Origin of the sequence: Nocardiopsis tropica (assembly GCF_042660575.1) — a bacterium.
GTDB lineage: Bacteria > Actinomycetota > Actinomycetes > Streptosporangiales > Streptosporangiaceae > Nocardiopsis > Nocardiopsis tropica.
Map to the genome: position 1 here is coordinate 1 of NZ_JBHSUF010000030.1, position 57,671 is coordinate 57,671.

The 57,671-nt window shown below is 72.4% G+C and carries 42 protein-coding genes and 1 pseudogene (1 of these 43 running past the window's edge); 22 read left to right on the forward strand and 21 right to left on the reverse strand.

Annotated elements, in window-relative coordinates; genetic code table 11:
- Positions 1 to 655 (reverse strand): histidine kinase (locus ACFQBR_RS31560; RefSeq protein WP_378554936.1); only part of this gene is annotated, 655 nt, incomplete at its 3' end.
- A 685-nt stretch (positions 656 to 1,340) separates the two neighbouring features.
- Between ACFQBR_RS31560 and ACFQBR_RS31565 the strand changes: the two genes are divergently transcribed.
- The gene (locus ACFQBR_RS31565; RefSeq protein WP_344180384.1) at positions 1,341 to 1,703 is read left to right on the forward strand and encodes a hypothetical protein; all 363 of its coding nucleotides are present in this window, start codon (positions 1,341 to 1,343) and stop codon (positions 1,701 to 1,703) included.
- A 1,202-nt stretch (positions 1,704 to 2,905) separates the two neighbouring features.
- Positions 2,906 to 3,208 carry a hypothetical protein gene (locus tag ACFQBR_RS31570; protein WP_344180382.1) on the forward strand — a complete coding sequence of 101 codons (303 nt, stop codon included), beginning with the start codon at positions 2,906 to 2,908 and terminating at the stop codon, positions 3,206 to 3,208.
- Between the two features lie 199 nt (positions 3,209 to 3,407).
- On the opposite strand, the gene ACFQBR_RS31575 is transcribed toward ACFQBR_RS31570, so the two are convergent.
- Positions 3,408 to 3,809: a RidA family protein gene (locus tag ACFQBR_RS31575; protein WP_344180380.1), complete on the reverse strand. Its 402-nt coding sequence runs from the start codon at positions 3,807 to 3,809 to the stop codon at positions 3,408 to 3,410.
- An 84-nt stretch (positions 3,810 to 3,893) separates the two neighbouring features.
- On the opposite strand from ACFQBR_RS31575, the gene ACFQBR_RS31580 reads away from it, so the two are divergent.
- Positions 3,894 to 4,868 (forward strand): helix-turn-helix transcriptional regulator, encoded by a 975-nt coding sequence (locus ACFQBR_RS31580; protein WP_344180378.1) that lies wholly within the window; start codon positions 3,894 to 3,896, stop codon positions 4,866 to 4,868.
- A gap of 192 nt (positions 4,869 to 5,060) precedes the next feature.
- Here ACFQBR_RS31580 and ACFQBR_RS31585 read toward each other — a convergent pair whose 3' ends face one another.
- Positions 5,061 to 5,276: a DUF397 domain-containing protein gene (locus ACFQBR_RS31585; protein WP_344180376.1), complete on the reverse strand. Its 216-nt coding sequence runs from the start codon at positions 5,274 to 5,276 to the stop codon at positions 5,061 to 5,063.
- Between the two features lie 316 nt (positions 5,277 to 5,592).
- Between ACFQBR_RS31585 and ACFQBR_RS31590 the strand changes: the two genes are divergently transcribed.
- From ACFQBR_RS31590 to ACFQBR_RS31630, 9 genes and pseudogenes are all read left to right on the forward strand, one after another.
- Complete coding sequence (locus tag ACFQBR_RS31590; RefSeq protein ID WP_378554937.1) at positions 5,593 to 6,804, forward strand: helix-turn-helix domain-containing protein; 1,212 nt, start codon at positions 5,593 to 5,595, stop codon at positions 6,802 to 6,804.
- 207 nt (positions 6,805 to 7,011) lie between these two features.
- Positions 7,012 to 7,188, forward strand: coding sequence for a hypothetical protein (locus tag ACFQBR_RS31595; RefSeq protein WP_344180372.1), 177 nt, complete (start codon positions 7,012 to 7,014; stop codon positions 7,186 to 7,188).
- Positions 7,185 to 7,661 carry an ATP-binding protein gene (locus ACFQBR_RS31600; RefSeq protein WP_344180370.1) on the forward strand — a complete coding sequence of 159 codons (477 nt, stop codon included), beginning with the start codon at positions 7,185 to 7,187 and terminating at the stop codon, positions 7,659 to 7,661. Before ACFQBR_RS31595 ends, ACFQBR_RS31600 begins: the two co-directional genes overlap by 4 nt.
- Positions 7,658 to 7,885 (forward strand): hypothetical protein, encoded by a 228-nt coding sequence (locus ACFQBR_RS31605; RefSeq protein WP_344180368.1) that lies wholly within the window; start codon positions 7,658 to 7,660, stop codon positions 7,883 to 7,885. The genes ACFQBR_RS31600 and ACFQBR_RS31605 overlap by 4 nt, the downstream gene beginning before the upstream one ends.
- A gap of 175 nt (positions 7,886 to 8,060) precedes the next feature.
- Positions 8,061 to 8,261: pseudogene (locus tag ACFQBR_RS31610) on the forward strand (BldC family transcriptional regulator); the annotation flags it as partial.
- A 140-nt stretch (positions 8,262 to 8,401) separates the two neighbouring features.
- On the forward strand, positions 8,402 to 8,728 hold the full coding sequence (locus ACFQBR_RS31615; RefSeq protein WP_344180366.1) for a hypothetical protein: 327 nt from the start codon (positions 8,402 to 8,404) through the stop codon (positions 8,726 to 8,728).
- A 13-nt stretch (positions 8,729 to 8,741) separates the two neighbouring features.
- Complete coding sequence (locus ACFQBR_RS31620; protein WP_344180364.1) at positions 8,742 to 9,059, forward strand: hypothetical protein; 318 nt, start codon at positions 8,742 to 8,744, stop codon at positions 9,057 to 9,059.
- 124 nt (positions 9,060 to 9,183) lie between these two features.
- Complete coding sequence (locus tag ACFQBR_RS31625; RefSeq protein WP_344180362.1) at positions 9,184 to 10,644, forward strand: hypothetical protein; 1,461 nt, start codon at positions 9,184 to 9,186, stop codon at positions 10,642 to 10,644.
- Positions 10,645 to 10,751: 107 nt separating this feature from the next.
- Complete coding sequence (locus ACFQBR_RS31630; protein ID WP_344180360.1) at positions 10,752 to 11,378, forward strand: TetR/AcrR family transcriptional regulator; 627 nt, start codon at positions 10,752 to 10,754, stop codon at positions 11,376 to 11,378.
- Positions 11,379 to 11,423: 45 nt separating this feature from the next.
- Here ACFQBR_RS31630 and ACFQBR_RS31635 read toward each other — a convergent pair whose 3' ends face one another.
- The gene (locus ACFQBR_RS31635; protein ID WP_378554938.1) at positions 11,424 to 12,212 is read right to left on the reverse strand and encodes a S1 family peptidase; all 789 of its coding nucleotides are present in this window, start codon (positions 12,210 to 12,212) and stop codon (positions 11,424 to 11,426) included.
- A 415-nt stretch (positions 12,213 to 12,627) separates the two neighbouring features.
- Positions 12,628 to 13,419 (reverse strand): helix-turn-helix transcriptional regulator, encoded by a 792-nt coding sequence (locus ACFQBR_RS31640; protein ID WP_344180356.1) that lies wholly within the window; start codon positions 13,417 to 13,419, stop codon positions 12,628 to 12,630.
- A gap of 97 nt (positions 13,420 to 13,516) precedes the next feature.
- Between ACFQBR_RS31640 and ACFQBR_RS31645 the strand changes: the two genes are divergently transcribed.
- The 4 genes from ACFQBR_RS31645 to ACFQBR_RS31660 all read left to right on the forward strand — a co-directional run bounded on the left by ACFQBR_RS31645 (position 13,517) and on the right by ACFQBR_RS31660 (position 19,494).
- Complete coding sequence (locus ACFQBR_RS31645) at positions 13,517 to 14,320, forward strand: SDR family oxidoreductase (protein WP_344180354.1); 804 nt, start codon at positions 13,517 to 13,519, stop codon at positions 14,318 to 14,320.
- Positions 14,321 to 14,554: 234 nt separating this feature from the next.
- Positions 14,555 to 14,974, forward strand: coding sequence for a nuclear transport factor 2 family protein (locus tag ACFQBR_RS31650; protein ID WP_267944944.1), 420 nt, complete (start codon positions 14,555 to 14,557; stop codon positions 14,972 to 14,974).
- 278 nt (positions 14,975 to 15,252) lie between these two features.
- Entirely contained in the window at positions 15,253 to 15,591 is a 339-nt protein-coding gene (locus ACFQBR_RS31655; RefSeq protein WP_267944945.1) for a trypco2 family protein, read from the forward strand.
- A gap of 48 nt (positions 15,592 to 15,639) precedes the next feature.
- Positions 15,640 to 19,494, forward strand: coding sequence for a tetratricopeptide repeat protein (locus ACFQBR_RS31660; protein WP_344180351.1), 3,855 nt, complete (start codon positions 15,640 to 15,642; stop codon positions 19,492 to 19,494).
- Positions 19,495 to 19,588: 94 nt separating this feature from the next.
- On the opposite strand, the gene ACFQBR_RS31665 is transcribed toward ACFQBR_RS31660, so the two are convergent.
- The 3 genes from ACFQBR_RS31665 to ACFQBR_RS31675 are packed head-to-tail and all read right to left on the reverse strand — an operon-like array spanning position 19,589 to position 21,640.
- On the reverse strand, positions 19,589 to 20,020 hold the full coding sequence (locus ACFQBR_RS31665) for a hypothetical protein (protein ID WP_344180349.1): 432 nt from the start codon (positions 20,018 to 20,020) through the stop codon (positions 19,589 to 19,591).
- 56 nt (positions 20,021 to 20,076) lie between these two features.
- Positions 20,077 to 20,817 carry a class I SAM-dependent methyltransferase gene (locus ACFQBR_RS31670; RefSeq protein ID WP_344180347.1) on the reverse strand — a complete coding sequence of 247 codons (741 nt, stop codon included), beginning with the start codon at positions 20,815 to 20,817 and terminating at the stop codon, positions 20,077 to 20,079.
- A 25-nt stretch (positions 20,818 to 20,842) separates the two neighbouring features.
- Positions 20,843 to 21,640 carry a thioesterase II family protein gene (locus tag ACFQBR_RS31675; RefSeq protein WP_344180345.1) on the reverse strand — a complete coding sequence of 266 codons (798 nt, stop codon included), beginning with the start codon at positions 21,638 to 21,640 and terminating at the stop codon, positions 20,843 to 20,845.
- 254 nt (positions 21,641 to 21,894) lie between these two features.
- On the opposite strand from ACFQBR_RS31675, the gene ACFQBR_RS31680 reads away from it, so the two are divergent.
- Positions 21,895 to 23,076 (forward strand): cytochrome P450, encoded by a 1,182-nt coding sequence (locus ACFQBR_RS31680; protein WP_344180343.1) that lies wholly within the window; start codon positions 21,895 to 21,897, stop codon positions 23,074 to 23,076.
- On the opposite strand, the gene ACFQBR_RS31685 is transcribed toward ACFQBR_RS31680, so the two are convergent.
- Genes ACFQBR_RS31685 through ACFQBR_RS31700 form a run of 4 tightly spaced genes read right to left on the reverse strand, consistent with a single transcriptional unit; the run spans position 23,066 to position 38,212 of the window.
- Positions 23,066 to 25,033, reverse strand: coding sequence for a Gfo/Idh/MocA family oxidoreductase (locus ACFQBR_RS31685; protein WP_344180341.1), 1,968 nt, complete (start codon positions 25,031 to 25,033; stop codon positions 23,066 to 23,068). The two genes, ACFQBR_RS31680 and ACFQBR_RS31685, sit on opposite strands and share 11 nt — an antisense overlap.
- Entirely contained in the window at positions 25,030 to 26,175 is a 1,146-nt protein-coding gene (locus tag ACFQBR_RS31690; protein ID WP_344180339.1) for an NAD(P)H-binding protein, read from the reverse strand. Before ACFQBR_RS31690 ends, ACFQBR_RS31685 begins: the two co-directional genes overlap by 4 nt.
- Positions 26,172 to 31,634, reverse strand: a complete 5,463-nt coding sequence (locus ACFQBR_RS31695; protein WP_378554939.1) for an amino acid adenylation domain-containing protein — start codon at positions 31,632 to 31,634, stop codon at positions 26,172 to 26,174. The genes ACFQBR_RS31690 and ACFQBR_RS31695 overlap by 4 nt, the downstream gene beginning before the upstream one ends.
- Positions 31,631 to 38,212, reverse strand: a complete 6,582-nt coding sequence (locus ACFQBR_RS31700; RefSeq protein WP_378554940.1) for an amino acid adenylation domain-containing protein — start codon at positions 38,210 to 38,212, stop codon at positions 31,631 to 31,633. The genes ACFQBR_RS31695 and ACFQBR_RS31700 overlap by 4 nt, the downstream gene beginning before the upstream one ends.
- A gap of 171 nt (positions 38,213 to 38,383) precedes the next feature.
- On the opposite strand from ACFQBR_RS31700, the gene ACFQBR_RS31705 reads away from it, so the two are divergent.
- The 4 genes from ACFQBR_RS31705 to ACFQBR_RS31720 all read left to right on the forward strand — a co-directional run bounded on the left by ACFQBR_RS31705 (position 38,384) and on the right by ACFQBR_RS31720 (position 42,871).
- Entirely contained in the window at positions 38,384 to 40,039 is a 1,656-nt protein-coding gene (locus tag ACFQBR_RS31705) for a (2,3-dihydroxybenzoyl)adenylate synthase (RefSeq protein WP_344180333.1), read from the forward strand.
- A 170-nt stretch (positions 40,040 to 40,209) separates the two neighbouring features.
- On the forward strand, positions 40,210 to 40,407 hold the full coding sequence (locus tag ACFQBR_RS31710; RefSeq protein ID WP_267944956.1) for a ferredoxin: 198 nt from the start codon (positions 40,210 to 40,212) through the stop codon (positions 40,405 to 40,407).
- A 225-nt stretch (positions 40,408 to 40,632) separates the two neighbouring features.
- Entirely contained in the window at positions 40,633 to 41,955 is a 1,323-nt protein-coding gene (locus ACFQBR_RS31715; protein ID WP_344180330.1) for a salicylate synthase, read from the forward strand.
- Positions 41,956 to 42,013: 58 nt separating this feature from the next.
- A complete protein-coding gene (locus tag ACFQBR_RS31720; protein ID WP_344180328.1) occupies positions 42,014 to 42,871 on the forward strand; it encodes an SAM-dependent methyltransferase in 858 nt (285 codons plus the stop codon).
- An 83-nt stretch (positions 42,872 to 42,954) separates the two neighbouring features.
- Here the strand turns inward: ACFQBR_RS31720 and ACFQBR_RS31725 are convergent, their stop codons facing one another.
- From ACFQBR_RS31725 to sbnB, 9 genes are all read right to left on the reverse strand, one after another.
- Entirely contained in the window at positions 42,955 to 44,109 is a 1,155-nt protein-coding gene (locus ACFQBR_RS31725) for a chorismate-binding protein (RefSeq protein ID WP_344180326.1), read from the reverse strand.
- A 116-nt stretch (positions 44,110 to 44,225) separates the two neighbouring features.
- Positions 44,226 to 45,629, reverse strand: a complete 1,404-nt coding sequence (locus ACFQBR_RS31730; protein WP_378554941.1) for an ABC transporter ATP-binding protein — start codon at positions 45,627 to 45,629, stop codon at positions 44,226 to 44,228.
- On the reverse strand, positions 45,622 to 46,473 hold the full coding sequence (locus ACFQBR_RS31735) for an ABC transporter permease (protein ID WP_344180322.1): 852 nt from the start codon (positions 46,471 to 46,473) through the stop codon (positions 45,622 to 45,624). The genes ACFQBR_RS31730 and ACFQBR_RS31735 overlap by 8 nt, the downstream gene beginning before the upstream one ends.
- Positions 46,470 to 47,468, reverse strand: coding sequence for an ABC transporter permease (locus tag ACFQBR_RS31740; RefSeq protein WP_344180320.1), 999 nt, complete (start codon positions 47,466 to 47,468; stop codon positions 46,470 to 46,472). The genes ACFQBR_RS31735 and ACFQBR_RS31740 overlap by 4 nt, the downstream gene beginning before the upstream one ends.
- Positions 47,468 to 48,979, reverse strand: coding sequence for an ABC transporter substrate-binding protein (locus ACFQBR_RS31745; protein ID WP_344180318.1), 1,512 nt, complete (start codon positions 48,977 to 48,979; stop codon positions 47,468 to 47,470). The genes ACFQBR_RS31740 and ACFQBR_RS31745 overlap by 1 nt, the downstream gene beginning before the upstream one ends.
- 1,666 nt (positions 48,980 to 50,645) lie before the next feature.
- On the reverse strand, positions 50,646 to 52,787 hold the full coding sequence (locus ACFQBR_RS31750) for a hypothetical protein (RefSeq protein WP_344180316.1): 2,142 nt from the start codon (positions 52,785 to 52,787) through the stop codon (positions 50,646 to 50,648).
- A gap of 279 nt (positions 52,788 to 53,066) precedes the next feature.
- Positions 53,067 to 53,789: an MFS transporter gene (locus tag ACFQBR_RS31755; RefSeq protein ID WP_344180314.1), complete on the reverse strand. Its 723-nt coding sequence runs from the start codon at positions 53,787 to 53,789 to the stop codon at positions 53,067 to 53,069.
- A 94-nt stretch (positions 53,790 to 53,883) separates the two neighbouring features.
- On the reverse strand, positions 53,884 to 55,488 hold the full coding sequence (locus ACFQBR_RS31760) for an amino acid adenylation domain-containing protein (RefSeq protein ID WP_344180312.1): 1,605 nt from the start codon (positions 55,486 to 55,488) through the stop codon (positions 53,884 to 53,886).
- Entirely contained in the window at positions 55,485 to 56,558 is a 1,074-nt protein-coding gene (gene sbnB / locus ACFQBR_RS31765) for a 2,3-diaminopropionate biosynthesis protein SbnB (RefSeq protein WP_344180310.1), read from the reverse strand. The genes ACFQBR_RS31760 and sbnB overlap by 4 nt, the downstream gene beginning before the upstream one ends.
- Before the next feature lie 421 nt (positions 56,559 to 56,979).
- Here sbnB and ACFQBR_RS31770 point away from each other — a divergent pair, with 421 nt between their 5' ends.
- Positions 56,980 to 57,671, forward strand: the start of a protein-coding gene (locus tag ACFQBR_RS31770; RefSeq protein ID WP_344180308.1) for an ABC transporter ATP-binding protein. It continues 1,024 nt past the right edge of the window; the window shows 692 of its 1,716 coding nt (coding positions 1-692); the start codon lies at positions 56,980 to 56,982; its stop codon lies off the right edge, out of view.

The following is a 57,671-nucleotide window of genomic DNA, read 5'->3' on the forward strand; positions in this document are numbered from 1 at the left end:
GCACCAGCCGGCGGGCCAGCGCGGTCTTGAGCTTGACCACGTGCAGCGTGTGGCCCTGGATGTCGTGCAGGTCGCTGGCGAAGCGCATCCGCTCCCGGGCCACGGCCAGCTCCGCCTCGCGCTCCCTCGACTCCTCCAGCTCCGCGATCAGACCGGAGACCAGGTGGTTGAGGAACACGAGGGTGACCCCCACCACGGCGACGCTGGTGGAGTGGAGAGCGTAGTCGAGAAGAACGTCGAGGGCGTCACCGGGTGACATCACCATCCGCGCCACGACCACCGCGACGACGAAGGCGCCCAGCGCCACTGCCGCCACGACCCGGCGCGGGCGCGGCAGCTGGAAGAGGACGACAGTACCCACGACGGAGATGCCGAGGGACGCGGACGCGTCGTCCAGGACCAGCACACCGACGAGCCACACGGCCGAGGCCGCGACCAGGCAGAGGAGCGGGACACGGAAGGAACGGCCCCCGCTCCACCCCCGGGACCCCAGCACGGCAGCCGCCACCCCCACGCCCAGGACGACGGCGTGCACCGGGTTCTCGGCGTTGATCGAGATCAGGAGCGCCCCGATGGCGCAGAGCGACGCGAACACGATGTTGAGATTGAGCATGCGCAGCTGACCCTGCGTCGCCTCGGTGCGCTCGGACCTCATGTGAGCCCTTCCGGGATCGGACGGTGGAGTCCGTCCCAGTATTCTTCCGGCTCCGCGGCGCCGCCAGTGACACTGCGTCATGCCTTCGCCCGGAGCCGGTCACAGGGCACTGCCCCGCCGACCGGCCTTCTCCTCCCGGTCGGAACCGTCCTCACGACGGTGGCGGCGACCCGGTCCGCGCGCGCTGCGACGCCGGCAATGCCACAGCCAGGACTGCTCGGAGAACGAGCGGTGACAGGAACAGGGCGAGGTGGCGCGGCGACTTCGAAATGCCCACCTTTACGGCGTAGATCAAGTCCATGTGTCGGACACCACTGACGGCGGCCCCCGGTAGGGCGCGCGGTCAGGACGGCTTCGCCCTCGCAGCCCGGGACGCCGCAGGCGAAGCATCGGCACGTCCGGGCCCGCATGCGCGTGGCCGTCGGCGCCCGACTCTCCGTCAAGTACTGCACCCCGGCCGTTCTGTGGCTTTCTGCCCTGATTTGCACGCTGCGTTACACGCCAATGGCGTGACCTGAGGAGATTTCTGAACAATTGGCCAGGTCAGGACAGCTTCGCGACGAAAGCTTCCGTCGGCACGCCCATGAGGCCACGATGGGCGGTGACCCTGGGTCACAGGGTTTCACCGGCCACCGGTAGGTGCCGTTCACTGAGCGGCGCCGGAGGCCGGACCGAAGGAGCGATGGTGAGCAACAACTTCCAGCTCGGCGGCATACCCCACGGCTTCGCGTTCAACGAGAACGGCTCCCTCATCCACTACCGGCACGTCATCGTGCTGGCCACCCCTGGCGCCAACCAGGCGGGGGCGGGGGGCGACGTCTGGATCTCCTTCGCCTCGGACTTCGCCGACGTCAGGGTCCGACTGGCCGTCCACGACGGCACGAACTGGAGCGTCACGAACGTCGACGTCCCCTTCGGCGGGGGCCGCGTCGCCCAGAAGCTTCGCCCCGGCGCCCAGAAGATCAGTCTGGGCCAGGTCAAGAAGTCGGCCGCCGACTCCGTCGAGGACGCCCCGGTGGGCTGGCTCCTGGAGGTCTTCGGGCCGTGACCGGAGCGGCCCCCGCGGCGACCGCTGGAATTCGCCGACCGTCGCGGGGGCCGGCTCGTGTTCCGAACGCGCTGGTTCAGCCTGTCTCGGAACGGCCCGAGCTGGGCCGCCGGCATCTCCGTGGCCGCGCCCACCGGCATGTTCGTACTCGTCAACACATGTCGCCGCGGCAGGGCGGCCACCGAATGCCAGGTAGGATCGCCCCCGGGCGAGGCGACCGGGATCCGCTCCTCCTGGCCGTGGTACACGTACGGGACCCGGCCCTGGGCGACATGGGCGGCTCAGGTCCGCGTTCTTGTACGACGGACCCCGTTTCCGGGTCAGAGGCGCGTTCCTCCTGAACCGCAGCCCCTCGGGCACGCGCATGCGAGGTCTCGGGCCGACGGGCGGCATGAAGGATCACTTTTCACGGGGTGGCGTGGAACACGGCTTGCCGGTGACCTGTCTCAGGTGCTTCGAAGCGCACCACCGACAGCTGTCCGCACAGGACAGGTGGAGGGGTGAAGAGCTTTTCGTGCGCCCTCGGGGGTGAGCCCGACGTCCTCGCTGCGGCATCTGATCGACCCGGGGTCGACCTGAAGGCTATTCCTTCGCTGATACAGCCTTTCCACGCCACCTCGGGAATACCCGCGGGTTTTCCCGGAGGGCCGATCCTCGGATACTCTGCCGCTGCACGGGGGCTCCGGGAAGCTCGGGAAAGCAAGTGGCCGCACCGTCGCCGTCCACACGAAACCACCCGACGAACCTTCCAAGAACAGGAAAAGCCCCGACCAGGCCGAACACCAGTCGGGGCGTGTGTGAGGGTTCCCGCTCCCCCTACCACTAGTGCGATGACCGGAAAGGTTCACAGACCCCGTGCTATCTGCCGTGATCTTGTACTTATAGCGAGTCTCGCCGTCCAACCTCGCTATAAGTACAAGATCATCGAGGTCTGGACCCCTCGCGTCACACCGGCAACGTTTTCTTCCAGTCCACTAGAGAAACCGCCAGACCGACAGCAGATCCATTTTCGTGCCATTCTCCTCTGGTGGACTCTCCCCTGCCGTAGTAAGGAAGTCAGCGGTGTGGCGGAACGGGACCGCGGCGAGGCCGACGGCCCGTGCATTGCGTGTGGTGAAGAAAAGGCGTCCCCGCCGGGGACAGCGACCGGGGGGTACCCCAGAATGACTGACGTGAAAGCCCCCCGCGTCGAGGAGAGTTCCGTGTCCCCTGTCCAGATCATCCGCACAGTGGCCTTCGCCCTGATCGCCGGGGGCGCGGCTCTCGGGTTGGTTCCCGGCGGACCGTGCGGCGCGGGCTGGTGGCCCCTGGTCAGTGTGAACGCTTCCTTCGGATGGATCGGTTACGGGGACGCGCCCAGCATGGGGATGGGGACCACCATGTGCGGGACGGCCATGGCCCCGGTGGGGTCGTGGGCGATCGCGTTGGTCGTGGTCGGGGCGGCCCTGCTGCTGGGGGTGTGGCGCGGCACCCGGCACGGGTCGAAGGCCGAGCCGGAGAAGTAGAGGCCGCGCCTGGCCCGGCATTTCCCCTCACCGCCCCCGTACTGCGAGGCGTGGGGCCGACGCGAACAGGCGACGCCTCGCAGACGAGCCGTGTGCACTCGCCCACGAGGCGGTTCCTCACCGGCGCGAGGTGTCACCCATCCCCTTGCCCCGGAACCGCCCCCGCGTCCGGGTGGGCGGCCCGGACGCGGGTGGCGGGTCAGGGCCGGGCGGCGACGGCCTCGACCTCGAACAGCACGTCGGGGGCGGCCAGACCCGCGACGCCGATGAGGGTCTGCGCGGGCGGCTCCGTGCTCCAGCCCTCCCGCACGGCCGCGGTGATCGGTCCGAGCTTGCTGACGTCGTGGTCCACCACGTACGTCCTGAGCTGGACGACGTGGCGGAGGCCGAGCCCGTGGGCGGCGAGCGCGACGCCGATGTTGTGGAACGTCCGCTTCACCTGGTCGGCGAAGTCGGCCGAGACGACCGCGCCGTCCGGGCCCGACCCGTACTGGCCCGCGACGAACACCAGTTCCGTGCCCCCGGGAACGGTGGCGGTGTGGCTGTAGCCGAACGGGACCGGGTCGTGCAGGCCGTCCGGGTTGACGATGGCGTGTGCCATGGGAATCCCCTCTCGATTGGCGATGGGGAAAGCCTCGCAACGAATCACGACATCCTGTGTCATGTATTCCCATAGGGTTTTCGTATGCGCGCCGACCGCCTGGTATCGCTCGTCCTGCTGCTGCGCCGGCACGGTCGGCTGTCCGCGACCGCGCTGGCCCGCGAGCTGGAGGTGTCCACCCGCACCGTGCTGCGCGACATCGACGCGCTCTCCGCGGCCGGCGTCCCGGTGTACGCCGAACGCGGTCGGCACGGCGGCTTCGCGCTGCTACCGGGTTTCCGGACCGAGCTCACCGGTCTGAGCCACGACGAGGCGCTCGCCCTGCTGATCGCCGGATCGCGGCGCGGCGCGCAGGCCTTCGGCCTCGGCTCGGCGCTCGCCTCGGCCGTGCTCAAGGTGGTCGACGCGCTGCCCGAGAAGGATCGGACCACCGCGGCCGACGCGGCCCGGCGCCTGCTCGTCGACCCGGGCACCGACCTCCTCGCGCGGCGCCTGGAGACCGAAGAGGTGCCCGACACCGTGGTGTCCGAGATCCGGCGCGCGGTGTTCGCCGGGCACAGGCTGCGCATCCACTACGCGGCTGCGGACCGGGAACCGACGTGGCGGACGGTGGACCCGATCGGCCTGGTCACCGTACGCGACCAGGGCTACCTGCTGGCCACGAGGTCCGGCGCCGACCGCACCTACCGGCTCTCCCGGATCCTGGCCGCCGAGGAGCTCGACGAACCGGCACGGCGACCGGACCGGGTCGACCTGGACCGGGCCTGGCAGGAGCGCAGCACGCGGTTCCGCACCGGCGGCGACCAGGTCGCCGTGCTGGTGCGGATGGACCCGGCGCGACGGGAGGAGCTGGTGGGCACCGCGCTGGCCGTCCTCTCCGAAGAAGCCGACGCGGACGGCCGACTGCGGCTGGAGGTCGCCTTCCAGGATGCGCGGCACGCCGAATGGGCGCTGTGGCAACTCGCGACGGACGCGGAGGCCCTGGCTCCGCAGTGGTTGCGCACCTCTCTGCGCGACCGCGCCGCCGCGATCGCCGCCTGCTACGGAGAGTCCCCCTGAGGGCCGTCGCCCTCCCCCAGGCTGCCCGGCAGGTGGGGGCGGAAGGACACGGCTCCCGAGGAGCACAGGAGGTGCCAGGGCTTCGGCCCCGGTGGTGTGTAGCGCGCCGGGGTGGCCTGAACCCGCTGAACACGAGAACAGCGCCCCGTCATCAGCCATGATGGGGCGCTGTTCTTCGCGTGCGAGGGGGCGCTACAGGCCGCGCACCGCGTTCACCAGGGCTGCCCACTCGCCACAGGTGAACTCCAGGTACCCCGCGGCGCGGTTCTGGCTGTCGCGGACGTCAGCGCCACCGGTGTGCTCCCGAGCTTCGACGCAGCTTCCGTTAGCCGTGCTGTAGCTGCTCTTGTGCCACTCGTCGTCGGGGGCAGGGGCGGTCGGGGCTCCGCCTCCGGGGACTACCGTCATATCGGCCTCCTCAGGCTTCTGACAGCACATGGGGCGAGGCTACCGGCACGTGATGCGTCGTAGGCGATCCGTCGACCGCACGGTCCCCAGGAATCGATACCAGCCTCCCTCCAACGCTGAACCCGATTTCGCGCTCATCCGACCACTGTCGCTCACCAGGAAACCCATGCGGCGTGCGCCCAAGCTGATGGGCTACGGACCGGGCTCCCGGACCGACGAGGGCGAGCGGTCACAGAACCGTCGCGGCCCTGACAACGATGAGACCCCGTCTTATGCTGACCGGTGGATGCCTGATCGCCACAGGACGGGGCTGTACATGGACGAGATCACCAGGATCGGTGCCAGGCTCAAGGCTCGCCGCAGAGAACTCGGCTGGTCCCAGGAGCACCTCTCGGAAGTGTCGGGCCTGTCCGTGCGGACCGTGCGCGCGGTCGAGAACGCCGCCAAGAACGACTTCCACTGGCGCACCATCGTCAAGCTCTCCCAGGCGATGGACGTCGATCCAAGCGAGATGACCGGGAAGACCAACCGGGTCAGCCACGTCGGTGAAGCCTCGGTCCTCGCCGTCCGCAACGCCGTCTACGACCCTGCGTTCCTGCCCGGGATGCCCTCCGAGGTCACCGGGGAGCCGTCCACCGTCACGGAACTGTGGCGAGATGTGGAACGGTGCTACGGGGCCTACTTCGCAGGCGAATTCGGGGTCTTGGCCGCAGAGCTGCCCGGTCTGCTGTCGCGTTGCCGCACCACCCGGGCCGCCACCAGTGCCAACGATGTCGCCGGTCCCCTGTCACACACCTGGCAGCTCGCGGCGTGCCTGCTCGTACACACCGGCAAGACCGACGCGGCCATGGCCGCGTCGGAGCGCGCCATCGCCTCCGCCCAGGAGGACTCGGACGAATGGCGAGGTGCGACCATGTTCGGCACCTACGCGTGGGTGATGCTGCATACCGCCCGCTACCGCGATGCCGAGGAACTGGCGGTGAAGGTCGCGGACACGATCACCCCGCCGATGTCACCGAAGGCGGATCCGCGCCAGCTCACCGCGTGGGGCGGGTTGATGATGCATGCCGCAGTCCTCGCAGGGGGAGCCGGAGACCGGGATCGGGCGGATGAGTACCTGGCGGCAGCCCGCGCCGGGGCGGCTCTGATGCGGGCCGACCGGCACGACTACTGGGTCAGTTTCGGGCCTTCCCAGGTGGCGGTGCAGACCACCCACATCCACACAGCGACCGAGTCACCGAAGGTCGCTCTGGAGGCGCACCGGCAGATCAAGGCCGACGATCTGTTGCCGATCCAGCGGGCGCGGCACCTGCTCAATGTGGCCGCCAGCTTGCGGATGCGACACCAGCGGGAACAGGCGGAGAGGGTGGCGGTGGAGGCGGTGCGGATCGGCGGCCAGGAGTGGTTCCGGCATCAGCGCTTCGGGGCCTTGTTGGTGGCCGGTCTGGAGGCGGACGCCGCACGGCCCTCGGCTGAGATGCGACAGCTTCGGGGCGTGCTCGGGGAGAGCGTGGGCAGCGCGGTGTAGTCGCGTCCAGTCAAGGCGACCGGCACGATCATGCCGGTCGCCTTCTTGTTTTCTATGGAACCGGAATGCATGTTCCTGGTCACTTCTCATGACTCTCCGTAGCGTTTGCTTCATCGCATCGCAGGAGGAGAAATGACCCGCCGTTCCGACAGCGCACAGTTGTATGGCCCCTGGCCCGAGCCCGTCCCTGACCCGGATGCCCAAAGGATGAACGCTCTCCAGGGGGAGTTCGCGGGCGAGTGGACCATCTGGCGAGCACTGAGCGCGCAACGAACCAACAGGGACTGGTGTGCCCGCCGCGTCGATCCCGAGGGTTCTCCGACCCGGCTGTCGGCGACCACAGCCGAGGAACTGCGTGAGCGGATCGTGGAGGCGGGCCGGTGAGGCCCAACACGGGTCTGGACAGTGCAGACCTCGAACCCGCCGTGCCCTACCCGCACCGGATCGGGTTCTCCGAGCCCCACCGGCACGGCATTCTTCTGGGCCATGAGCGCGGCTGTACCGCCCTGGCCGCGTGGGTGCCCACCGTGGTCCCCCGCCGGGCGAGGAAACCGGTCTTCCTGGTGGCCGAAGCGCTCGTGTCGAACGCCCGCAAGCACACCCGTTCCGGGGTTCCCGGCGGGACCGTGCGGGTGGTCGTCGACGTCAACCCGTTCCTGGTCGGCGTCGCCGTGACCGACAACGGCCCCCGGGGCGACACCGTCATCCCCTATCCGCGTCTGGGTGATCCCCGCCAGGCCCCGCTTCCGGGCCTGCACCTGGTGGACCACCTGGCCGTGTACTGGGAATGGAGCTGGGCGTGGAAGGGCGTCGGGGCGGGGCCGCTGACGGTGCGTGCGGTGGTCGAGAACCCGTGAGGTGGCATCCCGGGCACGACCGCGAGGAGCGTGACCTGGCCGCCGCGCTGGCCCGCCGCCATGCCCCGTACTGGGTGGTGATGTGGTCCTACTCCCTGCGCGTGTGGGTGGCGTTCTACACCGGCCCCGCGCGGGTAGCCCCGCTGAGGTACGCGGACCCCGACCGGCTCTCCCGGCAGATGCGGCACGTGGTGCGCACCGTCGCGGCGGGCCGCTCCCCCTGAGAACCCCCTCCGGGCGGCGCCGTTGCGCCCGGGGGTTCCCCGCCCGGTGAAACACCACCACCGGGCTGCGGGGCCGCCGCCATCAGGGGGCCGGCGGCCCCGCCCCTCAGACCCGGGTCCGGTCGCACTTCCCCGGACCGGACCCGGCCCCCGCCCCTCGACACGAACGACACCGATGGAGAACCCCGTGCCCACCGCGCCCCTGCCCGACCTGGTCGAGACCGCCGACGCCCTGCTCACCCCCGCAGAGGTCGCCCGCCTGTTCCGCGTCGACCCCAAGACCGTCACCCGCTGGGAAAAAGACGGCCGCCTGGCCTCGGTCAAAACCCTCGGCGGACACCGCCGCTACCCCCAGACCCAGATCAACGCCCTGCTCACCACCCCGCGCGACGGCGGAGCCGTCCTGCTGGCCCTGGAAGAGGTCCGCGACCTGGCCACGACCCACGGAGACCCCACCGCCGCCGCCCGCATCAGCGACCTCATCACCACCCTGCGCACCCAGGAAGACAGGCACTGATGCGCGAGGACCCCGCACCCGGCTGGCACATCGAGACGGCGACGGTGAACGACCGCCCCGCGGTGAGTTTCCGCCGTCCCTGGGAGGACACCCCCACCGTCCTGAGCGCCACCGACCCCGACCGGGTCACCGCCGACCTGCGCGCCCTGGAGGAGATCGACCGCACCCACCCCGGCTGGTACGTGGGCTTCCTCATCCGCACCACCCCGGTGTCACACCTGGACGGGCTCTGGGCGCAGTACCCCGGCGTGACCGTGGTCCACGCCGAGACCCCGCCCGACCTGATCCGGCGCATCACCGACGCCCGCACCCGACACGGCCTGTGAAGGACGGACCCCGATGAGCACGAGGGCGAGCGACGGAACACCCACCGTCCCCCGCTACCTGGACCGCGCCGAAGCCGTCGCCCCCCGGGTCATGGCCGGGCACAGACAGCGCGCCGCCGACGCCGCGGCGGGGATCGCCCGCCTCGAACTCCTCGCGGCCGAACAGCGCCACAGAGCCGCCGACCTGGAGTACGCCGCCGCACGGCGGCGGCTGGCCGAGGCGCGCACGCGAGTCGACGACCTCGACACCGAAGCCCTGGCCACGGTGCTGCGCAGCTACCAGGCACTCATCGGAGTGCGCCGTTCGACCGCTTCCGGGAGGACACCGTGAGCGCACGCTGTCGCCCCCGAACGCGCTCCAACTTTAGATACAGTTGTGTAGCTACGGTGATGTAGCTAAGGTGGTGCGCGAGCGGTCGTCGCCCCACGTCGGCCCACGGCATGAGGACACACCCATGACCCGACCCGCCATCCCCGTGCACGCGGACTGGAATGCCGTCCTGTGCACCTCGCGCACCACCTTGACCACCCACCTGTGGACGGCCCCGCCCCTGCGACGCGGATCACCCATCCACGACAGGGCCTTCGCCGCCCTGCGCGAGCTCGACACCGACCACACACGCTTCCTCTCCTTCTGGACCCACCCCCACCTGGCCGTCCCCGCGCTGGAACCGCCCTCCGACCACGCGACCTCCTGGGACTTCACCCACCTGGACCCCCTCCTCGACGACTTCATGGAGGCCACCCGGGGCCGACCGGTGGTCGCCAATCTGGCCGCCATCCCCACTTGGATGTTCGACACCCCCGAACCCGTGGCGGTGGGCACCGATCCCGACGCCGCGCAATGGGACTACGAACAGGGCACACAGCCGCGCGACGCCACCCTGAACCAGATCGCGGACTACTTCGAGCGCATGGCCCGCTGGTACATCAGCGGCGGCTTCACCGACGAGCTCGGCCGACGCCACACCTCCCCGCACCGCCACCGGTTCGCCTACTGGGAGGTCCTCTGCGAACCCGACGTGGGCCACCAGTGGGACCCGGCTGCCTACACCCGCCTCTACGACCAGGTGGTCCAGCGCCTGCGCCCCCTGGACCCCGACATGCGCTTCGTAGGGCTGTCTCTGAGCCCGATCACCGACGACCCCGACTACTTCTGGCACTTCCTCGACCCGGCCAACCACGCCCCCGGCATCCCGATCGACGCCATCTCGTACCACTTCTATGCCGCTCCGGCCCTGACCGACGCCGTGGACAGCCGACCCAACGCCCCCTTCTCCACCTGGCACACCACCTTCTTCGCCCAGGCCGACGGGTTCCTGCGCCAGGTCAGCCTCATCGAATCCATCAAGAAGCGCCTCAGCCCCCACACACGCACCCACATCAACGAGATCGGCAGCTTCGCCCCCGACGTCATGGCCGCCGAGCCCGACATCCCCGACCAGTACTGGGCCCTGGCCGGGGCGCTCGTCGCCTACCTGTGGTCCCGCCTGACCGCGCTGGGCATCGACCTCGTGGGGGTGGCCGAGTTCCTGGGCTACCCCACCGTCATCCCCGGCACCAGCCTCCTGGACTGGGAGACCGGCGAACCCAACGCCCGCTACCGCGTCCTGGCGCTGCTCCTGGAGCACTTCGGCCCCGGCGACCTGCTCGTGCCCACACGCGCCGGCAGCGAACTGTCCCCCGAACCCCCCGTGCACGCCCAGGGGTTCGTCACCTCCGACGGTCGGCGCCGCCTCCTGCTGGTCAACACGGGGCCCGACCCCGTCCAGGTCACCCTCACCGGGGAGGGCCGCTTCCACGAGACCGCCCACGTGGACACCGCCACCTCCCACCGCCCGGCCCTCCGGGCCCCGGCATCCGGCGACCTCCTGGAACTGGGCCCCTTCTCCACCACCGTGGCGACCCTGGCCTGAGAACACCGTCGCCGGCCGGCGCCGCCACCACGGGAAGCCCGGCCCGCCGGTCACTCCCGGCACCGGCCCTACACTGGGCCGGTGCCCTGACAGGGAGGACAACGCCCATGACCGCCCGTGGCCGCCGCGGCCCCGAACAACTGCTGGCCGACATCCGCGCCGCAGCCGTCGAGGAACTCTGCCTGGTGGGCGTCGGCCGCCTGAGCATGGCGGGCATCGCGCAGCGCTCGGGCACCGCCCGCACCTCCCTGTACCGGCGCTGGTCCGCCCCCATCGACATCGTGCTCGACGCCCTCGAGCACGACTTCCCGCAGGAGACGGTCTCCCCCGGCACCGACGACCTTCGCGGCGACCTCGTCCGGGCCCTGGTCAGCCTGGCCGAGTGGACCGCCACCCCCACGGCCCGGGCCGCGGCCGCGATCCTGACCGAACGCGACCGCCACCCCGAACTGGCCGACGCCCTGTACACCCGCGTGTTCGACCCCAAGGGCGGTCGCTTCACCCGCACCGTCCTGACCCACTACGCGGAGCACGGACACATAGACCCCTCCCTGGTCAACGACGTGGTCGTCGACATAGGCGAGGCCCTGGTCCTCAAACACCTCTCCGACACCGGGCGCGTCCCCACACGCGCCCACCTCGAACGCATCGTGGACCACGCCATCCTTCCCGCGGTGGGGCGGCCTCCCCGGGGAGCCTGTCCGGAGGACGACTCCCGACACCCGGTGAGCTGACCTCTCACGGGACCCGCCGGGGCGCTGCCGGGGCCGAGGGGCGGGCTACTTCCCCACCGTGTCGGCGGCCCAGTCGCCGTACTTCGCGGCTTCGGTGAAGACCCACGGGCCCACGCAGGCCACGCTCTCGTCGTAGTCGCCGTCGCGGCTGGTCAGGCCGACCAGCTCCCAGTCGCCCTCCCTGCCGCGAACCATGGGGCTGCCGGAGTCGGTCGAGCAGACCTGCGCCTCATCGGTGGGGTGTTCGGAGCACAGGTCGCCGTCGAGCTCCGCGCAGCGGTCGTCGGACACGATCCCGGTGTCGATCTGCTGCAGGATCTCCGGCTTGGGCTCCTGGCCGAGCTCGTCGACCACGCCCCAGCCGAGGGCGCGAACCGCCGTACCCGGCTCCGGCCTGTCCTCGGCGATGCGAACGGGGGTCTGCTCGACCGGGGAGTCGAGCTTCAGCAGGGAGATGTCCTTCCGCACCAGGAGAAACGAGTGGGGGTAGTCGGGGGCGTCGCTGACGTCCTCCGCCTCGTAGTCCGGGTGCTGGACCACCTCGGTGACCCGACGTTCGCTGCCGCCCTCCTCCCGGTTGTTGCTGCCCACCCGCACGGAGATGCTCTCCGTCGGAAGAAGGTCGAAGTCGGAGCAGTGGGCGGCGGTGAGCACCCACTGCTCATCGATCAGCGAACCCCCGCAGTAGTGCACGCCCTTGTCGTCGAACAGGGCGGTCACGAACGGGTACTCCTCGGTGGCGTCCACCCCGCCGATGACGGCGGACGCGGGAGCGGCCAGCGCCATCGGGCCGAGCAGCGACGCGGCTCCCACCGCCCCCGCGCCCGCTACCACTCGTCCCCGGCTTCGCCCGTTCCGGTCCCTGCGGATACCGCCCATGTTCGACCCGTCCCTCCGGTTGCGCGTGTGACCACGCCGTTGCCTGCCGTCACACACGAACCTAGAAGGCCGATCCCGTCGGGACATCGACCGCGAGAGCCAACCCGCCCCGACGAAAGTCGCCCCCGACGAGCCCTGGAGGACCGACGAAGGAGGGCTTCCTCAGGAGCACCGACCTGTCGGCCGGCTCCCGTGAGGACCTGGGAGCGGTGACGCCGAGTCGGACTCCCGGCCCCGCGAGGCACCCGTCTGGAAGCCCCTGACGGCCGCCTCGCCGAGCTGCCCGCCGCGGCGAACCGGTCTCACGTGTCGCGACGATCCCCGGGCTTCACCCCTGGTCGCGCGAGGCCGCCAGGACCCGGGTGCGCGCTCAGGGGGTGGCGCCGGCCCCCTCCTCCGTCCCCTTCTCCCGGTAGACCAGGAGCTGGTACCCGGGCACGCTGGCGACGTCGAAGGCGTGGAAGTCGATGCTCAGCAGACCCCGGGCGGGGTGGCGCAACACCTTCGTCTCGTGGGTCTTGGGCCGCACGTCGTGGCGCGCCCACAGGCCGGGGAACTCCGGGCTCTCGGCCTCCAGCCGGTCGAGCAGTTCCCGGAGCCGGGCGGGGGCTACGGCGAAGTCGGCGCTGGCACGCAGGTTGGCCACCGTCGCCTCGGCGGAGGCCTCCCAGTCGACGAAGAACCGGCGGCCCTCGGGGTCCAGCAGGACCATCTCCAACAGGTTCGCGGTCTCCTCGAAACCGGAGAACAGCTCCTGCGCCCGGGCGTTCAGCGCCAGGACGTCGAGCACCGGGTCCAGCACGATGGCCCCGGAGTCGCTCCAGGAGTCCATCAGGCTCAGCAGCTCGGTCGGCACCGGCTGGACTGTGGCCTCTTCGTCGAGCCTGCGCGCCGTACCGGCCAGTGCGTACAGGTGCCGTTCCTCGGCCCCGGTCAACCGCAGCGCCTTGGAGAGGCCGGCCAGGACCACCTCCGAGGGACGGGTCTCCTTGCCCTGTTCCAGGCGGCGGTAGTAGTCGACGCTCACCTCAGCGAGAGCGGCGACCTCGTCGCGGCGCAGGCCCGGGACGCGGCGCTCGCCCGCCGCGGGCATTCCGACGGCCTCGGGCGTCACCTTGGCCCGGCGTGTCATGAGGAACCCACCCAACTCACTGCGTGGCATGCCCTGAGCCTACCGACGGGCACGGGGCGCCCCCCGGCCGCTGGGGGGCCGTATCGCTACCCCCCGATCCGGCGGAACCGGTCGCATGCTGGTCGGCATGAACACAGCACAGAACACCCAGCCCTCCGCCCAGCTCGTCTCCGGAACCCCGCTCTCCGGACGTGTCGCCGTCGTGACCGGCGCCTCCAGCGGCATCGGCGAGGCGACCGCCCTGCGCTTCGCGGAACTCGGCGCGAAGGTGGCGCTGGTGGCCCGCCGAGGCGACCGGCTCGACCAGGTCGAGGACCGCATCCGCGCCGGCGGCGGAACCGCCCTGGCCCTGCCGACCGACGTCACCGACCGCGCCGCCGTCCTCGCGACGGCCGACCGCGTCGCCGACGAGCTCGGCCGGGTCGACCTCGTCTTCGCCAACGCCGGCGTGCAGCTCATCTCCGGCATCACCGACCTGGCCACAGAAGACTGGGACGCCCAGATCGACCTCAACATCAAGGGCGTCATGAACACCGTCCAGGCCTTCGTGCCGTCCCTGGAGTCGGCCGCGGCCGACGGCCGCAGCGCCGACCTCGTCATGACCTCGTCGATCGCCGCCGTCCGGATCCTGGAGGGCTTCCAGGTCTACTCCGCGACCAAGGCCTACGTCACCCAGCTCTCCAAACTGCTCCGCACCGAGCTGGGCCGCAAGAAGATCCGCGTGGCGACGATCGAGCCGGGCATGGTCGACACCGAACTGCCCGACCACGTCACCGACCCGGTGGCGAGCAAGCTCATGGCCGACCTCATCGACCAGATCGACGTCCTGTCGTCCGCAGACGTCGCGGAGACGGTCGCCTTCATGAGCGCGGTCCCCAAGCACGTCAACCTGACCGAGATCACCATCCTCCCGACCGAGCAGATCATCTGACGCCGTGGCGGGAAGGGTTCGCCGGACCGGGGAGCATCCCACGGTGACCGGAGGACGGCCTCCCCGGCGCAGACCTTTCCCGACGTGCACCCGGACGCGCTCGCCCCACTGCTAGGCGAGCGCCTCCGGGTCGCCGACGTGGCGCCGCAGACAGGTGTGCAGCCCCTGGACGGCCGCGGACCCCGTTGATACCCTCCAAAGCACCTATTCAACAAGTTGCATAAGAGGAGAATCGTGCACGCCTTCCGCGAGGCCGTCGAGGCGGACGACCACGATGCGATCCACGCCCTGCTCGCCGAGGACGTGGTGTTCACCAGCCCGGTCGCCTTCAAGCCCTACACCGGCCGGGCCGTGACCGCCGCGATCATCAGGGGTGTCAGCAGGGTCTTCACCGACTTCCGCTACGTTCGCGAGATCACCGGAGCCGACCGCCGCGACCACGCCCTGATTTTCGAGGCCAGGGTCGGTGAGCGGCGGATCCACGGCTGCGACTTCCTCCACACGGACGAGGACGGCAGGATCGACGACTTCGTCGTCATGGTCCGCCCGCTGTCCGCGGCCACCGCCCTCGCCGAGGCCATGGGCGCCGAGTTCGACCAGATCGCCCGAGAGGCGCGGGAAGAAGAGGAGCAGAAGGCCGGCGCGCAGGGCTGACACCACCGCGCGCACCGGCCCCGCCTCCGGAACCCTTCGAGGACAACCGCATCCCCCGGCCGCGGAATGGCTTGTGGACGCTTTCGCCCGTGTCAGCTGGGCCGACGCCTCCACCAGCGGTCGCCCGACGGTCGCGGGCGCGGAACGTGCCGAAGCCACCGGCCTTCCAGAAGGAGGACTGGCCGCATACGGTCAAACGCCCCTCCGGCGCCCGCGCCACGGAGCGGGTTCTGCGATCGTGGGATCGTCCTTTCTCCCCCGCTCTTCGAGGAGCCCACGTGGAAATCCGCCTGACCGACGCCGTCCGCACCCTGCGCGAGGACCTGACCGAGGCGGTCGAGGAGGCCGAGGCCCAGAGCCCCGACATCGCCTTCAAGGTCGGCCCCATCCAGATGGACTTCGAGGTCCAGTTCCGCGTCGACGGCAAGGCCAAGGGCAAGCTCTCCGCGTGGATCGCCTCCGGCGAGGTCGAGGCCGGGGCGAGCCGGACCCGCACCCACCGGGTGTCCTTCACCCTGACCCCCCACCCCAGGAAGACCCCCGGCGGCGACGTGTCCATCAGCAGCACCCGCCGCGACTCCGGTGAGCACACCCCTCCCCCGGCCTTCAGCCGCTGAGCCCCCCTCCCCCGTGCGCGGGGTCCGTAGAAGCGACCGGAGTACCTGTTGGACACCGCCCAGCGCATCACCCGCATCACCACCCCCACCAGCACCGGGTCGGGGTACCTCATCGGCCCGCGCCTGGTCCTCACCAGCGCCCACACCGTCCCCGATGTCGGCGGCCGGGTCCAGGTGCACACCGCCACCGACCACCGCCCCCGCACCGGACGCGTCCTCTGGCGAGGCACCCCGCACAGCCACGACGACGCCGCCCTCGTGAAGGTCACCGACCCCGACTGGAGCGAGCACGCGGTCACCACCCGGTGGGGAAGGCTGGTCACCACCACCCCCGGCACCCCCTGCCAGGTGTGGGGCTTCCCGGACCTGGTGCAGCGCACCGGCCGGGCCGCGGAGACCGCCCAGCTGACCGGCACGGTCGCCCCGGGCAGCCACTACGTCAACCACCGGCACGTGGTGGACCTGAGCGCCCACCCGCCGCGCTGGCTCCCCCACGAGATCCGGGAACAGGAGCAGACCGGGCAGCGGCGCTCGCTGTGGGCCGGCCTGTCGGGGGCCGCGATGCGCTGCGGCGACGGCGAGCTGGTGGTGGGCGTGGTGGCCGCCGACCCCGAACACCGCGACCACGCCGCCCTGGAGGTCGTGCCCGCCTACGTGCTCCACCACGACCCCGCCTTCCGGACGGTCCTGGCCCAGCACGGCGTCCCCCTGGCGCTGGAGCCGGTCGAGTTCGCCCACCTGGCCCACAGCCCGCGCGCCCACCACCGCCCCTCCCCCGCCGCGCTGCTGGAGGCCCACCGGCAGGTGGTGGACTTCCACGGCCGCGAGGAGACCATGCGGACCCTGCTGGAGTGGTGCCAGGGGGAGGAGCCGCTCACGGCGGCGGTGGTGCACGGGCCCGGCGGGCAGGGCAAGACCCGCCTGGCCCACGAACTCACCGCACGCCTGGCCGCGCCCGACCCGCAGGGGAGGCGGTGGGCCACCGTGTGGCTCAGGCAGGACACCACCGTCGAGGAACTGGGCCCGGTCAAGGAGGCCACGGCCCCGCTGCTGGTGGTGGTGGACTACGCCGAGACCCGCACCGCGCAGCTCGTGCGCCTGCTCCAGCTGTGCGACCGCCCGCCGGGGCACGCCCCCGTCCGGCTGCTGTTGCTGGTGCGCACCCTGGGCGAGTGGTGGGACCAGGTCAACACCGCCACCGGCCACCTGCTGGCCGACCTCGCCCTGCAGCTCCCGCTACCGCCGCTGGCGCCCCGCGCCACCGAACGCGCCCGGGAGTACCGCACCGCCCTGGGCCACCTCGCCGAGGCCCTGCCGACGGCCCGCACGCCGCGCCCGGCCGACTGGGCCCGGATCGCGGCGCACCTGGCCGATCCGGACCTGTCGGGCCCCGAGTGGGAGACCGTGCTGAGCGTGCACATGCGCGCCCTGGCCGACCTGCTGGACGCCACCCAGGACCCCACAGCCGTCACCGCCGACACCGCGGTGGAGGGGCGGGTGCTGGCCCACGAGTTCCGGTACTGGGACCACAGCGCCGCCGCCTACGGCCTGGGCGACGCCGACCTGTCGCAACCGCTGCGCGACGTGCTGGCCCTGGCCTTCGCCCTCACCCCCGCCGGTGTCGAGGAGGCGGACGAACTCCTGGGAAGCACGGCGGCACTGGAGGGCCAGACCACCGCCCGCAGGCACCAGATCCGCCTGTGGGCCGGCGGCCTGTACCCCCCGGACGGGGAGCGGATGTGGGGACACCTGCAACCGGACCGGCTGCTGGAGTACTTCCTCGGACAGCGCCTGCAGCGCACCCCCGCCCTGTTCGACCCCCACCTGGACACCGTCGCCACCGCGGACGCCGAACGCCTGGTGACCCTGTACGCCCGTGCGGCTGCCCACCCCGCCCTACCCTCCGTCGGAGGGCTACTGACCGGGCTCTGCACCGGCCACATCCGCACGCTGGGCCCGGCGGTCGTCGACGTGGCCACCCAGGTGGAACACCCCGGCCCGCTCCTCCGAGCGCTGGAAGAGGCGACAGACGATCCCGACACCTCGCCCGAGGTCCTCCGCGATCTCCTCAATGCCCTGCCCCTGTCCAGCCAGCGGCTGGCGGTCTGGGCCGAGCGTCTGACCGCGCGCCTGGTCCAAACGCGTCGAGAACAAGCCGAACAGGACCCCGACGCCCACCTGGACGGCCTCGCCATGGCTCTGCAGAACCGGGCCCTCCGCCTGGGTGAGCTGGGACGCCCTGAGCAAGCACTCGAAGCGAACGACGAAGCCCTCCGGCACTACCGAACCCTCGCCCGGCAACACCCCGATACCCACCTGCCCCACCTTGCCCTCGCCCTGAACAACCAATCCATCTACCTGTCCGGCATGGGCCGGGTCGAGCAGGCGCTCGAAGCCATCACCGAAGCCCTCCAGCACTACCGGACCCTCGCCCGACAACACCCCGACGCCCACCTGCCCGACCTCGCCATGGCCCTCAACAACCAGGCCCTCCGCATGTCCGACATGGGACAGGCCGAACAGGCACTCCAGGCGATCGACGAAGCCCTCCAGCGCTACCGAACCCTCGCCCGGCAGCTCCCCGACGCCCACCTGCCCGACCTCGCCATGGCCCTCAACAACCGGGCCACCCGCCTGGCTCAACTGGGACGACCCGAACAAGCACTCCAGGCGATCGACGAAGCCCTCCAGCACTACCGAACCCTCGCCCGGCAACTGCCCGACGCCCACCTGCCCGACCTCGCCAGGTCTCTCGACAACCGAGCCACCCGCCTGGCTCAACTGGGACGACCCGAACAAGCACTCCAGGCGATCGACGAAGCCGTCGACATCCGCCGCACCCTGGCCCGGCAACTACCGGACACCCACCTGCCCGACCTCGCGGGATCCCTGAACAACCAGGCCCTCCACATGTCCGACATGGGACAGGCCGAGCAAGCGCTCGAAGCCATCACCGAAGCCGTCCAGCACTACCGGCTCCTGGTCCAGCAGCGTACCGAAGCACACCTGCCCGCCCTTGCCATGGCTCTGAACAACCAGTCCACCCGCCTGGCAGAACTGGGACGACCCGAACAAGCGCTCGAGGCGATCGACGAAGCCGTCGACATCCGCCGCACCCTGGCCCGACAGCTCCCCGACGCCTACCTGCCCGACCTAGCCGCATCCCTGAACAACCAAGCACTCCGACTGAGCACGCTGGGCCAGACCGAACAGGCACTCGCAAGCATCACCGAAGCCGTCGACATCCGCCGCGCCCTGGCCCGGCAACTACCGGACACCCACCTGCCCGACCTCGCCATGGTCCTCAACAACCAATCCGTCCGCCTGGGTGCTCTGAAGCGAACCAAGGAAGCACTCGAAGCGATCGACGAAGCCGTGGACATCCGCCGTAACCTGGCCCGACAGCTCCCCGACGCCTATCTGCCCGACCTCGCCGCATCCCTGAACAACCAAGCGCTTCGCCTAGCCGACCTGGGCAGGACCGAAGAAGCCCTGAAGGCGATCACCGAAGCCGTGGACATCAGCCGCCCCCTGGCCCGGCAACGCCCCGACGTACACCTGCCCGACCTCGCCAGAGCCCTCAACAACCAAGCCCGCAGTCTGAGCGCGTTGGGACAATCCGAGCAAGCGCTCCGAGCGGTCACCGAAGCCGTCGGCATCCGCCGCACCCTGGCCCGACAACTGCCCGACGCCTACCTGCCGGACCTCGCCGCGTCCCTGAGCACCCAGGCCCGCCTCCTGAGCAAGCTGGGACAGACCGAACAGGCACTCGCGAGCATTACCGAGGACGTCCGGATCAGGACAGCTCTCGCAGAGAAGCGTCCTGCCCTGTACCAACGCGCGTTGGAGCACTCCCTCCGGCTGCTCGAGGACCTCAGGGGTTCCGGAACCGGCCGGAGGTAGGCACGACCGGCCGCCCCGGGACCGAGGACCGTCCCGTGAATGAGCTCCGTCCTGTGACCCGCACCGGCCATGACCGAGGGCGTCCCCTTGGCGGTCAGCCCACTGGGCGCAGGTCCCCGTTCCAGCTCCCGTACTCGACACTGCCGGTCGGGAAGACGATCTCCAGGCCGACACGGCCGGTGTAGGAGTCGAACCTCTCGTGCACCGCGACGACAGTCTCCCCCGCATGACGGACGAACGGCGACCCGTGCGTCCACGGTGCGACCTCCACAGTGCCGTGCTCGCCCATGTCGTCACCGGAGCGGGGCGCGGCGTCGTCCACGACCAGGCACCAGTCGGAGCCGGTCGTCAGGCGGACGGCGTCGCCGAGGTCGTCGACGAGCCAGACCTCGACCGGGTCGGTCGCAGCCTGGTCGGCGCGCACGTGCCACGCGGCCATGACCTGCCGCACGCGGCGCCCGACCAGACGCGCCGGGTCCACCCCCGCTCCGTGCAGCGGGCACTCGCGTCGCGTCGTCGGCTTCACCCGACGACCGTACCCGGTACCCCGCTCGGAGGCCACGGGGATGAGGAGGACGGCTCCTAGGCGTCCCGGACGGTGAGGACGCCGATCTCCGGCGCTCCGGGAAGGCCCGGTTCGCCGACCAGGCGTCCGTCCATGCCCGCCTCCTCTGCGAGGCGGGCGACGCTGAGGTTCTCCCACATGTAGGCGTCGCGGGTGCTGCGCACCACCTCGCCGTCGCGGAGGACCTTCCAGGTCGTCTCCCATCGCAGGAGGTCCCCCTCGACGGGTTCGGCCTGCGTCCACCATTCGTAGGTCTGCTCGCCGATGCGTTCGCGCAGCATGCGGAAGGGGGGGATGGCCTTGGCGGTGCCCGTGCCCATGAGTTCCACGACGATCGGGGCGCCGGGTGGCACGTGTTCGCCCAGCTTGCGCCAGAGCGCGATCCGCTCGTCCTGGGTCAGGTGGCCCAGCACGCCGAAGACGACCACCGCGCCGACGCTGTCGGGCAGCCGCAGGTGTTGGGCGGGCTCGGCGCTGATGGTCACGCGGCGGCGGAGGTCCTCCTTGCCGACGACGCGGCTGGTGAGCATCGCCCGCATGGGCGTGGACGGCTCCGCGGCGAGGATCGGGGAATGCGGCAGGGCCGCGGCGATCACTTCCGTGATGCGGCCCGTGCCCGCCCCGATCTCGACGACGGGGCCGTGGGCGGGGTCGACGCCGGCCAGCGCCGTGCGCAGCGGTCCGGCGCTGGTGAGCACGTGGCGTGCGGCGACCATCTCGTAGAACTCGGCGGAGGCTGTGTAGTAGTCCGCGACCATGGTGATCTTCCTTGTCGTGACGGGCTCAGGGTGTGCTGGGCCAGGTGGGGGCGGTCTCGGCGGGCTCGTGGCCCAGGGCCCGGGCGATGGTCGCCGCGACCGCGCGGCGCTGTTGCGCGAGGAAGAAGTGCCCGCCCGGGAACACCTCGGTCGTGACGTCGCCGGTCGTGGTGTTCTTCCAGGTCGCGGCGGCCTCCTCGGAGCACTCCGGGTCCTGTGCGCCGACGAACACGTGCACGGGCGTGTCGAGCGGTTCCGCCTGCGTCGGCCGGTAGGTCTCGATCAGCCGGTAGTCGTTGCGCACGTAGCCCAGGACCGCGGTCCGCAGCTCCTCGTCGGCCAGGACCTCCGGCGGGGTGCCGCCCAGCCGGGTGAGGTCGGCCGCCAGGTGGTCGTCGTCGCGCAGGTGGACGTCGCCGGGCTCGACGTCGTGGGGTGCGGGCCGCCCCGAGGCGAACAGCCGGACCGGCGGCGGCAGCGACCTGCGGCGCGCCTCCACGGCCACCTCGTAGGCGACGGCGCTGCCCATGCTGTGCCCCAGGAGTGCGTAGGGGCGGTCCAGGAGGGGGTCGAGCGCGTCCACGACCGCGTCGACGACCTCGGGCATCGTGTCGACCATGGGGTCGCCGAAGCGGTCCTCGCGGCCGGGGTACTGCACGGTCAGCGCCTCGATGCCGGGGGGCAATAGGTACTGCCACGGTCGCAGCGAGGACGCCGATCCCCCGGCGTGGGGCAGGCAGATGAGGCGCACGTCCGCCCGGGGGCGGTGCCGGGGCCGGCGCAGCCACGGGCTGAGGGGCGCTTGCCGCGGGTCCATGGTCATTCTTCTCCTCGCATTCTTTCCTGTGAAAAAAGAATGGCTTTTAATGGCGTCGCCATTGGCGACACCGGTGACATTGGTCTCGAATTGCGGACGATCCATCATATTGGAGATCGAACCCGCGGACTGTAAAGTTATGAATGAAGACCGGTTGATCCCTCCATTTCTCCGAGTTTTCTCGTGGTATCCGCAATCCGAACAGAAGGGCTGGTGTCCCCGTGTCCGACGCCGACCGAGTGAACCCTCCGGCTTTCCCCATGCCGCGCGAGTGCCCGTTCTCGGCTCCGCGCGCCTACGCCGACCTGCGTCGGCAGGGGCCCGTGGCCCGGGTGGCCCTGCCGACCGGCCGCACGGCCTGGGTGGTCACCGGCTACGAGGAGGTCCGCGCGGTGCTCGCCGACACCCGCGTGAGCGCGGACATCCGCCGTCCGGGATTTCCGGCGCTGGTGGAAGGAGAACAGGAGGCCGGCACAAAGACGACGCCGTTCATCCGCATGGACCCGCCCGAGCACTCCCGGTTCCGGCGGATGCTGCTCGCCGAGATGACGGTGCGCAAGGCCCGCCGGATGCGCCGCGACATCCAGCGGATCGTCGACGACCGGATCGACGAATTGCTGAACTACGGCCCGCCCGCCGACCTGGTGACCCATTTCGCCCACGTGGTCTCCAGCACCGTCATGTGCGAGCTGGTCGGCCTGCGCCGCGGCGACAAGCTGTTCCGTCGCGTCACGGAGACCCTGGGCTCGCAGGTCTTCGGCGGGGGCGGCAGCACCGCCGAGGGGGCCAGCGAGGGCATCGGCGCCCTGGGCGCGGTGGTGGAGGACGCCGTGCGCGCGAAGGAGGAGGACCCCGGCGAGGACCTGCTGAGCCGGCTGGTCCACGAGCGGTTGCGGTCCGGTGAGCTGACCCGGCAGGAACTGGTGACCACGATCAGCATCCTGATCGTCGCGGGGTGGGAGACCACCACCAACCAGATCGCCCTGAGCGTGCTCGCCCTGCTCCAGCGGCCGGACCTGCTCGAACGGCTGAGGCGCGACCCCGCGGTACTCCCGCAGGCGGTCGAGGAGCTCCTGCGGGCCCTGTCCGTGGGCGACTCCATCGCCCTGCGCACCGCCACCGAGGACATCGAGGTCGGCGGGACCGTGATCCCCGCCGGCGACGGGATCATCCCGCTGCTGGCGGCCGCCGACCACGACCCCGCCGTGTTCCCCGACCCGGAGCGGATCGACTTCGACCGCACCGGCAGGACCCACGTGGCGTTCAGCTACGGGATCCACCAGTGCGTCGGCCAGAACGTCGCCCGCCTCGAACTCGGCGTCGCCATCGGCACCCTGGTCGACCGGATGCCGGGCCTGCGGGCGGCGGAGCCGTTCGAGTCGGTCCGCTTCCGTCACGACGGCATCGCCTTCGGGCCCGAACGGGTACTCGTCACGTGGTGACCGCCCCGTCCCCCGGCGCCGTGAGCGTGCCCAGGTAGGGCACGCCCGCGGCGTGGGGCGCGGGTGGCGGCGCGAGGCGCAGGCCGCTCTCCCGGGCGAGCTGTTCGAGCTCCAGCGTGTACCAGCGGTACTGCTCGCGGACCGTGCGGACGGGCTCGCCCCCGCGGAGGACGCGCCACTCGGTGTCGAGCCGCATCCGGTCCGGCCCGTCCGGTCGGCCGGACATCCACCACTCGTACCGCTGTTCGCCGAGTTCGGCGTGGCGCAGCAGGGTGGGGCCCATCCTCATGGGCTCGCGCATCCCCGTCAGCTCGACGACGATCGGGGCGCCGGGCGCCAGGCGCTCCGCCAGTCCCCGCAGGAGGTCCCTCCGCAGGTCCGGCTCGAGGTGGCCCAGCACCCCGCAGATGACGACCCCGCACAGCCGGTCGGGCAGCACCCCCGGATCCAGCAGGCGCTCCGCGGCGTGGGGGAGGACGGTCACCCGCTTCGCGAGCCCGGGGTCGTCGCCGACCCTGCCCGTGAGCAGGGCGCGCATCCCCGCCGCGGGTTCGGCGGCGATCACCCGGCAGTCGGGGTAGGCCGCCGCGACCTGCCGGGTGACCAGTCCGCTGCCCGCCCCGACGTCCACCAGCGGGCCGTTCCGGGGGTCGATCCCGCTCAGGCACGCCACGACCGCGGGACCCGTGCGCGCGGTGTGCTCGCGGGCGCCGAGGTCGAAGAACTCCGCCGCCTCGTTGTAGTCCGACAGATCCGCCGCGTGCGGGCGGGCCGGCTCACCGGGAGGGGCCGGGGCCGGCCGCGCGGTCGCCCCCGGTTCGGACGCGGCGGGCTCCGCCGGGGCGTCGGCGCCCGGAGCCGCGAGCGCATCCGGCGCCAGGGGCTCGGGGGCGGGGGGACGGATCAGCTCCGGCGGCCCCAGGCGTTCCATCAGCTCCCGCCAGAGGGCGAAGACCGCCAGGTCCTGCTGGGCCGACCGGAGCGGGTCCCCGCCCTCGGCCACGGCCGCGGCGAACCCGCCGAGGGCCTCGCCGATCGCCGCGGGCCACAGCTCGGAGAAGATGTCGCAGATCCGGGGCGGCGGTCCCGCCTGGCCCAGGACCGCCGACGCGGGCAGCCGCAGCGACTCGGCCCCGGTTCCGGGCGTGAACACCAACCGGTGCCCGGAGTCGCGGGGGGAGTGGATCCGCGGGTGCCACAGCACGGGCCCGTGGGTGTCGGCCAGGGTCAGGACCCCCCCTTCGGTCCCCACCGCCACGCGGTGCCAGAAGAGGGAGTGGTTGTCCCGGTCCCCGGGGTGGATCTGGTTGTGCACCCGCAGTGTCAGCGGGGCTCCGGCGATGGCCCCGTGCAGCAGGCTCAGCGGCGCCTCCCCCTTCGCCGCCGCCACGACGTCCTCGGTCGGTGGAACGGGATCGCCCAGCCTCCAGGGGCGGGTGCCGCCCAGGGCGCGCGCCAGGATGTCGATCAGGGGGGCCAGGACGTGGACCGGGGCCGCCGCGTCGACGAACAGGACACGCTGCAGTCGGCGCAGTCGGCGCGCCGCCTCGATGAACTCGCGCACCGGGGCCACGTGGGGGTAGTGGGTGTTGACCTGGAACTGCCGGCCGGCCTTCCTCGCCGCGCGGAGGGACTCCGACAGCTCGTCGGGGTGCAGCGGGTGCTCCTGGAGCACGTGCAGGCCCCTGGCGAGCAGGGTGCGCGCGAGTTCGGACCCCCGGCCTCCCATGACCGCCGCGGGCACCGCCACGACGGCCGCGTCGACGTCGGCGGGGAGCTCGTCCGGGGAGGTGTGGCAGGGCACGCCGTGCCGTTCGGCCAGTTCCCGGGAGTGGCTGCTGCCCGTGGAGAGGAGCCCCGCGAGGGTGAACCCGGGGTGGCGCCGGACGGCGTCGATGTAGAGGCGGCCGAAGTTCGTGCCGCAGACGACGGTCCGCAGCGGTGCCGGCGCGTTCACAGCTCACCGTCCTCGACGGCCTCGGCCGCGTCGCCGGGGACCGGCGGTGCGGCGGCGTGGTGGTGGACCGCGAACTCCGCGTCCCCGTTGGCCCTCAGCGCCTCCACCGTGGCCTGCGGGTCCATCGCCTGGGCCGCGTAGTGCAGCCCCTTGCCGATGCGGCCGGCCAGGACGTCCAGGGCCGCGAGCGCCGCGACGGCGCCGGTGAGCCGGTAGCTGCTGTCGCAGTGGACCACGCAGGTGCGCGCCCAGTCCCGGCCCGAGAGGCTGAACACCAGCCGGTAGTAGGGCACGCCGCCCGCGGCGTCGACCTCGGCGGCGCGCCGGATGCGCCCGGTCACCGCGTCGCGCCGCTCGGCGGTGTCCATCGGCAGGGTCGGCAGCGCGGTGAGCAGCTCGCGCACCTGTGTTCCGGGGAGGACGTTGTACCAGTCGGCCTCGGCCAGGTCCATGCGCGCGGCCAGGCGCTCCACCTCGGTGGTCAGGAGCGGTTGCAGGGCGACCGGGTGGGGGAAGTAGGGGGCCTGGGCGCTGTCGGCCACCCGCAGGACCCCCGGGGCGCGGCGGCCGTGCCGCCAGGCCGCGAGGGGGTGGCCGAAGCGCTCGCCGCCCGCTCCCCCGGTGTCCAGGGAGAGCACGATGTCGGCCGCCACGCTCTCGGTCGCGTGCTCCAGCCCGCCCGCGTAGCCGGTCATCCTGAGCGCCGGCCCGTTCGCGGGGCCGGCCCCGGCGAGCCAGAGGGGGACCAGGCCCGCCAGGCCGGGGACGGTCCCGGCCGACAGGACGACGCAGCGGTCCGGCCCGACCGCGCCCGACTCCGTCAGGGACTCGTGGACGGGGTCGTCGCCCATGACGTCGACGACGTCGGCGCCCGCGGCCAGTCCGGCCAGCGCGACGGTGTCCTTGAGGAGGTAGCTGGGACCGGCGCAGTTGACCAGCAGGGTGCAGCCGGCGCTGAACCGGGCGAGAGAGGCGGGGTCGGAGGCGTCGACCCCGACGGTCTCGCTGCCCTCGGACCAGGGGCCCGGGGGGACGGCGGAGGGCCGCCGGGCCCCCAGGCGCAGCGGGCCCGCTCCGGCCTCGGCCAGGGCCGCGGCGGTGTGGCGCCCGACAGCGCCGGAGGCGCCGATGATGCCGATCAAGAGGTCTTCCCTTCGATGATCTCGTGCAGGTGGTCGTCGACCGTGGGGACGTTCTCACCCGTCATGCAGGTGAAGTGCTCGCCCGGGATGTCGCGGGTGCGCAGTTCGCCGAGGCAGATCCTCGCCCAGTGGTCGGCGATGGTGTCGGCGCTGCCGGGGAAGGGGTAGGCGCCGTTGTGCCGCAGGAAGGTGATGTCGCCCGCGTAGGGCTCGGCCCGGTGCCGGCTCAGCGCGAAGGTGCTCTGCTGGTAGGTGCGCAGGGCCCGCAGCAGGCCCTCGGGCTGGTAGGTGTCGGCGAGCTCGGGCGGCAGCGCCTCGCACATGCGGGTCACCCGGGCCATGCGCGGCACCGCCTCCAGGGCCTCGAAGGCGGCCGCGACGTCGGCGAACTCCCCGTCCAGGTCGGCGATCGCGCCGTCCAGGACGGCCTCGGGAGAGCGGTCGAGCACGGCGGAGACGGCCTCGCCCACGCGCTCGGAGTCGGCGGGGAACCCGATGTGGGACGGGTCCATGCCCATCATGAGCGAGAAGGAGTACTCGGAGAGCAGTTCGTCGTCGATGCGGAAGGTCGGGCTGTGGCTGCTGATGACCGTGAGGCTGCGAACGGTGGCGCCGGCTTCGGCGAGCCCCCGGGCCACCTCGGTGGCGATGACCCCGCCCACGCAGTAGCCGACGACGTCGACCCGCGTGTGCCCGGCGTCGAGCAGGGCGCGCACGTATTCGGCCGCCGTGCGGTCGATGAGCCCGTTCGGGTCGGCGTTGCGGAAGTTCTCGGGCGCCGGCAGCTCCAGGCCCACCAGCCCGTGTCCTTCACCGGAACGGGCGCGGAGCCGGGTAACCAGGGGCCGGTACGGCAGCAGGGTCCCCGTTCCGGCGTGCACGAGCACGGTCACCGGGGCGCCGGGCTCGGGCCGGATCAGCTCCACCAGGGGCGAGCTCTCGGCGTCCGCCTCCGCCTCGGGGGCGGAGAGCTCCCGCAGGTAGGCGGCGAGGCCGGCGATGGTCGGCCGGCGCAGCAGGTGGCGCAGGACGACCTCCCACTCGAGGTCCCATTCGTGGCCGGCCAGCCCGTCGCGCAGCCGTCCGACGATCCGGGCCACCAGCAGCGAGTCGCCGCCCAGCGCGAAGAGGTCGTCGTCGCGTCCGATGCGCTCCGTCTCGAGGAGCTCTGCCCACAGGGCCGCCAGTGCGCGCTCGAGGTCGTCGCGGGGGTTCTGGTCTCCGGCCTCCTCGGCGGGGCCGGCGCCCAGTTCGAGCGAACGCTTCTCCAGCGCGCCGCGGTCCAGCTTGCCGTTCTCCGTCCTCGGCAGGGCGTCGACGACCTCCCACTGGGAGGGCACCGAGTACTCGGGGAGCAGTTCGTGGCCGCGGCGCGTCAGCGACGCCACCTCGACCGGCTCCTGCAGGGGCTTGGCACGGACCAGGTAGAGGTGCTGGCCGAAGGCCCGGGCCGTTCCGGTGTCCTCGGGGAACGCGGCGGCGACCTGGTGGCCGCGGTCGTGGAACAGCTCCTGCCACTGCTCGTGGCGCAGGAACGTCTGCTCCTGCTCCTGGCGGACGTCGGTGAACGGTCCCGCGTGCTCGGCCGTGAACTCCGCGGAGATCCGGAGCGCGTGGTCGTCGTCGTCGGTGTTGGCCAGCAGGAGCATCCACCCGCCCGGCGCCACCAGGGTGGAGAGGCGCTCCAGGGCCGCTTCCACGTCGGGGAGGTTGTCCAGGACGCCGACGCAGACCAGCAGGTCCACGGAGTTGCGGGCCAGGCCCTGCCCGGCGGGGTCCTGCGCGGGGTCGAAGGCCGCGCAGCGCACGCGCGGGTCGTCGGAGAAGTCCTGCTCGAACACGGACCGGTTCTGCGCCGACGCGTCGGTCCCCAGGTAGTCGACCCGGTGGTCGGCCAGGGCGGGCAGCAGGTCACCGGCCACGCCGCCGCCGCGCAGCCCGACCTCCATGATCCGCAGCGGTTCGGCGGTGTCGCGGGTGCGTGCGATCTCGGCGGCCGCGGCGGCCAGGACCGAGCGCAGCGCGGAGGAGCCGGCGTTCGCGGCGTAGGCGGCGGTCAGCGCCCGCGGGTCGGCTCCGGAGAACGGCCGGGCCGCCTCCTCCCGCCCGGCGACCAGGTCGGCCAGGTGCTCGGCTCCGGCACGCACCGTGGCGAACAGTTCGGGACTCCACCGCGCCTTCTTCTCGAGGCGGGCGGCCTCGTCCCAGGCGCGGGCGGTGGCCTGCGGGCCGGGGGCGCGCAGGCCGGCGAGCTTCCCGCCGGGGGTGCGCTCCAGGAGGCCGTCCGTGACGAGCCCCCGGATCCAGCGCCGCACCAGGCGGTGGTGTGCGGGGGCCGCTCCCAGCGTGTCGCACACCTGTTCCGGTGTGAGCTCGCCGCCCCCGGCGAAGGCCGGGGCGAGTGTGTCGGCGATGGACGCCGCGGCCGCCTTGCCGAGCGCGGCGCGGAACGCGGCGAGTCCGTCGAGGTCCACCTGCTGCCCGGCCTGCCGGGCGGCGTCGCGGACGGCGGGGAGCAGCGTCTCCGGGAGCGGGAGGGGGGTGTCGCGGTGGGCGGGTTCGACGAAGGCCGTCAGGCTCTGGCCCGCGCCCGTGGGCCCGGATCCGCGCCCGCCGGTGAGCACGACCGCCGCCGCGCCCACCTCCGGCAGCGACTCCACCGCCGCCTGGACCTCACCGAGCTCGATCCGGTAGCCGCGGATCTTGACCTGCTGGTCCTCGCGCCCGAGGAACTCGATCACCCCGTCGGGCCAGTAGCGGCCCATGTCGCCGGTGCGGTAGAGGCGCTCACCGGTCTCCGGGTGCCGGATGAACCGGGCCGCCGTCCGCTCCTCGTCGCCGAAGTAGCCCTGGGCCAGACCGATGCCCCCGATGTACAGCTCGCCCACGACCAGGTCGGGACAGGGCCGCAGCGCCGTGTCGAGGACGTGGAACGTCTGGTTGTCCATCGGCCTGCCGTAGGGGATGCTGCGCCAGGCGGGGTCGACCCGGTCGATCGGGTGGTGGATGGACCAGATCGACGCCTCGGTGGCGCCGCCGAGGCTGTGCACCGCCATGTTCGGGGCCCAGGTCCGCACGGCCTCGGGCAGCGCGGTGGGGATCCAGTCGCCCGAGAGCAGCGCGACGCGCAGGGAGGGCAGGGGCGGGTCGTCGGCGCGCAGGTAGTCGTGCACCATCTGCAGCTGTCCGGGGACCGAGTTCCAGAAGGTGACCTGCGCGGACCGGACGGTCTCGATCCACTCGGAGGGGTCGCCGCGGCGCGCGGGGTCGGGCAGCACCACGGCGGCCCCGACCGCCAGCGGGCCGAAGATGTCGTAGACGGAGAGGTCGAAACCGAGCTGGGCCAGTGCGAGGACGCGGTCGTCGGCGGTCACGTCGAACCTGCGGTTGACGTCGGTGACCGTGTTCAGCGCCGCGGCGTGGCTGATCATGACGCCCTTGGGGGCGCCGGTCGACCCCGAGGTGTAGATGACGTAGGCCAGGTCGTCGGGGCCGGTGTCGGGCCGCGGCGGCGGACCGGAGGCGAGGGGGAGGCTGTCGACGGCGACGGTGGTGCATCCCGGGGGCCACTCCCCCTCCTCCACCAGCCAGGACTGGGTCAGCACGACCGAGGCCCCGGCGTCGGTGAGGATCGCCGTGCGGCGGCGCGCCGGCTGCGTGGTGTCCAGGGGGAGGTAGGCGGCGCCCGCCATCAGGGCGCCCAGGACGCCGGCGACCTGCTCCCACCCCTTCTCCATCGTGACGGCGACCAGGTCCCCCGCGCCGACGCCGGCGGCGCCCAGCGCCCGTGCGACCGCCGCCGCGCGCCCGACCAGCTCGCCGTAGGTCAGCGAGCGGTCCCGGTCGATCACGGCGACGCGCCCGGGGTCGCGCTCGGCGGCGGCCAGCACCCCCTCGTGCAGCAGGGCGCGCGGCACCGGGGCGGCGGTGTCGTTGACCCGCTCGCGGACGGCGCGGGTGCCCTCCGGCAGTTCGACGCGGGCAGCCTCGTTCCAGGCGTCCGGGTCCTCGGCCAGGCGGGTCATGAGGGCGGTGAAGGCGGCGAAGAGGTCGGCGGCGGTGTCACCGCCCAGGACCCCTTCGCGCACGTCCCAGCTCAGGGCCAGTTCGTCGGCGCGCTCCATCACCTGGCAGTCCAGCCAGACCTGCGGGGTCTGGGTCTGGGCGTGGCGGATGGCCGCGGCGGGCCGGCGGGCCGCCGCCGAGCCGAGCGTGCTGGTGAACACGACCGGCATGAGCACGGTGTCGCTGTCGCTGCGCCGGGTGAGGTCGGCCAGGACCTGGCTCCCGGTGTACAGGGAGTGCGCCAGGTCCTCCAGCAGGGTGTCGCGCAGGGTGGCCGCGCGTTCGGCGAACGTCTGCGCGGGCCGCAGGTCGACGGCGAGGAGTTCGACCGCGGTGAAGTCCCCCACGAGGCGGTCGACGTCGGCGTGCAGGGGCAGGCGGGTGAAGGTGGGGACGTTGAGCGTGAACTGCGGGCTGCGGCTCCAGCGGCCCAGCACCTCGGCGTAGGCGGCCATCGCGGCGGCCGAGGCGGTGACCCCGGCGCGGGCGGCGTTGGCCTCGAAGGACGCGCGCTGCTCGGCGCCCAGGATCTCCTCGAAGCGCCGGAAGGCGCCGACCCGGCCGCCGTCGGCGGGCAGCGGCAGGTCGGGGGCGGGGGGCAGGGTGGGCAGCCGCCGGGTCCAGTAGTCGCGGGCGCGGTCGTACTCGCCGGTGAGCGTCTGGTTGCGGCGCGCCAGGACGTAGTCGCGGAAACCGATCTCCGGGGTCCCGGTCTCCCGGCCGTGGTAGGTGTCCTCCAGCTCGGACAGGACCAGCAGCAGGCTGGCGTAGTCGACGATGAGCTGGTCGATCGACAGGTGCAGGACGAGTTCGTCGGCGCAGCGCGTCATCCGCAGCTCGAACAGCGGCGGCACGTCGGTGGGCGGGACCCTGGAGGCGAGTTCCCGGCGCACCAGGTCCACGCGCTCCTCGACCTCGGCGGGGGTGGCGCCGCGCAGGTCGGCGGTCGGCACCGGCGTCTCCGGGATCTCGGGCAGGACCTCCTGGAAGCCGTCGGGGTGGACCACCGCGCGCAGCATGCCGTGGCGGCGCACCACGGACCACCAGCTCTCCTGGAGCCGCTCCGGGTCGGTGTCGGCCGGGAAGGAGAGTTCGACGTAGACGTGGCAGGCCACTCCGCCGTACCCGTAGGCGCTGCCGCGGCCGACCAGGTAGGCGGCTTGGATGTCGGTCAGCGGGAAGGGGGTGCCGGCCGACTGGGGGTCGGGGGTGATGCGGGTGGCGAGGCGGCGGGCGGTCAGGTGGGCGAGGACCTCGGCGCGGTTCTCGCGCAGCAGTGCCTTGCGCTCCTCGGTCAGCACGCCCTTGGGGGCGCGGAACCGCAGGGCGCCGTCGTCCTCCCAGAGCCGGATGCCGTCCTTCTCCATCTCGGAAACGAGCTGATGGGCGTTCATAGGATTCCGCTTTCTTCGTCGTCGCGGGAGGCGAGCGCGTGGTCGACCTGTCGTGCCAGGTCGGCGAGGGTGGATGCGGTGAGGAAGGAACGGACCGAGATCTCGACGCCGAACGCCTCGCCCGTGGCTGTGACCAGGCGCAGCGCGCTCAGGCTGTCGCCGCCGGCGGCGAAGAAGTCGGTGTGGCGGTGCTCGGCCCCGGCGCCCAGGAGCTCGGTCCACAGGGCGGCGACGCGGATCTCGGTCTCGCCCGTGGGCGGTCCCGACGCGGCGCGCTCCCGGACGGCGGCCTCCTCGGCCAGCGCGCCGCGGTCCACGGCGCCCTCAGCGGTCAGGGGCAGGCGGGGCAGGCGGGTGATCCGGGCCGGTACCGCGAAGGGGGGCAGCAGTCCGGACAGGTGGCGGGAGAGGCCGTCGGGCTCCTCCCCGTCGGCGGTCACCGTGTAGGCGTGGAGCCGGCGTTCGCGCCCCTCGCCCACGGTGACCACCGCCGCGTGGACGACGCCCGGGTGCGACTCGATGGCGCCTTCGACGGCGCCGATGTCGACGCGGCGGCCGTTGAGCCAGGCCTGTGGTTCGGGGCCGAGGAACTCGACGGCGCCGCCGGGCAGGTACCGGGCGCGGGTCCCGGTCGGGCGGAGCCGCCCGTCCGGGTCGGACGCCCCGGCCGTGGCCGGGTCGGGCGCGGCGTCGGGGCCTGCGATCCAGAGGTCGCCGATCACCTGGTCGGGGCATTCGCGGCCCGCGGAGTCCACCACGCGCAACCGGTGGCCCGCCAGGGGCCGCCCGGAGGGCGTCGAGCGGTCCGTGTCGGCGTCGAGCTCGACGGCGCTCGCCCAGCCGGCGCTGCCACGGCCGCCGTACAGTGCGACGAGTCGGCCGCCGCCGGTGGCCCGGCGCAGGCGCCCGGCCAGTCCGGCGCCCACCCGGTCGCCCGAGACGAGCGCCAGGCGCAGGTCGCGCAGCGGCGCGCCCTCGCCGGCCGGGGCCGCGGCGATCAGCTCGTCGAGCAGTATCGGCGGGCCGTTCCACACCGTCGCGCCGTGTTCGGCGGCCAGCGCGGCCGCGGCGCGCGGGTCGGTCGCGACGTCGGTCTCGGGGCACACCAGGGCGCCGCCGGCGCCGAGCGGCCCGAACACGCTGAACGCGTCCACGGCCGCCGCCGGGGGGTCGCCCGCGAGCACCCGGTCCCGCGCGTCGATACCGAACCTCTCGCGCACCGCGGCGATCGTCGCCACCGCCGACCGGTGGTCGACGGACTCGACCGCGGCGTCCTCCCCGTCCGGGCCCGCCTGGACGGTGACGTAGGCCCTCGCCCCGGGGTCGGCGGCGACCGCGGTCCGCAGGGGTTCGGCGGCGGCCAGGTCGGTGAGTTCGGCCTGGTCCGGTCCGTCCGCGCGGCCGGGGCCGACGATCACGACGCGGGCCCCGGCCGCCCGCCGGTCCTGTTCGCGTCGCGAGGGGGGCGCCCCCGGGTCGCCCAGAAGGTAGGCCGCGCCGGTGGAGAGCACCCCCAGGATCGCGACGACCCGGTCGGCTCCGGGGGGCAGGGTGATCGCGACGACGTCGCCGGGGCCCGTGCCCCGCTCGGCCAGGCCGCCCGCGACCCGGGCGGCCCGCGCGGCGAGTCCGCCGTAGGTGAGGGGCTCGTGGCCGGGGGCGCCGAGGACGGCGGGGCGGTCCGGGTCCTCCTGGGCCCGGCGCAGGACCTCGCCGTGGAGGGTGCCCTCCGCGGTGGCGGGGAGGGGGCCCGGGGCGGGACGGCGCGTGTCCGCCTGGGCGCTCGGGAGCACCGGCGGGGCGACCGTGTCCCAGTCGTTCCCGGCCAGCCAGGCCAGCATCGTGTTGTAGGCGTCGAACATGGAGTCGAGCACGCCGGGACGGAACAGTTCCTCGATGGCGTCCCAGGTGACCATGACGCCGCCCTGGGACTCGGTGACCTGGTTGTCCAGGAGCACCTGCGGGGTCTGGGAGATGCCCCACACCTTCTCGGGGAAACCGTCGGAGAGGTCCTTGACGGTGCGGTCGCCCACCCCGACGGAGCTGCTGAAGACCACGGGCATGGCCGCGTCGACCGCCCCGGTGCGCTTGGCGAGCTCCTGCAGCAGCCAGGTCACGGAGGCCTCGCGGTGGTCGAGGTCCTCGCTCATGACGCGCTGCAGGCGGTGCGCTGCGGCCGGCCACGGCTCCCCGGCGCGCGGCTCGTAGCCGAGCAGGGACACCGAGGTGAAATCGCCCATGATCAGGTCGATGTGGGGGTGGACCGGCTGCCGGTTGAACAGGGTGAGGTTGACCGCCACCTCCGGGTGGTCGCTCCAGGCCGACAGGACCTCCGCGTAGCAGGTCAGAAGGACGACCGACGGTGTCAGGCCGTGGGCGCGGGCCTTGTCGGTGATCGCCTCCCAGTCCCGCGCGCGGAGGGGGCGCCGGCGGCGGGTGAAACGGGGGTGCTCCACGGTGGAGGGGTCGGCGACCAGCGGGAGCGCGGGTGCGGGCGGCAGTGTCCGGAGCCGGCGCGTCCAGTGCCGGCGCGCGTGCTCGACCGCGTCGGGGTCGGGTTCGGACTGCAGGACGTAGTCGCGGAAGGAGACGTCGATCGGCTCCAGCTCCGCCCCGGGGTCGCTGTAGAGCCGGTCGAGCTCTCCGTACAGGGCGATGATCGAGGCGGCGTCGAGGACGATGTAGTCGAGCCCGATCGCCAGGCGCGTGCGCGTGGCGCCTCCGCTGGGATAGCGCACGGCCCGCAGCTCGAACAGGGGCCACCGGGTCAGGTCGATGCTCAGGTGGGAGGCCTCCTCGCGCAGCGCGGCCAGGGCCTGCGCGGCCTCCTCCTCGGTGGCCGCCTCCGTGACGGCCACCGTGACCGGCGGCGTCTTCGGCAGGATGCGCTGGCGTCCGTCCTCGTCGAAGACGGCGCGCAGCATCTCGTGCCGGTCCACCAGGGCCGTCCAGGCGCGTGTGAACCGGTCGAGGTCGACGTCGGCGCCGTCGAACTCGCTGTAGTGGTAGGTGCCCACGCCGCCGAGGGAGAGCCTGCTGTCGCGTCCGATCCAGAACGCCCGCTGGACGTCGGTCATCGGGAAGGGCAGGTGGCGGTTGACGGTGTCGCCCTCGCCCAGGACGGTGCCGGTCGGCGGTTCCTGCCGGGTGAGGGTGGCGGCGAAGTCGGCCAGCGCGGGAGAGGAGAACAGGCCCGCGACCCGTGCGCCGCCCGCGCCGCGTTCCCGCAGGGCGCCGATCATCCGGGTGGCCAGGAGCGAGTCGCCGCCCAGGGCGAAGAACCCGTCGTCGCGCCGGATGCCCTTGACGTCCAGGAGCTCGCCCCAGACCTCGGCCACCACGGTCTCGGCCCACCCGCGCGGGGACCGGTCCCCGTCGCCGTCGTCCTCGGGGGCGCGGCCGGTCGCGGCCGCGGCCAGGGCCTCGGCGCGCCGGCGGTCGGGCTTGCCGTTGGCGGTCAGGGGGAGGGCGTCCACCAGCACGATCTGGGTGGGGACCATGTAGGAGGGGAGGTTGCGCTCCAGGGTGGCGCGGAGCTCCGCCTCGGCCGCCGGCCCCGCCGCCGCGGCGGCCACCAGGGCGAGCCTGCGCGGTGTGCCGGTGACGAGCGCCACCGCGGCGGAGACGCCCGGACACGAGGCTGCGGCGGCTTCGACCTCGCCGAGCTCGATGCGGTGTCCGCGCAGTTTCACCTGGTGGTCGGCGCGGCCGAGGAACTCCAGGACGCCGTCGGAGCGGTAGCGTGCCCGGTCGCCGGTGCGGTACCACCTGCGGCCCTGGTCGGTGACGAACTTCTCGGCGGTGCGCCCGGGGTCGCCGCGGTAGGCGGTCGCCAGTCCCGCGCCGCTGACCCAGAGCTCGCCCGGGACCCAGTCGGGGCGGTCGCGGCCGTGGTGGTCCACGACCCGGGTGCGCATGTTGGGCAGCGGGAGGCCCCACGGGATCGACGTCCACGAGGGGTCGACCCGGTCGACCTCGAACACCGTGGAGTGCACGGCGGCCTCGGTCATCCCGCCCAGGGCGGTGAACCGCGCCCGCGGGGCCAGGGCGTGCAGGCGCCCGGGCTGGTCGAGGCCGACCCAGTCGCCGCCGAGCAGGACGAACCGCAGTCGGTCGCCGAAGCCGCCGGGGCGCGACTCGGCGGCGGTCAGCACCATGTCGAGCAGGGCGGGCACGCAGTTCAGGAGCGTGACGCCGTGCTCGCGCATCAGCGCGACCCAGTGGTGGGCGTCGCGGCGGGCCTCATCCGAGACGAGGACCACCGACCCTCCCGCGGACAGGGGGGCGAAGAGGTCGTAGACGGACATGTCGAAGTCCAGGTCCGCGAGGGCCAGCCCGCGGTCCCGCGGTCCCACGTCGAAGCGGTCGTTCAGCGCGGCGATCGTGTTGACGGCCGCCCCGTGCGAGACCTCCACGCCCTTCGGGACCCCGGTGGATCCCGAGGTGAAGATGACGTAGGCGGTCGCGTCGAGGGGCTGTGCGAGGTCCGGCGGCGCGGGCGCGCACCCGTCCGCGTCCTCGACCAGCACGACCGGCGGTCCGGTGCGGCCCCGCGCCGGACCGGCGGGCCGGTCGGCGTGCGCGGCGTCGGTGAGCAGGGCCGCGGCGTCGGCCGCGGCCAGGATGCGCGCCGTGCGCTCGGCGGGCTGTTCCACCCCGACGGGGACGTAGGCGGCGCCCGCGCCCAGGACTCCGAGCACCGCGGCGACCTGTGCCGCGCCCCGGGGCAGGCTGACCGCCACGGCGTCGCCCGGCGCCACCCCGGCCCCGGCCAGCAGCGCGCTGACACGGCCCGCGCGGTCGGCGAGCGCGCCGTAGGTCACCGGTTCGCCAGCGTCGGGGATCAGGGCGAGGGCGTCGGGGTGTTCGCGGGCGGCGCGGAAGAAGCCCTCGTGCAGCCGCTCGGTCACGGCGGGCGCGTCGGTGGCGTTGGCCGCGGCGCGCACGCGCGCCTGGTCCTCGGGGAGCGGCAGGCGCACGGGCCCGGTCCAGGCCGAGGGGTCGTCGACGAGGGAGTCGACGAGGTCGCGGTAGGCCGCGAACGCCGCCTCGGGGACGCCGGGCTCGAACGCGCGGTACCGCACGTCCCAGTTCAGGAGGAGCCCGCCGTCGAGTTCGGTCACCTGTGCGTCCAGCCAGACCTGCGGGCCCTGGGAGATGATCCACACGGGCTCGCCGAACGCGGCCCTGACCTCGGAGTCGTAGACCTCGCCCAGCCCCAGGGCGCTGGTGTAGACGACGGGGGCCAGGGCCGGAACGCCGTCGGAGGCTCGGGAGAGGTCGCGGAGCACCTCGACGCCGGAGTAGGAGCCGTGGGCGGCCGCCGTGCGCAGGCGGGTCTGCACGTGGCGTGCGGACTCGGCGAAGGTGCGCTCCTCGGTGAGGTCGACGTCGAGCAGGATCGAGCTGCTGAAGTCCCCGACCAGCGACTCGGCCCCTTCCACGTCCAGGTCGCGGTGGAAGAGCGGGAGGTTGAGCAGGAACCTCGGGGAGTCGCTCCAGGCCCCGAGGGTCTCGGCGAAGGCGCCCGCCAACGCGGCGGCGGGGGTGACCCCGTGGCCGCGCGCGGCGGCCAGCAGCCGCTGCTTGCGCTCGGGGTCGAGCCAGTGGTGCAGCCGGGTGGTCGGGTGGAAGCGCGGTGCGGCCGAGTCCGGGTCGAGGGGGTCCACGACGGTGGGCAGGGCCGGCGGGGCGCTCAGCGACTCCAGGCGCCCGCTCCACCAGGCGCGGTCCTCCTCGCGTTCCCGCTCCCGCGCGGTCCCGACGGCGTCCAGGTAGGCGCGGTAGTCCAGGGGGAGCTCCGGAAGGCCGGCGCCGGGGTCGGTGTAGAGCAGCTGGAGGTCGCGCAGCAGGACCCGCATGCTCGCGGCGTCGGCCGCCAGCATGTCGAGGTCGATGTGCAACCGGGTGGCCCCGCCGGGCAGGAGCGTCAGCGCGAGGTCGAACACCTCGCCGCGCTCGACGTCCATCCGCCGGTGGGTGTAGTGCTCGCGCAGTTCGGCCAGCTGCCGCTCGACCCGCTCGGCCGTCTCCGCGCTCAGGTCCCGCACGGTCAGCGCGGGGCCGGGCGGGTGGTCCAGGACGCGCTGGCGGCCGTCGTCGAGCACGGTGACCCGCAGCATGCCGTGGCGGCGGCGCAGTGCCGTCACGGCGGTCTCCAGGCGCACCGGGTCGACGGCCGAGCCGTCGAGCTCGGCGTAGAAGTGCGCTCCGACCCCGCCGAGGGGCTGGCCCTCCTGGCGGCCGATCCAGTAGGCGTGCTGCATGGCGGCGAGCGGGAAGGGTGTGCCGGGGCCCTCCGCGTCGGTGCGGGGTTCCTGGGCGGGGGCGGCCGGCGCCAGGAGCCGCTGCCAACCGCGCAGGGTCGCCGCTTCCGCGAGTTCGTCGAAGCCGGCCCCGACGCCGGAGCGCCGCCACCTCGCGGCCAGGCGCATCAGGGCGATGGAGTCCAGACCGAGCTCGAACAGGTCGTCATCAGGGCCGATCTCCTCCGGGGGGATGCTCAACAGCGCGGCGACGGCGTCGCGCAGCTCCCCCTCCGTCGTGGGCACCGTTGGCGGACCGGCTGGCAGCGACACGCGTGATCGTCTCCTTGGCTGGCGGCGGGCTCGGGGGTTCCGGCCCGGTTCCGGCGGGGGTCGGGGGGCCGATGGTACAGATGAAAACGAAAACCGTTATCTTTTTTATCCTAAGCGCGGCATCGAGCGCGATCCCCCACTTGTGTGGCGAAGAACGCAAAAGGAGCAGAGATGACGAAGAGTGCGAACCCGCCCGAGGCGTCGGCACCGGACTGGCCGGGGTGGCCGGAGGAGGCGCGCGAGCGCTATCGGGCGGCCGGCTTCTGGCGCGAGGAGGTCCTGGCCGACGTGCTGGCGCGGCAGGCGCAGCGACGCCCCGACGCCGTCGCGCTCGTCGACGGCGACCGCCGGTGGACCTACGCCGAACTGGCCTCGGAGGCGGGAGCGGTGGCGGCGGGGCTCCACCGCCGGGGGGTGCGCCGGGGCGACCGGGTGGTGGTGCAGCTGCCCAACCGGGCGGAGTTCCTGCTGCTCTGGTTCGGACTGCAGTACCTCGGCGCCGTTCCGGTCCACGCCATGCCCGGCCACCGAGGCCACGAGATCTCCCACCTGCTGCGGACCACCGGGGCGGTCGGCTACGCCGTGGCCGACCGCCACGCGCGCTTCGACTACCGGACCCTGGCCGCGTCCGTGCTCGAGGAGCACGAAGAGCTGCGCCACGTGATCGTCGTCGGTGACACCGGCGGCCTGGAAGGCGCCGTCGGCTTCGGGGAACTGCGCGCCGACGCCCCCGCGAACAGCGCCCCCGCCCCGGACCGGCCCGACCCCGGGGACATCGCGCTCCTGCTGCTCTCCGGGGGGACGACGGGGACGCCCAAGCTCATTGCGCGCACGCACCAGGACTACGGCTACAACGCCCGCGCCGCCGCGGCCGCCTGCGGCCTCACCGCGGACAGCGTCTACCTCGCCGCGCTGCCCGCCGCCTTCAACTTCACGATGTGCTGTCCGGGGATCCTCGGCACGCTGACCGCGGGCGGCACGGTGGTCATGGCGCCCAGCCCCGCCCCCGAGACGGCGTTCCCCCTGATCGCCCGCGAGGGCGTGACCGTGACGGCGCTCAGCCCCCCGATGGTGCCCGTGTGGTTGGAGGCCTACGCCGACCGGGCTCCGGGCACGGCCGAGCTCGAGAGCCTCTCGGTCCTGCAGGTGGGGGGAGCGCGGTTGGCCGACGACCTGGCGCGCCGCGTCCGCCCCACCCTGGGGTGCGGCCTCCAGCAGGTGTTCGGCATGGCCGAGGGCCTGATCAACGTCACCCGGCTCGACGACCCCGAGGAGCTGGTGTGCACCACCCAGGGGCGGCCCATCTCGCCCGGCGACGAGGTGCGGGTGGTCGACGGGTCCGGCGCCCCGGTGCCCGTCGGCGCCGTGGGCGAGCTGCTGACCCGGGGCCCCTACACGCTGCGCGGCTACTACCGCTCCCCCGAACTCGCCACCACGCACTTCACGCCCGACGGGTTCTACCGGACCGGCGATCTCGTCCGGCTCCGCCCGAGCGGCCACATCGACGTCGTCGGCCGGGTGAAGGACCAGATCAACCGCGGCGGGGAGAAGATCGACGCCACCGAGGTCGAGGGCCAGCTGCTCGCCTACCCGGGCGTGTCCGCGGCCGCACTGGTGGCCGCCCCCGACCCCGACCTCGGCGAGCGCTCGGTCGCCTTCCTGGTCTGCGCGGGCGCCCCGCCCACCGTCCGCGAACTCGCCGCCTTCCTGCGCGGCAGGGGCCTGGCCGGCTACAAGTCCCCCGACCGGATCGAGGCCGTCGACGCGTTCCCCCTGACCGCGGTCGGCAAGGTCGACAAGAACGCGCTGCGCGAGCGGAGCCGCTGAGTGGCGGCACCACCCTGTGCGACCGGAGCGGCACGCACAGCGCTGCGACCCCGGCCACACGGGAGCGCGCTTCGCTTGAAAACGATAATCATTTACGATCGGTTCGGTGGCGCCCCCGGGCGCCCGGCGGCCCTGACCGGGCCGCTCCACAGTGAAGAGGACGTCCCCGCGTGCGCATCACCGTCCACCCCGAGGTCTGCATCGGCGCCGGCCAGTGCGTCGTCGCCGCCGACCGCGTGTTCGACCAGGGCGAGGAGGACGGGCTCGTGCGCCTGCGCACCGACCGCCCCGGCCCCGCCGACGCCGCGCACGTGCGCAACGCGGTCGACCGCTGCCCCTCCGGCGCGATCGAGCTCACCTCGGGCTGACGTCGCACTCCCCCGCTCCCCGTCCCCCGCCCTCCCTGGGCCCGCGTCCGCCCCGGGCCGACACCCTCTGGCGGCGGGCCGCGGCCGTGGAGCGGGCCGCGTCCGGCGCGCACGTCCGCCGCTGGGGCGGCCGTCCTCGCCGCCCTCGAAACAAGACCGGAGAAACATGTTGACCACGGGTACACCGGAGGCGGCCTGCGGGCCGTCCGGGGCAAGGAGCCGACCGTGAGCCGTAGCGAAACCGAACAGGTCGAAGGGCCGCTCGACCCCGTCGAGGCCGCCGCCCGGCTCGCGGGCTCGGGGCTCTTCCCCGAATACGTCCTCTACGAACGCGAGGGGGTCTGGCGCTTCGGCGGCGGCGAGCGGTGGGGCGTCGACCTCGACAGCGACCGGGTCACGGTCCGCGCCGCCGACGGGACCTCGGACTCCCGCGCCTACACCGGCAGCCCCGCCGACGCTCTGGCGGAGGCCCTGGCCGGACTGCCCGACCCGTCCTGGCGGGCCTACGGCTGGGTGGGGTTCGACTTCGCGCTCCGCTCCCGCGGGGCGGCCCCGGCCGCCGGCGGCGGAGCCGCGCGGCTGGCCCGCCTCATCGTGCCCCGGACCGAGGTCCGCATCACCGCCGACGGGGCCCGGATCAGCGGGGGCGAGGCGCAGCTGCGCCAGAAGGTGCGCTCCCTGCTCCTCGAACCGGTCGCCTCCCCCGCACGGCCCCGCGCCACCCTCGACCCGCAGGCCGACCCCCACGGCTACCGCGCGCTCGTGGGCGAGGCCCTCGCCGAGATCGACCGCGGCGACTACCACAAGGTGATCCTCTCCCGGAAGGTCGACCTGCCCTTCCCCGTCGACATCCCCGCCACCTACGCGGTCGGCCGCAGGGCCAACACCCCGGCCCGGTCCTTCCTGCTGGACCTCGACGGGCTCCGCAGCGCGGGCTTCAGCCCCGAACTGGTCGTCACGGTCGGACCCGACCGCGAGGTCTCGACCAACCCGCTCGCGGGCACCCGGGCGGCGGGGCGCGGTACGGCGGCGGACACCGCCGCACGCGCCGAGCTGGAGGCCGACCCCAAGGAGATCCACGAGCACGCCATCTCGGTCCGCGAAGCCGTCACGGAGATGCGGTCGGTGTGCGCCCCGGACTCCGTCGCGGTGTCCGACTTCATGAGCGTCTCGGTCCGCGGCAGCGTCCAGCACCTGGCCTCCACCGTGAGGGGGCGCCTGGAGGAGGGGGCCACCCCGTGGCACGCCTTCGAGGCGCTGTTCCCGGCGATCACGGCGTCGGGGATCCCCAAGCCGCAGGCGATCGAGGCGATCATCCGCCTGGAGGAGGGGCGCGGGCTGTACTCCGGCGCCGTGGTCACCGCCACGTCCCGGGGCGAGCTCGACGCCGCGCTGGTCCTGCGCGCCGTCTACGAGGAGCAGGGCCGGGCCTGGCTCCGCGCGGGCGCCGGCATCGTGGCCGGGTCCCGCCCCGAACGCGAATTCGAGGAGACCGGCGAGAAGCTGGCCAGCGTACTGCCCCACCTCGTGCCCGCGGCGCGACCGTGACCGCGCCGACGAACGAGCACCACCGTCCCCGCTGTGAGAGAGCCGAGGCAGTCACACCATGACAGACATCCAGAAGAACGGGCTGGTCCCCTACCTGCTCGCCAACCGGGCCTTCGTCGCCCCGGCCGTCGAACAGGCCGTCGGGGCGATGAACCTGTCCGGACGCACACGCCTGCTCGACGCGGGAACCGGAGCCGGGGGCGGGCTGGTGGCGCTGGCCCGGGCGGCCGGCCCGGAGGCCCGCGTCCTGGCCGTCGACCGCAACGCCGACGTGCTGGACCTGGCCCGTGAGCACGCACGGGCCGAGGGGGTCTCTGACCGGGTCCAGGTGCGCGCCGCCGACCTGGTCGACGTGCTCGACGAGGCCGCCGGCTCCGGCGACGGGTTCGACGCGATCTGGGCCTCGGACGTGGTCTGGCCCGGCAACTTCGACGACCCCGGGGCCCTGGTGGCACGCGCCGCGCGCGCACTGGCCCCCGGCGGCGTGCTGGGCCTGTTCACCAGCAACTACTACCAGGCCATGTTCCTGCCCGGTCACTCGCGGCTGGAGCGGGCGGCGCGCACCGCCTCCGAGCTCAACTGGGGGATCCCCTCCGGGGGACCCGCCCACTACGAGCTCCACACGGTCTGGATGGAGGCCGCGGGGCTGCTCGACGTGCACGTGAACGTCTTCCCGCGGGTGGGGTCGCCCGTGGACGCCGACCCGACCGTGCGCCCCTACCTGGAGAACGCCGTATGGCCGGAACTGCGCGAATCGCTGGTCAAACGCGGCGCCGACGCGGGTCTGAGCAGTGACGAGGTCGCCGAGGCCGAACGGCTCCTGACCCCGGGCCACCCGGACTACATCGTCGACACCGCGGGCTACTACATGGTCCACCCGACCCTGCTCGCCGTGGGGCGGCGCCCCTCGGACTGAGACGGGCGACCGGCCGGCCCCCGTCCCCCGGGGGCCGGCCGGCTTCGCGCGGGGCCCACCGCCCGCGGCGGTCCCGGAAGCGCTCAGCGCACGCCCAGGGCGAACAGGAGCGCGCGCATCCTGTCGGTGGTCTCCGACAGGACGGTCCCCGGGTCGGAACCGGACATGACACCACCGCCGACGAAGGCGTCCACCCTGCTGTGGAACACCTCGGCACAGCGGGCGGCGACGACCCACTCGCCGTCGCCCCGGGCCGTGCTGTAGCCGACGGCTCCGGAGTGGAAACCCCGGTCGAAGTGCTCCGGCGCGCCGACCACCCCGGACACGGGCCGCGAGGGGGAGCCGCACACGGCCGGGGCGGGACGCAGGGCCGCCGCCAGGAGGTGCGCCGGCACATCCGCGTCCAGCAGCGTCCCCTCCAGGCGGGTGGACAGGTGCCACATCGTGGCGGTTCCGACCAGCTCGGGCCGCTTCGGCACGGCCAGGGTCCGGCAGTAGGGCTCCAGCGACTCCGCCACCGCGTCGACCACGACGGCGTGCTCACGCCTGTCCCCGGCCGAGGCACGCAGTCTCTCGCGGTTGCGGTAGTCCTTGGTCGGATCGGCGCTGCGGGGGACGGAGCCGGACAGCGGCTGGGAGGCCACCCGGCTCCCGCGCTTGGAGACCAGCAGTTCCGGGCCCGTCCCCAGAAGGGTGCGGTCCTCCGCCCCGGGGCCGGGCACGTCGATCGCGAAGACGGGTTCGCCCGGATCGCGCCAGAGGAGGTTGTTCAACGCCGTGGACGGATCGACCGCCGACGTGCTGTGCAGACGCAGGCCCCTGGCCGACACCACCCTGTCCGGCCCGCCGTCCCCGGCCGTCAGCGCGATCGCCCGCTCGATCGACGCCCTGTGCTCGTCGGGGGCGGGCACGGGCGTGGACCCCCACTCCCCCGGCAGCGGTCGCCGGCGCAGGCCCGGCGCCCGGCCCCGGGGCGGCGCGGGTGCGTGGCGCACCGTTCGGGGGAGCAGGAACCGGGCCGACCGCCGCCCGTCGAAGGGGATGGCGCCCATCACCACGCCCTCGGGCCCCGCGCTCCCGAGCAGGGAGTCGACCTCGTGCACCTCTTCCGCGACCCCCAGGACCCCGGTCCCGTGCAGTGCGCCGGCACCGGTGGAGAAGAACACGTCCCCCGGCCCGTAGGAGGCCAGGAGCTCGACGACGGACGGCGCCGGCGCCGGCGTTCTCTGTTCAGGCATGTGTCGAATCCTCTACAGGGGTGGGAGTGGTCTGCGATGGAACTGCCGCCCGGCCGCGCAGGCTCCCCGGCGTCGGGCACGACCGCGCCGCGGTGGGTCCGCTGCCGGGGGCAGCACTACGGACCCGGCACCAGGGAGCGGCTCTCCGGGTCCAGCGTCAGGACCCGGTCCATGCGGTCGGCGACGTGCCGGTCGTGGGTCACCATGACGACGGCCAGGCCCTCCTCGGCGCGGAGGGCGTCCAGGACGTCCAGGACCGTGCGGGCGCTCGCGGCGTCCAGGGCGGAGGACACCTCGTCGGCCAGCAGGACCCGGGGGCGTGCGGCCAGGGCCCGGGCGATGGCCACGCGCTGGCGCTGGCCGCCGGAGAGGCGGGCCGGCAGCGCGCGTCCGACGTCCGCCGGCAGCCCGACCCGTTCCAGGAGCCCGGGGACCTCCGCGGCGGCCCGGCCGCGGGTCAGCCCCCGCAGCACCATGGCCGGACGTGCGAGCGCCGTCGCGACCCGCTGAGCCGGGTTCAGGGTTCCGGCCGGGTCCTGGGGAACCAGCTGGACGGCCCGCAGCGCCTCCCGGGAACGGTCCGTGTGGCCGGCCGGCAGGGGCCTGCCACCGAGCGAGAAGGAGCCCGCCGCGGGAGGATGGAGTCCCGCCAGGCTCCTGAGCAGGGTGGACTTACCGCATCCGGAAGGACCCAGGACGGCGACCGCCTCCCCCGGACCGACGGCCAGGTCCACTCCGCCGAGCAGTTCCCGCCCGCCCGGGGCCGTGAGGCGCACCTCCCGCAGGCCGATGACCGGAGCGCCCCCCGGGGACCGGGGACCCACGGTCGTGGAAGCGGCTCCGCGGACCGGTTCGGGCCCGCCGATGTCGAGGCGGAGGTCGGCCACGCGGTCGGCGAACCCCCGGTCGTGGGTGACCACGACGGTGACCCTCCCCGGGCGCCCCCTCCGCTGTTCGAGGACGTCGAGCACGAGTTCCACCGTGGCGGGGTCCAGGCCGCTCGTGGGCTCGTCCAGCACGAGCACCCCGGGATCGGCGACGACCGCCCGGGCCAGCGCCACACGCTGGGCCTGGCCCCCGGAGAGCTCGTGCGGGCGCCGGCGCCACAGGGCGTCGGCGTCCAGTCCCAGCGAGGTGAGCACCGCCCGGACGGCCCCGGCGTTCGCGCGCCGCAGGCCGCCCGGCAGGGCTTCGGCGACCAGGGCGCAGACCGGCCGCAGGGGGTGCAGGTCCGAGGCGGGGTCCTGGCCGAGCACGCCCGTGGCGGCCCGGCGCCATCGGCGCGCCGCGCGCCCCGCGGGCACCGGCGCCCCCCGCCAGCGCACCCGGCCGTCCCTGCGCACCAGGCCGGGCGGCAGCGCGTCCAGCACGGCCAGGACGGCGCTGGTCTTGCCGCTCCCCGACGGGCCCATGACCGCGAGCACCCCGCCCTCCGGCACGCGCAGGTCCACCGGACCGACCACGGCGGCCCCGCGGTCGGTCTCGACCAGCACCGCCTCCGCATGCAGTCCTTCAGCCATCCGCGGGCTCCTTCCGTGCGGGACCGCGGTCGCGGCTCCCGGGCGTGCGGTCGTCGGAGAGGTACAGCTGTGCCAGGAGGGCGAGCAGGACGGTGGTGGCCCCCAGCGCCACGGCCGGTGCCGCCACGGCCCAGGGGTTGATCGCCACGCCGGTCATGTTCTCCCTGAGCATGAGGGCCCAGTCGGGGGCGGGCGGGGCGGCCCCCAGCCCCAGGACGCTCAGGGCGGAGGCCACCTGGAGCGCGACCACCAGGCGCAGCCCGAGGTCGGCGACGACCAGCCCCCGAACGGCGGGGAGGACCTCCCTCAGCAGGATCGAGGCGGTGCCCTCCCCGCGCAGGAGCGCGGCCTCCACGTACCCGGAGGTGCGGGCCGCGCGGACGGCGTCCTTGACCACGCGCAGGGTGAGCGGGGCCCCTCCGCACACCGTCGCGACGACCACCGCCGTGTGCCAGGGCAGGGCGATCGCGGCAAGCAGGGCCAGGAGCAGGGAGGGCAGGGCGAGCAGCAGGTCGGCCACGGCGGTGAGGAGCCGCGAGGCCGGCCCGCCGAACCACCCGGCGGCCAGCCCGCCGGCGGTCCCGACGGCACAGGCGCACACGGCGGCCGCGACGGAGACGCCGAGCAGCCCCCTTCCGCCGGCCAGGACACGGGACAGGACGTCGCGGCCCAGGGCGTCCGTTCCCAGGAGGTGAACGGGGTCGGGCAGCTGCCAGGGCGCGCCCGTCGGGGAGGTGGGGCTGTGCGGCGCCCACCATCCGCCGAACAGGGCGACGGCCAGGACCGCGGCCGACAACAGGGGGACGGACAGCGATGCGAGGACCGGAGCGAGGCGACGGTTCACCGGACCGGCCTCCGGCGTGGTTCGGTCAGGGCGGAGACCAGGTCTCCGACCAGCAGTCCCACCAGCACGACCGCGGCGGCGACCACCGCGGTGGCCTGGACGACGGGCAGGTCCCGGGAGGCCAGGGAGGAGACGAGCAGCGATCCGATGCCCGGATAGCCGAAAAGGGTCTCCACCAGCGCTGCGGCGGCGATCAGCCCTCCCGCGGTGTTCGCCGTGACCCGGGTGAAGGGGGCCAGGAGGAAGGGGAGCACGTCGGTCGAGGCGATCCGCCACGGGGGGACCCCCCGCCGGCGGGCGTCGGCCACGTGGGGCAGGCGTACGGTGTCGGCCACCGCACCGGCCAGCAGGCTCGCGCCGAAGAACGCGGTGGGCAGGGCCAGGGAGGCCACCGGGAGGAACAGCAGTTCCGGATGCTGCCAGGGCGAGGCTCCGGGCGGGAGCAGGGATACCGGGGGCACCAGGCCCAGGGCGCCGGAGAACACGGCCGCCAGGGCGGCGGCGGTGACCGCGGTGGGCAGTGCGGCGCCTCCGGTGAGGAGCGCGGTGGACAGCCGGCGCGCCCGCCGGGTCCCCCCGGCCCACCAGGCCAGCGCCAGGGACGCGGGGGTCGCCACCGCCAGCGCCCCGCCCACCACCGCGAGGGTGGCGGGCAGCCGCTGGGCGAGGGCGTCGGCGACCGGGCGGCCGTTGACCAGGGACGTGCCGAGGTCGCCGGTGAGCAGGGCTCCCGCCCAGTCGAGGTAGCGCCGCCAGGGCGCGGCGTCCAGGCCCAGCTCCTCACGCAGCTCCCGGACCTCCTCCTCGTCGGCGCCGGGGGTGACACGCAGGTCCACGGCGTCGCCGGGCAGGAGTTCGGTGGCGGTGAACACCGCCACCGAGACCAGGGCCAGCAGGAGCACGGTCCGCACCAGGGCGAACAGGAGCGGGACCCCCGTGACCGCCCCCGCGGTGCGGGGGCGGGGGGCCGCGGGGGCGGTCACGGGGCGGGGCATCAGCCGGAGACCTCGACCCGCTCGATGAACAGGCGGTTGAATCCGGGCCCGGTGGGCAGGCCGCTCACACCGGAAGCCGCCAGGTCGATGCCGTCCCCGGTGCCCCAGACCACGTAGCCGCCGTCGTCGGCGACGCGCTGCTGCAGGTCGGCGAGCATCGCGTGGCGGTCGCCCTCGTCCTCGGTGGCCAGGGCCTCGGCGAAGTCGGCGTCCCACTCGGGGACGTCCCAGCCCGTCTCGTTGGTGGGGCCGTCGGAGAGCAGGGCCATCCGGGCGTAGTCCACGAACCCGTTCCCGCCCAGGCTGTTGAGGTAGAAGGGTTCGACGTTCCACACCTCGGCCCAGTAGGTGTCGGGAGCGCCCACCTCGATCCGGACCTCGATGCCCGCCTCGGCGAGCTGTTCGGCGGCCAGGGTCGCGGTCTCCTCCATGCCGGGGTAGGAGTTGGTGGCGTGCAGGGTGAGCTCGACGCCGTCCGCGTGGCCCGCCTCCTCCAGCAGTTCGCGGGCCCGGTCCAGGTCGCGCTCCACGGGTGCGGTGTCGGGGGCGAAGGGCTCCTGGGAGTTCAGGATGTCCGCGCCGGTCTCCCCGTAGCCGAGGAAGACCGTCTCGACGAGCTGCTCGCGGTCCAGGGCGAGCTTGACCGCCTCACGGACGCCCGCGTCGTCGAAGGGCTCGGTGTCGAGGTCCATGACCAGCGGGTAGTTCACACCGGCGGGCCGGGTGCTCACCTGGACCGCGTCGTCCGACTCGTACTGCTGCGCACCGGCGGGGGACACGCTGCCCGCGACGTCCGCCTGTCCGGAGGCCACCGCCTCGGCCCGCGCGGACGGGTCGGGCATGGCGCTGATCTGGAGGGTCTCGAAGTCGGCGGCACCGCCCCACCAGTCGTCGTTGCGGGTCAGGACCGCGGTGGTGTCGTCGTGTTCCTCCAGCTGGAACGGTCCGGAGCCGACGACGGGCTCGGTGATGTCGTCGCTGCCCTCGGGGACCACGAAGGTCAGGGAGGCCAGGGCGATGCCGACCTCGGCGTAGGGCTGGTGGGTGGCCAGTTCCAGGGTGTGCTCGTCCACCACCGAGGAGGACTCCAGGTCGAACACCGACAGGCGTCCGTTGTTCTCGGCGCCCTTGCCCTGGATCCGGTTCAGGGAGAACAGGACGTCGTCGGCGGTCACGGGCTCTCCGTCGGAGAAGACGGCGTCATCGCGCAGGGCGACGGTCCATAGGTCGAGGTCCTCCCCCGCCGGCTCCCAGGACAGGGCCAGGCGCGGCTGGACCACGCCGTCCTCGTCGGTCACGGTCAGCACGTCGTAGAGCATGGCGAAGCGCAGGTAGTCGGACTCGTTGCCGACGCGCCCGTGCGGGTCGTGGGTGGTCGCCGCCGGGGCTCCGACCGCCGCGTAGCGCAGGGTGGGGCCGTCGGCGGAGGCCTGCTCGTCCTCACCTCCACCGCAGGCGGTGGCCGCCAGGAGCACCGCGAGGGCGCCCGCGGGCAGGAATCGTCGTCTCATCGTTCGGCCTTTCTCGGGATGGGCCGCAGTCGGCACGGCCCCAGTAGGTGGCTCCCGGCACGGGGCCGGGAGGGTTCGTGGGTGGTCACGGCGGCTGAGGGGCGATGGCGGGCCGGGCGCGGGGGCGCAGTCACCGGTGCGCTCGCGCGGACGTCCGGCGCGCGATCGGAAGCAGCGCGGTGGGCGGGGGCGTCCGTGGGACCGGGCCTGTCCGCCTACGGCGCGCGTGCCTCGGCGGGGCGTCACAGGCAACGCGGACGGGCGTCGGCGGGCCGGTCGATCCGCGCGTCACCGCTCGTGCGCCGGACCCTCTTCACGGCCCCGGCGGGTTCGGCGCTCCCCGTGCTCTCCTGCGCCTCACCGCAACCCCGGCAGGAGCGGGGGCGGCGCACGGACGATCCAGGTCATGCGGGATCTCCGGGCAGCGCAGGGAGCGGGTGCCGCCGCCGAGGGCCTTGAACGCGGCCATGGCGTATCCGGGCGTCCTGGGCATGCCGGTCGACTGCCCGGTCGGGGATCGCCAGGGGCGGGAGGTGAGCGCCGCATCGGCTTCGCCCTACGTACACGGGGAGGACTCCTGGGAGAGCGCGAGTCGCGTGAATGAAAATGATTATCAGTACCGTAGCACGCGCGAGTCCGCTTTGCCCGAATCACACCCGCCCCACCCACAACGCACCGAGCCCCTGCGGCCGCGGGGCGATGATCGCCCCCGCGGCCGCAGGGGCTCGGGAAAAGAACCTCCGACGTGCATCGCACCGGCCGCCGGCCCGCACTCCTGCGCGGAGGGGCCGTGGGCGGTCGGCCGCCGATCGCTCCCTCCCCGCTCGGCGCTGTACACCACGGCATGGGGCCACAGCGGCGGAATCGCGCACTCCTGCTCCTGTGCGACTCCCGCCGGGACCTGCTCTCGGTCGGGAACAGCGCAACCCATGGCCGGGTGCCCTGCCCGAGGTGGCCCCGGACCTGACACCCTCAGTCCTGCGCCCGCCCGCACTCCTCGGTCGAGGTCGGCCCCGCCTCCCCGATGTAGAGACGTCCTCGACCGGAATGCCCAGTCGGTGGAGGACCTCCCCTGCCGAGACAAGTTCGGAGGCACGGTTGGCCAGGATTCCTCCGATTCGGTCCCGCTACGAACCCGGCGACGCAAACCGGCCAAGTTGCACAGCGACAAGGGTTATGACTACACCCGCCTGCGTGGATGGCTCCACCAACGAGGGGTCATCCATCGCTTGGCCCGCTAGGAGGTGGAGTCCTCGCAGCAGTTAGTGGGGCACCAGTGGCAAGTCAAGCGCCCATGGCTTAACCGTCCGGATGCCACCGCTACCAACCGACCAATTTCTGGATTTAACTAGCGTTGTATGCACGCTGATTTATTACCAGAGACGGACTAAATAATATGAGTGCCAAAGCGCCAGTGTCCGGCTTCCCACCGTCGAGTCAGCAGGTCGACCACCATCGGTGCGCCTACCTGCACCAAGCCACGCCAGGAAAAAGGTCCTTTTTGCTTCCGCCCATGATCCCACTGGGGCCAGGTCACACGAGAGAGGTGACAACCGGTAAATCATAGCTTCCATGGCAAACTACCACGCTTTTCCATCGCCCCCGAACGGGTGACGAAAAGCGCTCCCATCCCTCACCACACGCGACTCAAAACAGACCGACTATCTCAAGTCGACGTGAGGCCCACAGGTGTGTGTGACGAAAGCAGGTGCGCTTGAAGCATATATATGGTGTTGATACGCGGATCAACGCCATTAAAAACACACCACTGGTTAACCATGGTCATCGCCGTGAGGATGCGCCCCTTGGTCTTCTCCTCACCTCCCTCCGCCTCCTCTCCCCCAACTGCTGCCCTAATAAAAATATCATCGATCTCTTCGAACCTATTTTCGTCCTCTAGGGTACAAGAGATCCAGGTTCCACTGGCTTCCAGCGCAAGGGCGACATCCTCTGTATTGAGAAGTGCTCCCCACATGTCCGCAATGTAGTCTCCCACACCTTCCTTGTCCTTTCCTGAATAAGTATTCAACCAAGTCAGGAGTGCTGGCACACCACTCTCGGACGCAGCAAGCGATCGTATGAGGAAACGGTGGGCTATTCGCCTTCGGTTTTCCGAGGCATTGCTGCCACACCACTCCTGCAAGAGCGCATCGATAACGTCGAACCACCTCCCTTTGTCCTTCGCTAATTCCTCCAAGGCTTCGAGAACAGCTTTCCTAGTCCTTTCAGATTCTGCTTCTGCGAGCCACTTGAGTCGAACGAGCGCAGATCCGGGATTTACCCTCCCGTAGTTGGCACAGGCTCGGGCAACCGCGACTGCCTGATGATCGGAGGTGGGATTTCGCGCGACTTCGTATAGGCGTGCACGCATCGCACTGCCAAAATCCGGCGAGGATGCGATGTCCGCCGCGAAATCCGCCGCACTCTGCCTGGTCTTTCCAGCCCTGGACCATCGGTTGAAAAGGGCAACAGTAAGCCCTTGATCCTTTCTCAGGAGCGCCAGGCTAGCCCATGCTTTGCGCACCGTATCGGCGAGTTCCGACTTTGACTCGGCGATCAAGAATTCTGTCCAGGAAAATAGCTCCTCTTTGATTCGTGGATGCTGCTCCCACACATAGACCAACACAGCGCTTGCATAGTCCGGCTTACGGAACTGGACAACATCAGCGGGTCCGCGAATTGCTCCCACTTTTTCGAGTGTTGGATCAACCCCTAGGCCAAATAGGCCACCTGCATCCCCTGAAGCCACCTTCAGTTCGCGCGCCAGGAGGTCAGCGGAAGCAAGCATCTGACTGGCATTAGTCCCCTCAAGGAAAGCAGTAGAGATGAGGATAATCCTGACCCATACAGCCGCATCGGTACCGCTGTGCTCATCGAACCAGCCGCGTATATCAGCCCCCCAGTCGCCGTAGGCGTCAATCGACGTGCGGACCCAGGTGTCGAAACTTTCTCCGTCGTGTCCGGAGTTCTTCACTTGGAACGCAATTCTGGCCAAACGTGCTGCATCGGCCGGACTAGCATTCCGCATCAGCTCTGCGACACTCCTCCAAGAGGTCCAGGCGTCCCGAACGCTCTCGTCGAAAAGGTGCCCCAGATGACTGGCAAAAACCTCGATCCCGGCCGGTCGATAGACGTTAAGAGTGGAGACATTGATCAATTCCCCATCCAGCTGCCCTGGACGAGCGATCACAGTTAGAGCCGCTTCCTTCTCAGTCACCCTGGCAACCAGAGAATGCAACTCTGCGAATATCGTGCTATCGACCTTCCTTAGTCCTGAGAGGTCGACCAGGTATCCGATTCCAGGCAAGGGATGGGTGCGAGACAGGATGCCTCCGGGCCCTCCACCCCTAATCTCAGGAGCTTTGGCTTGAGAGTCAACGTCTTCACTCAAAGAAACCGAATGAACACTCAAGCCAATCGAGGAATGAAGGGCGATGGCGGTAGTTTCCCTACCACTACCAGGCTCCCCGATGAGAACAGCCAACCTTTCTTTAGAGAAATCTCTCTGAAACCGATCATAGGTCGCCCGGTCAGGCGGAACAAAGGTCGCCTCAAGGTACTCCTGGTAATCCTTGCGCACCTCTTCCGTTGCCAGTTGGCCTATATCCCCCAAGTAGATTGCCAGGTGCCCGTGCAGATTCCCGATCTGCACCATATTGAGAATCTGACCCTGGTTGAAAACGGTGTTCTTCACCGTTCCACTGGTCTCTTCCGCCATGCTTCTCCCGACCACGTCCACAGGAGTGAAATTCAGCGCAACCACCAGTTCTACACCAGGGAGGGACACCGATGGGCTCTCCAGCAACATCTCCTCGTGGCCGGTTTCGGCCAGGATCGCCCACGTTGAACGTGCGTGATCAGGAATCGATCACCGATCCACACTCTGGATTGGGCATCACCAGACTCACGGCAGGTCTCAGCAGATGATGTCTGTTCAGAAAGCCAAAAAATATGACGTACTTCGAGTTTTCGTGACAGCGAGTCAGAACGAAGGCTCACTACAAGAACCTAGCGAGGCGCTATCAGAAGCCACCACTGGCCTGGGCGTATTCTGTTCGTGCTCCGCAGTTTCAGACCGGTACGGCGCTCAGTAGCATGCCGTGACACTGAACGGCTCCAACATGTGACAACACACAACCAGGGAACTCCTCGTCCAATGGTCGCCGACCGGGTCGAACGGGGTGGGGGCGCCGGTCTTCGTGGTCCGTGCGTCCGGCCGGGTCGGCGGACCGCAAGTACGTCCACCTCGAACAGCATCCTCGGCAGCGAGAGCGATGCGGCCCCAAGGAGCGCCTGGGCTGGAGGGCTCCCCTTCCCAAGCGCGTTGACTTCGGACGGCCAGGCTTCGGTGTCGTGGGACGACGTAGGCGCCGAGCCTGACCACATTCCGGTAGTCCAGGCCTGCGGCCTGCAGCGCCGAACCGCGGGACCGCGGGACCGCGGCCACGATGAGCGCATCGGCCACTAGGCCGCCCAGGGCGATGGACAGGTTGAAGGCGCAGACGAACAGCGAGGTGGCCGTTTCGGGAGCTTCCGGTGACGTGCACAGTATCCACGTCTGAAGACCGACGGACACACCCCCGTAGGCCAGACCCCACAGCAGCAGCGCCACGACGGCGATCGGGGGGACCCCGCCGAGGAGGGCGAGGAGCGTGCGCCGGACGTCGCGCCCCGAGGCCGCCAGGAAGTTCCCCGTGATCCCGGCCACGCCGTAGCCCAGGAGCAGCAGACCGGTGAGCGCGGCGTCGAAGCCCGCCACATCGGTGAGCAGGGGGCGGACGAAGGTGTAGGCGCAGAGCTGGCCAGCCACTAGCAGGACGGTGGCGAGCACCCCCGCGCGGAGGGGCGGAGGGGCCGGGGAGAGGCGGCGGGTCCCGCGCGGGCCTCCCCGGCCCCGGGCCGGATCAGCCCTCGCCCGGGGGCTCCCTGCGCGCGAGCGCCCGGTGGTCCACCTTCCCGTTGGGGGTCAGCGGCATCTCCTCCAGCCGGTCCCAGCTCCGCGGGACCAGGCTCGCGGGCAGCGCCGAGCGCAGGAACGCCTCCAGCTCACCGGCCTCGACCTCGGTGCCGGGCACGTAGTGCGCGGTGAGGACCGGCTGCCTCCCCTCCTCCTGCCTCAGCGTGACCGCGCAGAGCTTCACCGAGCCGTGCCGGCTGAGCACCGCCTCGATCTCGTCGAGCTCCATGCGCACGCCCGCGACCTTCACCTGGCGGTCGACGCGGCCCAGGTAGTGGACTCCGTCGCCGTCGATCCTCCCCAGGTCGCCGGTGCGGTACAGGCGGCCCGTCGGGGAGTCCGGGTCGAACACGTCGCGGAAGAACGCGGAGAGGGTCGCGTCGCGGTCGCCGAGGTAGCCCAGTCCCACCGGGACGCCTCCGACGAAGAGCTCGCCGGCCTGTCCGGGGCCGGCCGCGGACCAGGTGCCCTCCTCGCTGTCGTGGACGAGGCAGTAGATCTTCGCGTTGCCGATGGGACGGCCGACGGGCAGGCGGGCCCCGGCCGTGTCCTGCGGCGACACCACGTGGTGGGTCACATCGTCCGAGCACTCGGTGGGCCCGTAGGCGTTGAGCAGCCCGGCGTGCGGAAGGGCCGCCAGGGCGCGCTCCGCCAGGCTGGGCTTGAGCTCCTCGCCGGTGGAGATGAGCCAGCGCAGGGCGGGGAGCACCTCACCGCTCCCCTTGCGCGCGATGTCGTCGAGCAGGGTCCCGATGGCGGTGGGCACCAGTTCCACGACGGTCGCCTCGTGCCGCAGGAGCAGCCGGTGCAGCCGGGGCGGGTAGAGGACGTCGTTGTCGGAGGCGACCACGACCGTGGCCCCGACCATGAGCGGGGCCAGCATCTGCCAGATCGAGATGTCGAAGACCAGCGGCGCGGTGAACACGACCCGGCTGTCCTCGGTGATGTCCAGGTCCGCGACCTTGGCCCACAGGTGGTTGAGCATGCCCGGCCGGGCGACCACCGCACCCTTGGGCCGGCCCGTCGTCCCGGAGGTGTAGATGACGTAGCGGGGCTCCTCCCCCGCCGGGGCCTCCAGCGGGCCTCCTCCCCCGCCGGCGGTCCTCTCGACCACCGGGGGCTGCTCGTCCCCGGCCGTGTACTCCACGGCCAGGGCGCTGGAGCTCAGCCGCAGCACCTCGTCGATGCGCGCCCGGGGCCACCCCGGGTCGACCGGGAGGTAGACCGCGCCCAGGCTCTCCAGTGCCAGGAACAGCACGATGGTCCGCGCGGACCGGGGGCCCAGGCAGGCGACGACGTCTCCCGCCCCGCACCCCGACGCCTCCAGGCGGGCGCGCATCCGCTCCACGCGCCGGACCAGGTCCGCGTAGCCGATCTCGCCCCCGGCGCCGACGACGGCCCGCCGGTCGGGGCTCTTGCGCGCCCACGCGTTCACGCGGTCGAGCACGGTGCCGGTGGTGTCGGCGTCGACGGGGTTGGCCAGCGCGGGCGCCGGCCCCCGTCCCGCGTAGGGGAGGTCGGCCAGGTGCGGCAGCCGGGGGGACGCGGTCACAGCGCACCCCCGTTCCGGGCGGCGCGCACCCGGTCCGGGCGCCGGTGCCGTTCGGTGTCGTAGAAGAAGTCCTCGACCGTCGTCGCCCCGCCGTCCTCGGCGGCCCTCCTGTGGACGTAGTCGCCGACCACCAGGTCCAGGACCCCGAGGCCGAAGGGGGAGAAGACCACCGGGCGCCCGGACTCGGGCCGGAACCGGCCGCTGATCACCTCGGGGAGCGTCGCGTGGACGAAGTCGCGCCGACCGGTGCGCTGCTCGGCCAGGTGCACCGAGGTGTCCGCCTTGAGCACGTGCTCGACGTCGTCCACGACGTTGGTGCTCGCGAGGACGACCTCCGGGGAGAGGTCGCGCAGGGAGACGTGCAGGACCAGGGGGTTGTGGGAGAACCACGAGGGGTCGGTGACGTGCGGCGAGGCGGCGGTCGTGGCGAACACGACCATGTCGTAGGAGGAGACCAGGTCCCGGGCCGACCCGTGCACCCGCACGCTGCTGCCGGGCGAGGTCTGCTCCACGTGGTCGGCGAATCCTCGCGCGTAGTCCTCGGAGAGGTCGTGGACGCCGATCCGGTCGAAGGCCGGGCCGAGCGCGGCCAGGTACTCGTGGAGGTAGCGCGCGATCAGGCCGGCGCCGAAGAAGCCCACGTTGGTCAGGGGTGCGCGCCCGCGTGCCAGGTGGCGCACCGCGACCGCCGCGGAGGCGGCGGTGCGCACGGCGCTGATGATCGAGCCTTCGAGGCAGGCGTAGGGGTAGCCGGTCGCGGCGTCGTTGAGCAGCAGGACGGCCGAGGCCCGGGGGATGCCGTGTTCGATGTTCTCCGGGTAGCTGGACACCCACTTGATGCCGTCGACGCGCACGTCCCCCCTGACCGCCGCCGGCAGGGCGATGATCCGCGAGGACGGCTTGTCCGGGAACCTCAGGAAGTACGAGGGCGGGTTCGTGGTCTCGCCTGAGCCGTGCAGCAGGTAGGCCTGCTCCACGAGGTCGGTCAGCTCCTGTTGCCGTCCCGCGAGGACATCGTGGACGGTGGCCCCCGATATGACGGTGAACGGTGGAATCGACTGTGTTCCCATGGCTGCTCCCGGTACCTGTCCGTTTGTACGACGCGAGGGGAAACGGAGTTCGTCCGCGGCGGTTCCGGGGTCACGCCGTGCTCGGCCCGGATCACCGCTGCGGACTTCGAAACCCTTGTGGTCTGAAGGGAAGAAAGTGCTTACCAAGGGCGGAGTGTACCGTGGGTGCCCTTCCTCCGGGGGTTTTCCCTTTGCACAAAACAGACTGCCTGTTCTCGGTGGCTCCGTTGGCGGAAAACCAGGTCGGACACCCGGGGAACGGCGGCGGAACGGGCCATTGTGGCACCCGGTACCGGAGTGCGGAGGATACAACCGCCCCTCCGGACACCATTACGGCAAACGCTTTTACCACACGGGTAAATGCGCGTCAATACCAGGCAGGAAACTATCCCTGCCGGGGCAAACGCAGTAAGGTGGCCCGGTGGTCGACACATTTACCCCTCCCTCCCCCGGGAACACAGCCACCCCTGTCCGGTATCTGCTGTGGCTGGTCCTCAGCCAGAAATCCCGGATCGCCGCGGGTGCCACCCTCGGAAGCCTGTGGATGCTGGGTCTGACCCTGCCCCCCTACGTGCTCTCCCGGGCGATCGACGACGGGCTGAGCGCGGGCGACACGAGGGCCCTGTCGCTCTGGGTGGCCGTCCTGTTCGGCGTCGGCGTGCTCAACGCCGCGCTGGGGATCGCGCGACACCGGACGATGACCAAGATCCGCATGGACGCCTCGTTCCGGACCGTTCGCGCCACGGTCCGCCACTCCACCCGCCTGGGCGCGACGCTGCCGCGCCGGGTCTCCAGCGGCGAGGTCGCCTCCATCGGGATCGCCGACGTCCAGGTCATCGCCCAGTCCCTGACCGTGACCGGCCCCGGGTTCGGCGCCGTGGTGGCCTACATCGTCATCGCCGCGCTCCTGCTGTCGATCTCCCCGCTGCTCGCCGTCGTCGTCCTCGCCGGTGTGCCGATGCTCGCGATCACGGTCGGCCCCCTGCTCCACCGGCTCCTGGGGATCGGCTCCGCCTACCGGGAGATGCAGGGCGCCCTCACCGCACGCCTGGTGGACGTGGTGACCGGCCTGCGCGTCCTCAACGGGCTCGGCGGCAAGGACGCGTTCGCACG

Coding starts and splice junctions, on each gene's coding strand:
- ACFQBR_RS31620 (WP_344180364.1), top strand. CDS start 8,742: ATGAGCACGAGGGCGAGCGACGGAACACCCACCGTCCCCCGCTACCTG.
- sbnB (WP_344180310.1), bottom strand. CDS start 56,558: ATGGGAACACAGTCGATTCCACCGTTCACCGTCATATCGGGGGCCACC.
- ACFQBR_RS31695 (WP_378554939.1), bottom strand. CDS start 31,634: ATGAACGCCCATCAGCTCGTTTCCGAGATGGAGAAGGACGGCATCCGG.
- ACFQBR_RS31720 (WP_344180328.1), top strand. CDS start 42,014: ATGACAGACATCCAGAAGAACGGGCTGGTCCCCTACCTGCTCGCCAAC.
- ACFQBR_RS31750 (WP_344180316.1), bottom strand. CDS start 52,787: ATGTTGCTGGAGAGCCCATCGGTGTCCCTCCCTGGTGTAGAACTGGTG.
- ACFQBR_RS31630 (WP_344180360.1), top strand. CDS start 10,752: ATGACCGCCCGTGGCCGCCGCGGCCCCGAACAACTGCTGGCCGACATC.
- ACFQBR_RS31730 (WP_378554941.1), bottom strand. CDS start 45,629: ATGGCTGAAGGACTGCATGCGGAGGCGGTGCTGGTCGAGACCGACCGC.
- ACFQBR_RS31615 (WP_344180366.1), top strand. CDS start 8,402: ATGCGCGAGGACCCCGCACCCGGCTGGCACATCGAGACGGCGACGGTG.
- ACFQBR_RS31645 (WP_344180354.1), top strand. CDS start 13,517: ATGAACACAGCACAGAACACCCAGCCCTCCGCCCAGCTCGTCTCCGGA.
- ACFQBR_RS31705 (WP_344180333.1), top strand. CDS start 38,384: ATGACGAAGAGTGCGAACCCGCCCGAGGCGTCGGCACCGGACTGGCCG.
- ACFQBR_RS31625 (WP_344180362.1), top strand. CDS start 9,184: ATGACCCGACCCGCCATCCCCGTGCACGCGGACTGGAATGCCGTCCTG.
- ACFQBR_RS31595 (WP_344180372.1), top strand. CDS start 7,012: ATGAACGCTCTCCAGGGGGAGTTCGCGGGCGAGTGGACCATCTGGCGA.
- ACFQBR_RS31575 (WP_344180380.1), bottom strand. CDS start 3,809: ATGGCACACGCCATCGTCAACCCGGACGGCCTGCACGACCCGGTCCCG.
- ACFQBR_RS31675 (WP_344180345.1), bottom strand. CDS start 21,640: ATGACCATGGACCCGCGGCAAGCGCCCCTCAGCCCGTGGCTGCGCCGG.
- ACFQBR_RS31745 (WP_344180318.1), bottom strand. CDS start 48,979: ATGAGACGACGATTCCTGCCCGCGGGCGCCCTCGCGGTGCTCCTGGCG.
- ACFQBR_RS31640 (WP_344180356.1), bottom strand. CDS start 13,419: ATGCCACGCAGTGAGTTGGGTGGGTTCCTCATGACACGCCGGGCCAAG.
- ACFQBR_RS31740 (WP_344180320.1), bottom strand. CDS start 47,468: ATGCCCCGCCCCGTGACCGCCCCCGCGGCCCCCCGCCCCCGCACCGCG.
- ACFQBR_RS31590 (WP_378554937.1), top strand. CDS start 5,593: ATGGACGAGATCACCAGGATCGGTGCCAGGCTCAAGGCTCGCCGCAGA.
- ACFQBR_RS31680 (WP_344180343.1), top strand. CDS start 21,895: ATGCCGCGCGAGTGCCCGTTCTCGGCTCCGCGCGCCTACGCCGACCTG.
- ACFQBR_RS31580 (WP_344180378.1), top strand. CDS start 3,894: ATGCGCGCCGACCGCCTGGTATCGCTCGTCCTGCTGCTGCGCCGGCAC.
- ACFQBR_RS31725 (WP_344180326.1), bottom strand. CDS start 44,109: ATGCCTGAACAGAGAACGCCGGCGCCGGCGCCGTCCGTCGTCGAGCTC.
- ACFQBR_RS31585 (WP_344180376.1), bottom strand. CDS start 5,276: ATGACGGTAGTCCCCGGAGGCGGAGCCCCGACCGCCCCTGCCCCCGAC.
- ACFQBR_RS31670 (WP_344180347.1), bottom strand. CDS start 20,817: ATGGTCGCGGACTACTACACAGCCTCCGCCGAGTTCTACGAGATGGTC.